This window comes from Ralstonia nicotianae (genome assembly GCF_018243235.1).
GTDB classification, from domain to species: domain Bacteria; phylum Pseudomonadota; class Gammaproteobacteria; order Burkholderiales; family Burkholderiaceae; genus Ralstonia; species Ralstonia nicotianae.
The window spans coordinates 2,046,726-2,104,396 of sequence record NZ_CP046674.1 but is presented as its reverse complement, the minus strand read 5'-3'; the positions used below and the strand labels follow the sequence as shown (position 1 = coordinate 2,104,396).

General features: G+C 67.7%; 50 protein-coding genes (2 of these 50 cut by a window edge). 38 read left to right on the top strand and 12 right to left on the bottom strand.

Annotation, left to right across the window (positions count from 1 at the left end):
* From GO999_RS09480 to folE, 9 genes are all read left to right on the top strand, one after another.
* Nucleotides 1–1,826 carry the 3' portion of a dipeptide ABC transporter ATP-binding protein gene (locus GO999_RS09480; RefSeq protein WP_209318853.1) on the top strand. The gene continues 22 nt to the left of window position 1, outside the view, so only the last 1,826 of its 1,848 coding nucleotides appear in the window; the start codon falls outside the window, past its left edge; its stop codon occupies nucleotides 1,824–1,826.
* Nucleotides 1,827–1,860: 34 nt separating this feature from the next.
* Nucleotides 1,861–3,414, top strand: coding sequence for a glutathione ABC transporter substrate-binding protein GsiB (gsiB, locus tag GO999_RS09475; RefSeq protein WP_011001329.1), 1,554 nt, complete (start codon nucleotides 1,861–1,863; stop codon nucleotides 3,412–3,414).
* Between the two features lie 64 nt (nucleotides 3,415–3,478).
* A complete protein-coding gene (gene gsiC, locus GO999_RS09470) occupies nucleotides 3,479–4,402 on the top strand; it encodes a glutathione ABC transporter permease GsiC (protein ID WP_011001330.1) in 924 nt (307 codons plus the stop codon).
* A gap of 10 nt (nucleotides 4,403–4,412) precedes the next feature.
* Nucleotides 4,413–5,312 (top strand): glutathione ABC transporter permease GsiD, encoded by a 900-nt coding sequence (gene gsiD / locus GO999_RS09465; RefSeq protein WP_165591416.1) that lies wholly within the window; start codon nucleotides 4,413–4,415, stop codon nucleotides 5,310–5,312.
* Nucleotide 5,313: 1 nt separating this feature from the next.
* Nucleotides 5,314–6,339 carry a DmpA family aminopeptidase gene (locus tag GO999_RS09460; protein ID WP_011001332.1) on the top strand — a complete coding sequence of 342 codons (1,026 nt, stop codon included), beginning with the start codon at nucleotides 5,314–5,316 and terminating at the stop codon, nucleotides 6,337–6,339.
* A 5-nt stretch (nucleotides 6,340–6,344) separates the two neighbouring features.
* On the top strand, nucleotides 6,345–7,160 hold the full coding sequence (locus GO999_RS09455) for a M55 family metallopeptidase (RefSeq protein WP_011001333.1): 816 nt from the start codon (nucleotides 6,345–6,347) through the stop codon (nucleotides 7,158–7,160).
* Between the two features lie 69 nt (nucleotides 7,161–7,229).
* The gene (locus tag GO999_RS09450; RefSeq protein ID WP_028853015.1) at nucleotides 7,230–7,580 is read left to right on the top strand and encodes a chitin-binding domain-containing protein; all 351 of its coding nucleotides are present in this window, start codon (nucleotides 7,230–7,232) and stop codon (nucleotides 7,578–7,580) included.
* A gap of 406 nt (nucleotides 7,581–7,986) precedes the next feature.
* On the top strand, nucleotides 7,987–10,296 hold the full coding sequence (gene xopP, locus GO999_RS09445) for a type III secretion system effector XopP (protein WP_211906170.1): 2,310 nt from the start codon (nucleotides 7,987–7,989) through the stop codon (nucleotides 10,294–10,296).
* Nucleotides 10,297–10,570: 274 nt separating this feature from the next.
* On the top strand, nucleotides 10,571–11,200 hold the full coding sequence (folE, locus tag GO999_RS09440; protein ID WP_011001336.1) for a GTP cyclohydrolase I FolE: 630 nt from the start codon (nucleotides 10,571–10,573) through the stop codon (nucleotides 11,198–11,200).
* 117 nt (nucleotides 11,201–11,317) lie between these two features.
* Here the strand turns inward: folE and prmB are convergent, their stop codons facing one another.
* From prmB to dapC, 7 genes are read right to left on the bottom strand one after another with little or no spacing between them, the layout of a single operon-like run.
* The gene (prmB, locus tag GO999_RS09435) at nucleotides 11,318–12,220 is read right to left on the bottom strand and encodes a 50S ribosomal protein L3 N(5)-glutamine methyltransferase (protein ID WP_211906169.1); all 903 of its coding nucleotides are present in this window, start codon (nucleotides 12,218–12,220) and stop codon (nucleotides 11,318–11,320) included.
* A gap of 8 nt (nucleotides 12,221–12,228) precedes the next feature.
* Nucleotides 12,229–12,747, bottom strand: coding sequence for a class IV adenylate cyclase (locus tag GO999_RS09430; protein ID WP_211906168.1), 519 nt, complete (start codon nucleotides 12,745–12,747; stop codon nucleotides 12,229–12,231).
* 9 nt (nucleotides 12,748–12,756) lie between these two features.
* Nucleotides 12,757–13,908, bottom strand: coding sequence for a succinyl-diaminopimelate desuccinylase (dapE, locus tag GO999_RS09425; RefSeq protein ID WP_211906167.1), 1,152 nt, complete (start codon nucleotides 13,906–13,908; stop codon nucleotides 12,757–12,759).
* A gap of 28 nt (nucleotides 13,909–13,936) precedes the next feature.
* Nucleotides 13,937–14,293 carry an ArsC family reductase gene (locus GO999_RS09420; protein ID WP_211906166.1) on the bottom strand — a complete coding sequence of 119 codons (357 nt, stop codon included), beginning with the start codon at nucleotides 14,291–14,293 and terminating at the stop codon, nucleotides 13,937–13,939.
* Nucleotides 14,294–14,300: 7 nt separating this feature from the next.
* Nucleotides 14,301–14,714, bottom strand: a complete 414-nt coding sequence (locus GO999_RS09415; RefSeq protein WP_211906165.1) for a hypothetical protein — start codon at nucleotides 14,712–14,714, stop codon at nucleotides 14,301–14,303.
* Nucleotides 14,715–14,769: 55 nt separating this feature from the next.
* Nucleotides 14,770–15,597, bottom strand: a complete 828-nt coding sequence (gene dapD, locus GO999_RS09410) for a 2,3,4,5-tetrahydropyridine-2,6-dicarboxylate N-succinyltransferase (protein ID WP_211906164.1) — start codon at nucleotides 15,595–15,597, stop codon at nucleotides 14,770–14,772.
* A gap of 33 nt (nucleotides 15,598–15,630) precedes the next feature.
* Nucleotides 15,631–16,842, bottom strand: coding sequence for a succinyldiaminopimelate transaminase (gene dapC, locus GO999_RS09405; RefSeq protein WP_020831927.1), 1,212 nt, complete (start codon nucleotides 16,840–16,842; stop codon nucleotides 15,631–15,633).
* Nucleotides 16,843–16,993: 151 nt separating this feature from the next.
* Between dapC and GO999_RS09400 the strand changes: the two genes are divergently transcribed.
* From GO999_RS09400 to GO999_RS09370, 7 genes are all read left to right on the top strand, one after another.
* Nucleotides 16,994–17,914 (top strand): DMT family transporter, encoded by a 921-nt coding sequence (locus GO999_RS09400; protein ID WP_011001344.1) that lies wholly within the window; start codon nucleotides 16,994–16,996, stop codon nucleotides 17,912–17,914.
* Between the two features lie 42 nt (nucleotides 17,915–17,956).
* Nucleotides 17,957–19,024, top strand: a complete 1,068-nt coding sequence (locus tag GO999_RS09395; RefSeq protein ID WP_020831929.1) for an alpha/beta fold hydrolase — start codon at nucleotides 17,957–17,959, stop codon at nucleotides 19,022–19,024.
* A 250-nt stretch (nucleotides 19,025–19,274) separates the two neighbouring features.
* A complete protein-coding gene (smc, locus tag GO999_RS09390; RefSeq protein WP_064477763.1) occupies nucleotides 19,275–22,790 on the top strand; it encodes a chromosome segregation protein SMC in 3,516 nt (1,171 codons plus the stop codon).
* On the top strand, nucleotides 22,790–24,016 hold the full coding sequence (locus tag GO999_RS09385; protein WP_011001346.1) for a cell division protein ZipA C-terminal FtsZ-binding domain-containing protein: 1,227 nt from the start codon (nucleotides 22,790–22,792) through the stop codon (nucleotides 24,014–24,016). The genes smc and GO999_RS09385 overlap by 1 nt, the downstream gene beginning before the upstream one ends.
* A 10-nt stretch (nucleotides 24,017–24,026) precedes the next feature.
* Nucleotides 24,027–26,468: an NAD-dependent DNA ligase LigA gene (ligA, locus tag GO999_RS09380; RefSeq protein WP_211906163.1), complete on the top strand. Its 2,442-nt coding sequence runs from the start codon at nucleotides 24,027–24,029 to the stop codon at nucleotides 26,466–26,468.
* Nucleotides 26,465–26,998 carry a peptide deformylase gene (def, locus tag GO999_RS09375; protein ID WP_028853025.1) on the top strand — a complete coding sequence of 178 codons (534 nt, stop codon included), beginning with the start codon at nucleotides 26,465–26,467 and terminating at the stop codon, nucleotides 26,996–26,998. Before ligA ends, def begins: the two co-directional genes overlap by 4 nt.
* A 63-nt stretch (nucleotides 26,999–27,061) precedes the next feature.
* On the top strand, nucleotides 27,062–28,189 hold the full coding sequence (locus GO999_RS09370) for a hypothetical protein (RefSeq protein WP_211906162.1): 1,128 nt from the start codon (nucleotides 27,062–27,064) through the stop codon (nucleotides 28,187–28,189).
* Between the two features lie 70 nt (nucleotides 28,190–28,259).
* Here the strand turns inward: GO999_RS09370 and GO999_RS09365 are convergent, their stop codons facing one another.
* From GO999_RS09365 to map, 3 genes are all read right to left on the bottom strand, one after another.
* Nucleotides 28,260–30,455, bottom strand: a complete 2,196-nt coding sequence (locus tag GO999_RS09365; RefSeq protein WP_211906161.1) for a pseudouridine synthase — start codon at nucleotides 30,453–30,455, stop codon at nucleotides 28,260–28,262.
* Nucleotides 30,456–30,479: 24 nt separating this feature from the next.
* Complete coding sequence (locus tag GO999_RS09360; protein ID WP_211906160.1) at nucleotides 30,480–33,065, bottom strand: [protein-PII] uridylyltransferase; 2,586 nt, start codon at nucleotides 33,063–33,065, stop codon at nucleotides 30,480–30,482.
* A 108-nt stretch (nucleotides 33,066–33,173) separates the two neighbouring features.
* Nucleotides 33,174–34,001, bottom strand: a complete 828-nt coding sequence (map, locus tag GO999_RS09355; protein WP_011001352.1) for a type I methionyl aminopeptidase — start codon at nucleotides 33,999–34,001, stop codon at nucleotides 33,174–33,176.
* Between the two features lie 318 nt (nucleotides 34,002–34,319).
* Here map and rpsB point away from each other — a divergent pair, with 318 nt between their 5' ends.
* From rpsB to GO999_RS09275, 16 genes are all read left to right on the top strand, one after another.
* Nucleotides 34,320–35,063: a 30S ribosomal protein S2 gene (gene rpsB / locus GO999_RS09350; protein ID WP_011001353.1), complete on the top strand. Its 744-nt coding sequence runs from the start codon at nucleotides 34,320–34,322 to the stop codon at nucleotides 35,061–35,063.
* A 253-nt stretch (nucleotides 35,064–35,316) separates the two neighbouring features.
* A complete protein-coding gene (gene tsf / locus GO999_RS09345; protein WP_011001354.1) occupies nucleotides 35,317–36,195 on the top strand; it encodes a translation elongation factor Ts in 879 nt (292 codons plus the stop codon).
* Between the two features lie 312 nt (nucleotides 36,196–36,507).
* Nucleotides 36,508–37,218, top strand: coding sequence for a UMP kinase (gene pyrH / locus GO999_RS09340; RefSeq protein ID WP_011001355.1), 711 nt, complete (start codon nucleotides 36,508–36,510; stop codon nucleotides 37,216–37,218).
* A gap of 165 nt (nucleotides 37,219–37,383) precedes the next feature.
* Nucleotides 37,384–37,944, top strand: a complete 561-nt coding sequence (gene frr, locus GO999_RS09335) for a ribosome recycling factor (protein ID WP_011001356.1) — start codon at nucleotides 37,384–37,386, stop codon at nucleotides 37,942–37,944.
* A gap of 51 nt (nucleotides 37,945–37,995) precedes the next feature.
* On the top strand, nucleotides 37,996–38,772 hold the full coding sequence (gene uppS / locus GO999_RS09330; protein WP_020831937.1) for a polyprenyl diphosphate synthase: 777 nt from the start codon (nucleotides 37,996–37,998) through the stop codon (nucleotides 38,770–38,772).
* A gap of 3 nt (nucleotides 38,773–38,775) precedes the next feature.
* On the top strand, nucleotides 38,776–39,591 hold the full coding sequence (locus GO999_RS09325) for a phosphatidate cytidylyltransferase (RefSeq protein WP_064477765.1): 816 nt from the start codon (nucleotides 38,776–38,778) through the stop codon (nucleotides 39,589–39,591).
* A 14-nt stretch (nucleotides 39,592–39,605) separates the two neighbouring features.
* Nucleotides 39,606–40,787, top strand: a complete 1,182-nt coding sequence (gene ispC / locus GO999_RS09320; protein WP_111375186.1) for a 1-deoxy-D-xylulose-5-phosphate reductoisomerase — start codon at nucleotides 39,606–39,608, stop codon at nucleotides 40,785–40,787.
* A 105-nt stretch (nucleotides 40,788–40,892) separates the two neighbouring features.
* Complete coding sequence (gene rseP, locus GO999_RS09315) at nucleotides 40,893–42,281, top strand: RIP metalloprotease RseP (protein WP_211906159.1); 1,389 nt, start codon at nucleotides 40,893–40,895, stop codon at nucleotides 42,279–42,281.
* A 104-nt stretch (nucleotides 42,282–42,385) separates the two neighbouring features.
* Complete coding sequence (gene bamA, locus GO999_RS09310; RefSeq protein ID WP_011001361.1) at nucleotides 42,386–44,683, top strand: outer membrane protein assembly factor BamA; 2,298 nt, start codon at nucleotides 42,386–42,388, stop codon at nucleotides 44,681–44,683.
* Nucleotides 44,683–45,237, top strand: a complete 555-nt coding sequence (locus tag GO999_RS09305) for an OmpH/Skp family outer membrane protein (RefSeq protein WP_011001362.1) — start codon at nucleotides 44,683–44,685, stop codon at nucleotides 45,235–45,237. The genes bamA and GO999_RS09305 overlap by 1 nt, the downstream gene beginning before the upstream one ends.
* 10 nt (nucleotides 45,238–45,247) lie before the next feature.
* Nucleotides 45,248–46,318 (top strand): UDP-3-O-(3-hydroxymyristoyl)glucosamine N-acyltransferase, encoded by a 1,071-nt coding sequence (gene lpxD, locus GO999_RS09300; protein WP_016722002.1) that lies wholly within the window; start codon nucleotides 45,248–45,250, stop codon nucleotides 46,316–46,318.
* Complete coding sequence (gene fabZ / locus GO999_RS09295) at nucleotides 46,315–46,809, top strand: 3-hydroxyacyl-ACP dehydratase FabZ (RefSeq protein WP_011001364.1); 495 nt, start codon at nucleotides 46,315–46,317, stop codon at nucleotides 46,807–46,809. The genes lpxD and fabZ overlap by 4 nt, the downstream gene beginning before the upstream one ends.
* Nucleotides 46,806–47,621: an acyl-ACP--UDP-N-acetylglucosamine O-acyltransferase gene (gene lpxA, locus GO999_RS09290; protein WP_011001365.1), complete on the top strand. Its 816-nt coding sequence runs from the start codon at nucleotides 46,806–46,808 to the stop codon at nucleotides 47,619–47,621. The genes fabZ and lpxA overlap by 4 nt, the downstream gene beginning before the upstream one ends.
* Complete coding sequence (gene lpxB / locus GO999_RS09285; protein ID WP_028860537.1) at nucleotides 47,618–48,790, top strand: lipid-A-disaccharide synthase; 1,173 nt, start codon at nucleotides 47,618–47,620, stop codon at nucleotides 48,788–48,790. The genes lpxA and lpxB overlap by 4 nt, the downstream gene beginning before the upstream one ends.
* 4 nt (nucleotides 48,791–48,794) lie before the next feature.
* Nucleotides 48,795–49,505, top strand: coding sequence for a ribonuclease HII (rnhB, locus tag GO999_RS09280; RefSeq protein ID WP_011001367.1), 711 nt, complete (start codon nucleotides 48,795–48,797; stop codon nucleotides 49,503–49,505).
* Between the two features lie 19 nt (nucleotides 49,506–49,524).
* Complete coding sequence (locus GO999_RS09275; protein ID WP_016721998.1) at nucleotides 49,525–50,304, top strand: TrmH family RNA methyltransferase; 780 nt, start codon at nucleotides 49,525–49,527, stop codon at nucleotides 50,302–50,304.
* Between the two features lie 313 nt (nucleotides 50,305–50,617).
* Here the strand turns inward: GO999_RS09275 and ppsR are convergent, their stop codons facing one another.
* Nucleotides 50,618–51,457 (bottom strand): phosphoenolpyruvate synthetase regulatory kinase/phosphorylase PpsR, encoded by an 840-nt coding sequence (gene ppsR, locus GO999_RS09270; RefSeq protein ID WP_011001369.1) that lies wholly within the window; start codon nucleotides 51,455–51,457, stop codon nucleotides 50,618–50,620.
* 203 nt (nucleotides 51,458–51,660) lie between these two features.
* Here ppsR and ppsA point away from each other — a divergent pair, with 203 nt between their 5' ends.
* The 3 genes from ppsA to GO999_RS09255 all read left to right on the top strand — a co-directional run bounded on the left by ppsA (nucleotide 51,661) and on the right by GO999_RS09255 (nucleotide 55,574).
* Nucleotides 51,661–54,048, top strand: a complete 2,388-nt coding sequence (gene ppsA / locus GO999_RS09265) for a phosphoenolpyruvate synthase (protein WP_011001370.1) — start codon at nucleotides 51,661–51,663, stop codon at nucleotides 54,046–54,048.
* 146 nt (nucleotides 54,049–54,194) lie between these two features.
* A complete protein-coding gene (locus GO999_RS09260; protein WP_011001371.1) occupies nucleotides 54,195–54,623 on the top strand; it encodes an NfeD family protein in 429 nt (142 codons plus the stop codon).
* Nucleotides 54,624–54,647: 24 nt separating this feature from the next.
* Nucleotides 54,648–55,574 carry an SPFH domain-containing protein gene (locus GO999_RS09255; protein WP_020831944.1) on the top strand — a complete coding sequence of 309 codons (927 nt, stop codon included), beginning with the start codon at nucleotides 54,648–54,650 and terminating at the stop codon, nucleotides 55,572–55,574.
* Between the two features lie 26 nt (nucleotides 55,575–55,600).
* Here GO999_RS09255 and smpB read toward each other — a convergent pair whose 3' ends face one another.
* Entirely contained in the window at nucleotides 55,601–56,047 is a 447-nt protein-coding gene (smpB, locus tag GO999_RS09250) for an SsrA-binding protein SmpB (RefSeq protein WP_011001373.1), read from the bottom strand.
* Between the two features lie 121 nt (nucleotides 56,048–56,168).
* Here smpB and GO999_RS09245 point away from each other — a divergent pair, with 121 nt between their 5' ends.
* The 3 genes from GO999_RS09245 to GO999_RS09235 all read left to right on the top strand — a co-directional run.
* Nucleotides 56,169–56,606 carry a type II toxin-antitoxin system RatA family toxin gene (locus GO999_RS09245; protein ID WP_011001374.1) on the top strand — a complete coding sequence of 146 codons (438 nt, stop codon included), beginning with the start codon at nucleotides 56,169–56,171 and terminating at the stop codon, nucleotides 56,604–56,606.
* Nucleotides 56,593–56,949 carry an RnfH family protein gene (locus tag GO999_RS09240; RefSeq protein WP_028853037.1) on the top strand — a complete coding sequence of 119 codons (357 nt, stop codon included), beginning with the start codon at nucleotides 56,593–56,595 and terminating at the stop codon, nucleotides 56,947–56,949. The genes GO999_RS09245 and GO999_RS09240 overlap by 14 nt, the downstream gene beginning before the upstream one ends.
* 72 nt (nucleotides 56,950–57,021) lie before the next feature.
* Nucleotides 57,022–57,671, top strand: partial view of an IS630 family transposase gene (locus GO999_RS09235; protein WP_211906158.1) — the 5' portion only. Its footprint extends 442 nt past the window's final position; 650 of the gene's 1,092 nt are visible here — the first part of the coding sequence; the start codon lies at nucleotides 57,022–57,024; its stop codon lies beyond the right edge, outside the window.

Below are 57,671 nucleotides of genomic sequence, written 5' to 3'. Positions count from 1 at the left end.
AGGTGCAGGACCTGAGCGTGCGCTTCGCCACGTCCGAGCGCGTGGTCGATGCGGTGCGCAGCCTGTCGTTCCACGTCGATCGCGGCGAGACGCTGGCGGTGGTGGGCGAATCGGGCTCGGGCAAGTCGGTGACCTCGCTCGCGCTGATGCGGCTGGTGGAGCACGGCGGTGGCCGGATCGTCGGCGGCCACATGCATCTGCGCCGGCGCGGCGGCGAGGTGCTCGACCTGGTGAACGCCAGCCAGGCCGCCATGCGCGGCGTGCGCGGCGCCGACATCGCCATGATCTTCCAGGAGCCGATGACCTCGCTCAACCCGGTCTTCCCGGTGGGCGAGCAGATCGCCGAGTCGATCCGGCTGCACCAGGGCAAGTCGCGCGCCGAAGCCCGGGCCGAGGCGCTGCGCATGCTGGAGCAGGTGCGCATTCCCGAGGCGCGGCGGGTGCTGGCGCGCTATCCGCACCAGCTCTCGGGCGGCATGCGCCAGCGCGTGATGATCGCGATGGCGCTGTCGTGCCGGCCGTCGCTGCTGATCGCCGACGAGCCGACCACGGCGCTGGACGTGACCATCCAGGCCGAGATCCTGCAGCTGATCCGCGCGCTGCAGCAGGAGATGCGGATGGCGGTCGTCTTCATTACGCACGACATGGGCGTGGTGGCGGAGGTGGCCGACCGCGTGCTCGTGATGTACAAGGGCGAGCGCGTGGAGGCGGGGCCGTCGGCTGCGGTGTTCGCGCAGCCGGCGCATCCGTACACGCGCGCGCTGCTGTCGGCGGTGCCCCAGCTGGGCGCGATGGCGGGCACCGACGGGCCGGCGCGTTTCCCGCTGGTGCGCGTGGACGGCACCGGCCTGCCGATCGACACCACCCCGCAGCCGGCCGTGCCGCACGCCGGGCAGCCGATTCTGCGCGTGCGTGACCTGGTGACGCGCTTCGACGTGCCGGCCGGGCTGTTCGGCCGGGTTGCGCGGCGCGTGCATGCGGTGGAGCGCGTCAGCTTCGATCTGTATCCGGGCGAGACGCTGGCGCTGGTGGGCGAATCGGGCTGCGGCAAGTCGACCACCGGACGGTCGCTGCTGCGGCTGGTGGACAGCCAGAGCGGCAGCATCGAGTTCGCCGGCCAGAACATCGGCGCGCTCAAGGGGCATGCGCTGCAGACGCTGCGCCGGAATATCCAGTTCATCTTCCAGGACCCGTTCGCCTCGCTGGACCCGCGCGTGCCGGTCGGCTATTCGATCATGGAGCCGCTGCTGGTGCACAAGGTGGCCTCCGGCCGGCAGGCGCAGGAGCGGGTGGAGTGGCTGCTCGACAAGGTCGGCCTGCAGGCGGCGCACGCGGCGCGCTATCCGCACGAATTCTCGGGCGGCCAGCGCCAGCGCATCTGCATCGCGCGGGCGCTGGCGCTGAACCCGAAGGTGGTGATCGCCGACGAGTCGGTCTCGGCACTGGACGTGTCCATCCAGGCGCAGATCGTCAACCTGATGCTCGACCTGCAGAAGGAATTCGGTATCGCCTTCCTGTTCATCTCGCACGACATGGCGGTGGTGGAGCGCATCAGCCACCGCGTGGCGGTGATGTACCTGGGCCAGATCGTCGAGATCGGCCCGCGCCGGGCGATCTTCGAGAACCCGCAGCATCCGTACACGAAGAAGCTGATGTCGGCGGTGCCGATCGCCGACCCGGCGCGCCGCCACCTGAAGCGCGAGCTTTCCACGCACGAGATTCCCAGCCCGATCCGCGCCATCGACGACATGCCGGTGGTGCGGCCGCTGGAGCAGGTGGCGCCAGACCACTTCGTCGCCCGCCATGCGATCGGCGGCGCCTATTGAACGCAGGACATCGTCTTTGATGAGGAGGAAGGAAATGTTCAATCGATTCGCTTTGGGCCCGCGCGCGGCTATGCTCGCCGGCGGCCTTGCGCTGGCGGCATTCACCATGCCGGCCTTTGCCGCCAAGGATGCGGTGATGGCGGTCTACTCGACCTTCACCACGATGGACCCATACGACGCCAACGACACCCTGTCGTTCAGCGCCGCCAAGTCGTTCTACCAGGGCCTGTTCGGCTTCGATAAGGACATGAAGCTGGTCAACGTGCTGTGCGAGAGCTATGACGTGAGCAAGGACGGCCTGGTCTACACGTTCAGGCTGCACAAGGGCGTGAAGTTCCACGACGGCACCACGTTCGACGCCAACGCCGTCAAGGCCAACCTGGACCGCGTGACCAATCCGGCCAACAAGCTCAAGCGCTACACGCTGTTCAACCGCGTGGCCAAGACCGAGGTGGTGGACCCATACACCGCGCGCGTGACGCTCAAGGAGCCGTTCTCGCCGTTCGTCAACGTGCTGGCGCACCCGTCGGCGGCCATGATCTCGCCGGCCGCGCTGCAGAAGTACGGCAAGGACATCGCCTTCCACCCGGTGGGCACCGGCCCGTTCGAATTCGTCGAATGGAAGCAGACCGACTACCTGAAGGGCAAGAAATTCGCCGGCTACTGGAAGACCGGCCTGCCGAAGATCGACACCATCACCTGGAAGCCGGTGGTCGACAACAACACCCGTGCCACCGTCATGCAGACGGGCGAGGCCGATTTCGCCTTCAGCATCCCGTTCGAGCAGGCCGCCGTGCTCAAGGGCAGCCCGAAGGTCGACCTGATCGCCGCGCCGTCGATCATCCAGCGCTACATCACGTTCAACACCCGCGTGAAGCCGTTCGACAACCCGAAGGTGCGCCAGGCGATCAACTACGCCATCAACAAGGATGCGCTGACCAAGGTGGCCTTCTCGAGCTATGCCGTGCCGGCCGACGGCGTGGTGCCGCAGGGCGTGGACTACGCCGTCAAGCTGGGCCCGTGGCCGTACAACCCGGCCAAGGCGCGCGCGCTGCTGAAGGAGGCGGGCTACCCCGACGGCTTCGAGACGCAGCTGTGGTCGGCCTATAACCACACCACGGCACAGAAGATCATCCAGTTCGTGCAGCAGCAGCTGGCGCAGGTCGGCATCAAGGCGCAGGTGCAGGCGCTGGAAGCCGGCCAGCGCGTCGAGCGTGTCGAGAGCGTGCAGAAGCCCGAGGATGCCGGCGTGCGCATGTACTACATGGGCTGGTCGAGCTCGACGGGTGAGTCCGACTGGGCGATTCGTCCGCTGCTGGCGTCCGAGGCCATGCCGCCCAAACAGCTGAACACCGCGTACTACAAGAACGACCAGGTCGATGCCGACATCGCCGGTGCGCTGCGCACGACCGATCGCGCCGAGAAGACCAAGCTGTACACCGACGCGCAGAAACGCATCTGGGAAGACGCGCCGTGGGCCTTCCTGGTGACGGAGAAGGTGGTCTACGCGCGCGCCAAGCGTCTGTCAGGTGCCTATGTGGCGCCGGACGGCTCGTTCAGCTTCGACGACATCGATATCAAGCAGTGACGCCGTACCGGCCCGCGCACGCAGCCTGCGCGCGGGCCGGGAATTTCCGCCCGTGGTGGATGCCATGCTGAATTACTTCCTCAAACGTGTGCTGGGCGTGATCCCGACGCTGCTGATCGTGGCGGTGCTGGTGTTCCTGTTCGTGCACCTGCTGCCGGGCGATCCGGCGCGCCTGGCCGCCGGTACCGACGCCGACGAAGCGACCGTCGAACTGGTGCGTAAGGACCTGGGCCTGGACAAGCCGATGCACGAGCAGTTCGTGCACTTCTTCGCCAATGCCGTGCGCGGCGAGTTCGGTGCGTCGCTACGGACCAAGCGCCCGGTGAGCGAGGAGATCGGCGACCGCTTCATGCCCACGCTCAATCTGACGATTGCCAGCATGGTGTGGGCTGTGATCTTCGGCATGGCCATCGGCATCGTCTCCGCCGTCTGGCGCAACAAGTGGCCGGACCGCCTGGGCATGACGCTGGCGGTCTCGGGTATCTCGTTTCCCGCCTTCGCGCTGGGCATGCTGCTGATGGAGGTGTTCTCCGTGCAGCTCGGCTGGCTGCCCTCGATCGGGGCCGACAGCTGGAAGCACTACATCCTGCCGTCGCTGACGCTGGGCGCCGCCGTGGCCGCGGTGATGGCGCGCTTCACGCGGGCATCGTTCGTCGAGGTGCTGCAGGAAGACTTCGTGCGCACCGCCCGCGCCAAGGGCGTGCGCGAGACCGTGGTGGTCGCCAAGCATTGCCTGCGCAACGCGATGATCCCGGTGGTGACCATGATGGGCCTGCAGTTCGGCTTTCTGCTGGGCGGCTCGATCGTGGTGGAGAAGGTGTTCAACTGGCCGGGCCTGGGGCGCCTGCTGGTGGACGCGGTGGAGATGCGCGACTACCCCGTCATCCAGGCCGAGGTGCTGCTGTTCTCGCTGGAGTTCATCTTGATCAACCTGGTGGTGGACATTCTGTACACCGTGATCAACCCGACCATCCGCTACGCGAAATAAGGAGTCCGCCATGACACAGGCATCCAGCCCGGCGGTGATCCCGCAGGCCGCCAGCGAACCCGTCCGCACGCCCTGGAGCGAGTTCTGGCGCAAGTTCCGCAAGCAGCATCTGGCACTCGGCGCCGGCGTGTTCGTGATCGCGCTGGTGGTGGCGGCGATCCTGGCGCCGCACCTGGTGCCGTTCGATCCGGAAAACTATTTCGACTATGACGCGCTCAACGCCGGGCCGTCCGCCGTGCACTGGTTCGGCGTCGATTCGCTCGGCCGCGACATCTTCAGCCGCATCCTGATGGGCACGCGGATCTCGCTGGAGGCCGGCTTCGTGTCGGTTGTCATCGGCGCCCTCATCGGGACGGTGCTCGGCCTGCTCGCCGGCTACTACGAAGGCTGGTGGGACCGCATCGTCATGCGCATCTGCGATGTGCTGTTCGCCTTTCCAGGCATCCTGCTGGCGATCGGCATCGTGGCGATCCTGGGCAACGGCATGGCCAACGTGATCTTCGCCGTGGCGGTGTTCAGCGTTCCGGCCTTCGCGCGGCTGGTGCGCGGCAACACGCTGATGCTCAAGCACCTGACCTACGTCGAGGCTGCGCGCAGCATCGGCGCGTCGGACCGGACCATCCTGCTGCGCCACATCCTGCCGGGCACCATCTCGTCCATCGTGGTGTATTTCTCGATGCGGATCGGCACCTCGATCATCACCGCCGCGAGCCTGTCGTTCCTGGGCCTGGGCGCGCAGCCGCCGACGCCGGAGTGGGGCGCGATGCTCAACGAGGCGCGCGCCGACATGGTGACCGCGCCGCATGTGGCGATCTTCCCGAGCCTCGCCATCTTCCTGACCGTGCTGGCGTTCAACCTGCTGGGCGACGGCCTGCGGGATGCGCTCGACCCCAAGATCGACCGCCGCTGACATGACCCACAGCATGGCCCACATCGGCGTGCTGCCGGCCGGCGCGCGCAACAGCATCACGGACGTGGCCGGCATCACGGTCGGGCACGCCACGCTCGCCGGCGGCAGCATCCAGACCGGCGTGACGGTGGTGCGCCCGCATGCCGGCGATCCGTTCCTCGACAAGGTGCCCGCCGCGTGCGCGGTGCTCAACGGCTTCGGCAAGAGCGTCGGCCTGCTGCAGGTGGAGGAGCTCGGCGTGCTGGAGACGCCCATCGCGCTGACCAACACCTTCGCCGTGGGCGACGTGGCGCGGGCACAGGTCCAGCAGGCGGTCGAGGCGCATCCGCAGATCGGGCGCGCCTGGCCCACCGTCAACCCGCTCGTCTTCGAATGCAACGACGGCTACCTGAACGACCTGCAGTCCTTCGCCGTGCGTGACCTGCACTACTACGCCGCGTGCCTGGCGGCGGGCGGCGCGTTCGCGCAGGGCGCGGTGGGCGCGGGCCGGGGCATGTCGGCGTTCGGCGTGAAGGGGGGGCTCGGCTCGGCCTCGCGCGTGGTCGCGCTGGAGGACGGCACGCGGCGCACGGTCGGCGCGCTGGTGCTGGCCAACTTCGGCGTCACGGCGAACCTGACGCTGGCCGGCCGCCGCATCGGCGCCGACATCGCCCGCGTGCTGGCCGAGGACGCGCCGGGGCCGGAGAAGGGCTCCATCATCATGCTGCTCGCCACCGATGCGCCGCTCGATGCGCGCCAGCTGCGGCGCGTGGCGCTGCGCGCGGGCGCCGGCCTAGCGCGCACCGGCTCGGTGTTCGGCCACGGCAGCGGCGACATCGCGCTGGCGTTCTCCACGGCCTACACCGTGCCTCATCTCGGCGCGCGCCCGATGCCGGCCGTCGCCATGACGCACGAGACCCATCTCGACCCGCTGTTCCAGGCCGCCGCCGACAGCGTCGAGCAGGCCATCGTGCATGCCCTTTTCTACGCCGAGACCGTCACCGGCCGTGACGGCCACACGCGGCGTGCCCTGACCGAACTGTTGTAGCCCCCATGCGTATCCTGATTTCCGCCGACATCGAAGGCGTTGCCAATGTCTTCCACCCGGAGCAGACCCGCGCCGGCAACGCCGAATACGAACGCGCTCGCCGCTGGATGACGGCCGAGGCCGACGCCGCCGTGCGCGGCGCCTTCGAGGGCGGCGCCACCGAGGTCATCGTCAATGATTCCCACGGCGGCTTCCGCAACCTCGTGCCCGACTGGATGGACGCCCGCGCGCGCTTCGTGCTGGGCAAGCCGCGCCATCTGGGCATGATGGCCGGCGTGGAGGGCTGCGATGCGGTCTGCATGATCGGCTACCACGCCCGCGCCGGCAGCCGCGGCACGCTGGCGCACACCATCAACAGCTTCGCCTTCGCGCGCGTCTGGCTCAACGAGCAGGAGCTGGGCGAGGCCGGCCTCTACGGTGCGCTGGCCGGCGAGCGCGGCGTGCCGGTGGCCGTGGCCAGCGGCGACGACGTGTTCGTCAACGAGACCCTGCCGCTGCTGCCGCACACCACCTTTGTGCAGACCAAGCAGGCCGAGGGCATGAACGCGGGGATGTCGCTGTCGTCCGAGCAGGCGTGCGACGCGATCCTGGCGGCCGTGCGCAGCGCGGTGCAGCGGGGGCATTTCGGCATGCCGCTGCGCATCCAGCCGCCCATTGTCTGCCGCCTGCAGACGCAGACGCCCGCGCTGGCCGACCTGTTCTGCCAGTGGCCCGCCCTCGAACGGGTGGACGGCACCCTGCTGCGCTTCGCGGCCGATTCGGTGGAGCACGCGGTGCGCATGCTCAACAGCCTGTCGGCCATGTCGTTCATGCTGCGCTGAGCGGCGGGCGTTGCGGCGGGGCGGGCGAGGCGTCAAACTTCGGGCATGAAGCCTTTGAAGGAGATCGCCATGACCCGTGCGCTCACGCTGTGCGCGCTGCTGTGCGCACTCGTGCTGACGGGGTGCGAGCGCCGCCCCTCCGGCCCGCCCACGCCGCAGACCTCGCAGACCGCCCAGGCGGCAGGACTGACCCGCGCCGCCGCCGAGTTCAAATGCCCCGCGCCGTCGGGCCGCTACCTCGTCGATGACGGCACCAACCGCGGCCCGAACCAGCCGGTGCGCACCAACTGCACGCGCGCCTACGCCGTCTGCGATGCCCAGTCGCACGCCACGCTGGACCATTGCCCGAGCGGCCAGGTGTTCGACAAGCGTTTTTCCACCTGCGTCGTGAAGGACGCCTGCGACGAGATTCCGTCCTGAGGCGCCCCGAGACGCGCGCACCGGGGGCGCCGGGGGCTCCCGGCCAGGCGCGGGCAACCATCGGGCTCGCGGCGCGCTGAAAAGCGTGCCCGGGCGTCCGCGCCGGGGCATCGGCGCCTTGTCCGCCGCCGCATCCATTGGGGCCGGTCGGCCCAATGGCCCTCCGCATCAAGGGCGTGGCCCGCTTTCCAGCGCAACGCTGGCCCGGGTCATGCCAGGCGCGCTACGCAAACGCCGCCTCCATTTCGCCTCGCGCCCACACCTCGATCCGCCACCCCGGCACAGTGGTCGGTTTTGCAGCGACACCGATCCGCCGGTTTCCGGAGCGCGGCCCGTGACGTCGGCCGCGCCATTGGATTGGCCACCAAGGTGCGGGTCGCATGGCGCACAGACATGGAGGAACACCGTGGCAGGAGGACGAGTCGGCGCGCGTGCCGTCCGGGAGTCGGCGCAGACGCCCGTTTCGGCGGACGCTTCAACGAGCACGAGCACGAGCACGAGCGCGGCCGCGAGCCCACCGGTCGTCGCCGGCCGCCAGGCCGCACGCCCGGCCGAGTTGAGGGGGCTTGCCAGCGCGCCGTCATCCCGCGCGTCTTCCAGCTCGACCGGCGGCTTGTCGCGGCAAGCCAGCTTGCCGGCGCGTGCCGTGGCGCGGGAGACGCCGGAAGCCCCGGTGGATGTGTTCAATCGGACCATGCGGCATGTCAACGCCTGGCGTGCCGTGGCCGAGCGCGAACGCAAGCTGGAAGCGCTGGGGCCGGAACACAAAGGCTTGAGCCCGGAGCGCGAAATGCGATATGCCTGCGACGCCATCGCTTCGATCCAGACCTGCCTGCAGGCGCTGGCGGCAATGAAACGGCAGCAGGAGATTCCTCCCGGCTGGGACGTCGACGGGCGGGAAGCAGAACTGTTGCAGTTGCTGATCGTCGCGGCCGATATCGGTGTCTGCACGCGGCACGAGACCCTCAACAAACTCGCGGACCAGGACGCAGTGTTCAGGGCGCAGCGTTCCGGCACGGCGGAAGCGGAAACCGTTTCCGGCCCGGACGGCCCTCGCCCTGACACGATCGAGGAACCGGAGCCGGCGGGCGCGACCGCGCCATCCCCATCGGAGCACACGGCAATCAGCCCGCTGTCGGCGTTGGAGCGGGAGCCCGGGACGATTCAAGCCTGGCTCGCCGAATTCACCAGCTGCCGCTCGGCGCTGGACCAGATCATCCGCCGCGCCGAAGTCTGCGGCGCGCCGCGGACGGTGCAGACAGCGCTCGACACAATGCTGCCGAACGCCATCTACGACAAGCTGCGCTGCTGCAGCGGCCTGCAGGCGCTCCACGGCATTCTCGCCGCGGCCAGCGCCAACCGGTTCGTGGAGCTTTCCCGACAGATGGCGCTGCCGGACCTCGCTGTCCGCGCGGACGAGCTGCTCGCGGCATGGCACAAGGAGAACGCCGCGATGGAGGCCGCGGTGGACGCGCTGGTCGTGCACGGTGCGCCGGACAAGCCCACCCAGCGCCTGACCCCGAAAGCGCTGGACGGCCATCAGGCGGTGATCGAGGCGTACGCCGAAGGTCTCGACCGGGTGGGCCTGAACCTGTGCCTGGATGCCGCCGCCGATATCGAAATGGATGATGCCGACGGGGTATGGCGCAGCATGATGGAGGTGGTCCATGCGATCTCGGCCTACAAGGCGTCCTTGCTGGAGCTGAGCGAAACGGCCGGCCGCGCCAAGACCCAGCCCGAGGCGCCGCAGCCCGAGCCCGAGTCCAGCGAGGCTGCGCCCGAGCCGGCGCTCAGCGAGCCGCCGCCCGCGGCACGCCCCGCCGGGGCTTCGGGCGGCACGAGGCGCAAGCATCGCAAGCCCGGCATGCGCGCTGCCGGGCCGTCCGTTCCTGAGCCCGTATCCGCGCGCGCGCTGGTCTCCGCGGACACGCGCACCGTGGCACAAAAGCAGGCCGATACGCTGCTGAGACGCTGCCGGATCGATCGCGCCACCGTGGCCCAGCTTGGCGGCAACATCGTCGAGCTGGCGCAGCGGCTCGGCGAGGACACCCGCCTGGTCCTGAGCGCACTGAACGACCGCACGCGGGACGCCGTCATCGCTGCGAAGTTCATCTGGGGATCGGTCGGCCGCTGGTTCGGCGAGCCGGATCGCGTACGCAGCGCCAAGGCGTCATTGCATGCCGGTGATCACGATCGCATCGGGCGGCTGACCAACTGGCTCGGCGCGCTGGAGCTGATCGAGCGGCATATGGCGCCCCTGGAAGCCGACATGCTCAAGCGCGACCGGTACCCAAAGGCGAAGCACCTCGAAAAGCTGCTGCAGGCAAAGGGGATCGAGTTCGTCGGCGGACCGGGCCGGTTGCCTCCCACGGAGGACGTCAATGCGGTGGGCACCCTGTTCGGGATGCGCATCCAGTTCAAGCCGCTGTCCAATCGGGACCAGGTGGCACCGTGGTTTGTGCACTTGCATACGAACAGGCCGGTCACCGCGCAGGCGCTGCCCACCCTGGCGTTCGAGGATTTCACGGCGGTCCACCTCAAAACGGACCGAGACAAGAACAAGGGCGCGCAATGGGAGGCTGCGATGCGCGCGCTGGGCTACACCGAGGCCAAGGTGCACCGTGCCGCCATCGGCGAAGCGTTGCTGCACAAACTGTTTGCTCAGGCAGCGAAACAGCCCAAGCGGAACAAGGGGGGCGTGCGCCCGGCCGGATAAGCGTCGCTGTCGTGCGGCGCGCGGGTCTCGCCGATGGCGAGTCGCTTGCGCGGGCGGCCGATGGTGCCGGCGCGCACCGGCAGTCGAGCCGGGGCCCAGTCGTGGTGAATGCGTGCGGCGTGCCGAACACAGGATGCGCGGCATGATCCATGCCGCTGCCAAGCCCCGTGAACTGCCCGCCGGGCAATCGAGTCCATATAATCGACAGATCATCTTCGGTACGCGGTGATCGTGATGCGGTGGATCGATCTCCGGCCGATTTGGAGGAAAGCAAATGCTGTGTTCACATGACGACGACGACCCGATCCGGACAGCGGCCAGCCACGGCATCCGGCGCGTCCGTGCGTTCGATGCGCAGCGATTCGAGCTGGCCGTCCAGAGCCTGCTCGAGGCGAGCGGCATCGAGATCGATACCGCGCACACGGGCAAGACGGCCCAGCGCGTGCGCGAGCTTTGGCAGCGGCGCCTGCTGGACGGCTACGACATCGATCCCGCCGAGGCGCTGGGCCACGGCTTCGAGGATCCGCGCCGCGATATGGTCATCATCCGCAGCATTGCGGTGCACGGCGTCTGTCCGCACCATCTGCTGCCGTTTCGGGGTGTCGCGCACGTGGCCTACCTGCCCGATGGGCGGCTGCACGGTTTCGGCCGCATCGCGCGCATGATCGATGCGATCAGCCACCGCTACACCTACCAGGAGTGGGTGACGAACGAGGTCGCGCATGCCCTGGTCGCGCACGGCCAGGCGCGCGGCGCGGCGTGCCTGATCGAAGCCGAGCAGCTCTGCCTGCTGATGGGCGAGAACCGGCGCGGCGACGAGCGCGTGATTACCCAGTGCTATGTGGGGGAATTCGAGCAGAACATGCAGGCCCGGACGGAATTCCTGCGCGCGATCAAGGGCTGACGCGCGCGGCGATCACGGCGGGCGCATCGCCTCGGCGCGCCCAGCGCCGCCGGCCGCCGATCACGGCCTGCGGGCAAGCGGACGGACAACGCCGGCCCGCTTCGATACGCATATGCCTCAGAGCGCCTCGCGGGTGACCAGGAACACCTGATCGTCGCCCGCGCTGGTGGGCAGCCAGACCAGGTCCAGGTCGGGGAAGGCGGCTTCCACGTTCTCGCGCTCGTTGCCGATCTCGACCACCAGCACGCCGTGCGGCTTGAGGTGGCGCGGCGCGTCGGCCAGGATGCGGCGCACGATGTCCATGCCGTCGGTGCCGCCGGCCAGCGCCATGCGGGGCTCGGCGCGGTATTCGGGCGGCAGCGCCTGCATCGAGGTCTCGTTCACGTACGGCGGGTTGGTGAGGATCACATCGTAGTGCACGCCCGGCGGCAGCGGCGCATACAGGTCGCCTTCGTGCAGGCGGATGCTGTCGTTCAGGCCGTAGTCGTCCACGTTGCGCTGCGCCACCACCAGCGCGTCCGGCGACAGGTCCACCGCATCGAGCGTCGCGTTCGGCCATTGCAGCGCGGCCAGGATCGCCAGGCAGCCGGAGCCGGTGCACAGCTCCAGCACATCGGTCGGGCCGTCCTCGTGCGGCAGCCACGGGGCCAGTCCCTCTTCCAGCAGCTCGCCGATGAAGCTGCGCGGCACGATCACGCGTTCGTCCACGTAGAAGCGCATGCCGTGCATGTAGGCTTCGTGCGTGAGGTAGGCGGCGGGCACGCGGTCGACGGTGCGGCGCTCGATCACCTGCAGCACGGCGGCCACCTCCTCGGGCAGCAGGCGCGCGTCGAGGAACGGCTCCAGCGTGTCGAGCGGCAGGTGCAGCGTGTGCAGGATCAGGTAGGCGGCTTCGTCGTAGGCGTTCTCGCTGCCGTGGCCGAAGACCAGGCCGGCGGCGGTGAAGCGCGACACGGCATAGCGCAGCAGGTCGCGCATCGTGGTGAACGGATGGGAGGCGGGCAGGGCAGGGGCGGTCATGTTCGGGTTCAACGTTGGGTGGCGGCCAGCAGGTCGATGTAGGCGACGTCGAGCAGGTCGGCTTCGGCAATGCCGAGCGAGGTCATCCATGCGTGGGCGATCCGCGTGCCGTCGGCTTCGGACTGGTCGTCGCGCAGCATGACTTCCAGCTCGACGAAATCGCCCAGGCCCTGCACGGCATCCACATGGATGCGGGTCTGGCCAGCGATGTACAGCCGGCGCGTCTTGATGACGCGGCCGGTGGCGCCGAGCGCCGCGGCGAGCGTCTCGCGCAGCGCGTCCGGCGCGTCGGTCGGCACGATGTGGAAGTCGGACAGGCGCGGTCCGGCCACATCGGCGCGGAAATAGTGGATCAGGTGGCCATGCTCGGCAGAGAACCGGCGCAGCTTCAGGCGCCCGTGGGCGCAGGCGAAGAAGGTGTCGTCCTGCTCGATGTGCTTGGGGCCGGCGTCGGTCAGCGCGGCGGCGCGCGCGCTCAGCGCCGCCGCATCGCGCGCGCGGGCCTTGATCTCGACGTTGCGGGCCATGCGCGGCGCTCAGGCGATCAGCGTTTCCAGCACGCGCCGGTACACGTTCTTGAGCGGCTCGATGAAGGCCACGTCGACGTGCTCGTCGATCTTGTGGATGCTGGCGTTGGGCGGCCCGAACTCGATCACCTGCGGGCACAGCTTGGCGATGAAGCGGCCGTCCGACGTGCCGCCGGTGGTCGACAGTTCGGTGGCGACGCCGCACTCGGCCCGGATGGCCGACGACAGCGCCTCCGACAGCTTGCCGCGCTCGGTCAGGAAGGGCTCGCCGCCCAGCGTCCAGGCCAGCGTGTAGTCCAGGCCGTGCGCGTCGAGGATGGCGTGCACGCGCGACTTCAGGCCCTCCGGCGTGCTCGCCGTCGAGAAGCGGAAGTTGAAGTCGATGACGACGTGGCCCGGAATCACGTTGGTCGCGCCGGTGCCGCCGTGGATGTTCGACATCTGCCAGGTGGTCGGCGGGAAGTAGGCGTTGCCGTCGTCCCACTGCTCGGTCACCAGGGCGGCCAGCGCGGGGGCGGCCAGGTGGATCGGGTTCTTGGCCAGGTGCGGATAGGCGATGTGGCCCTGCACGCCGTTGACGGTCAGTTTGCCCGACAGCGAGCCGCGCCGCCCGTTCTTGACCATGTCGCCGAGCGTGGACACCGAGGTCGGCTCGCCGACCACGCAGTAGTCCAGCCGCTCGCCGCGCGCGCGCAGCAGGTCGCAGACCTTGATGGTGCCGTCGTGGGCCGGGCCTTCCTCGTCGCTGGTGATCAGGAAGCCGATCGAGCCGGCGTGGTCCGGATGCCCGGCGACGAATTCCTCGGCGGCCACCACGAACCCGGCGATCGAGGTTTTCATGTCGGCGGCGCCGCGGCCATAGAGCTTGCCGTCGCGGTGGGTCGGCTCGAACGGGTCGGAGCGCCACTGTTCCACGGGGCCGGTCGGCACCACGTCGGTGTGGCCGGCGAAGACCAGCAGCTTGCCGTCGGTGCCCGCGTGGCCGCGCTTGACGGCCCACAGGTTGGTCACGCGGAAGTGGTCCGGCCCGCTGACCACGGTTTCGCATTGGAAGCCGGCGGCGGACAGGCGTTCGATCAGCACATCCTGGCAGCCCTTGTCTTCGGGCGTGACGGAGCGGCGGCGGATCAGGTCTTCAGTGAGGGCAAGCGTGGGCGACATGGCGGTCACGGTAAATGGGAGCGTAAGGTCAGAGCAGGTTGGCGTACTGGTCGGCCGAGAAGCCCACGCTGACGGCCTTGCCGTGCACCAGCACCGGGCGCTTGATCAGCGAAGGGTTGGCCTGCATCAGTGCGATGGCGCCGGCCGCGTCGTCGGCGCGGGCCTTGTCGGCATCCGACAGCGCGCGCCAGGTGGTGCCCTTGCGGTTGAGCAGCGTGGCGAGCGGCACCTGCTCGAGCCAGCCGGCCAGCATCTCGGCGCTCACGCCCTGTTTCTTGAAATCGTGGAAGGTGTAGCCGACGCCGTTCGATTCCAGCCACGTGCGGGCTTTCTTGACGGTGTCGCAATTGGGAATGCCGTGCAGCACGGCGGCGGTGGTCGTCATGATCGGGTCAGTGTCGAAGGGCTTGTTGCGCGAAGGCGAGGGCCGCGACAGCCAGCGCGAAGCCGGCGCCGGCCAGCCACGTCATCCGCCTGAGCCGGCGTTCCAGCCTGCCTGCTTCCTCGCGCAGCGCCTCGATGGTGAGCGCGTGCTGCTCGGCCAGCAGCTTGACGGATTCGGCCTGCTGCGCGATCGCCGCTTCCAGCTCGGCGATGCGGGCGTTCGGGTCGGCCGGGGCACCGTCCGCGCGCGCGGGTTCGGCGCCGGCCTTCTTGCGGTGCTTGAACTTGTCGATGGTCTTGTTGGCTTGCTCCAGGATGGTCGGCAGCAAGGACAGGACGGTACCGATGGTGTTCGGATCAAGACCCATGATGTGTTGTCGCAGCTTGCTCCAGCGTGAGCCCGTGGGGTTCGGTTCGGACATCGCTGCGCTCGGGCGGGCCTGTGCGCCGGACTGCCGGACAGGCCCGCCGTTGCCCTCAATCGCCGCGCAGCAGTTCGTTGAGGCTGGTCTTGGCGCGCGTCTGCGCGTCGACCTTCTTGACGATCACGGCGCAGTACAGGCTGTACGAGCCGTCCTTGGACGGCAGGTTGCCCGGCACCACCACCGAGCCGGCCGGCACGCGGCCGTAGTGCACCTCGCCGGTTTCGCGGTCGTAGATCTTGGTGCTCTGGCCCAGGTACACGCCCATCGAGATCACCGAGTTCTCTTCGACGATCACGCCTTCCACCACTTCCGAGCGCGCGCCGATGAAGCAGTTGTCCTCGATGATGACCGGGTTGGCCTGCAGCGGCTCCAGCACGCCGCCGATGCCCACGCCGCCCGACAGGTGCACGTTCTTGCCGATCTGCGCGCACGAGCCGACCGTGGCCCAGGTGTCGACCATCGTGCCTTCGTCCACGTAGGCGCCGATGTTCACGTACGAGGGCATCAGCACGGCGTTCTTGCCGATGAACGAACCGCGGCGCGCCACGGCCGGCGGCACCACGCGGAAGCCGCCGCGCGCGAAGTCGTCGGCCGTGTAGCTGGCGAACTTGCTGGGCACCTTGTCATAGAAGTGCGTGAAGCCGCCGGCCGTCATCGGGGCGTTGTCTTCCAGGCGGAACGACAGCAGCACGGCCTTCTTCACCCACTGGTTGACGATCCACTGGCCGTCCTTCTTCTCGGCCACGCGCAGCGCGCCCTGGTCGAGCTGGTCGATCACGTTGGCGACGGCTGCGCGGACATCGTTCGGCGCGGCCTTGGGCGACAGGTTGGCGCGGTCTTCCCACGCTTGTTCGATCAGCGATTGCAGTTGTTGCGACATGGTCTTGTTGGCTCTTGGAGAGAAAGAGGGAAATCAGCGTTGCTGGCAGAACTCGACGATGCGGCGCGCGCCGTCCAGGCACTCGTCCACGCCGGCCACCAGCGCGATGCGGACGTAGTCCTGGCCCGGGTTGACGCCGTGCGCCTCGCGGGCGAGGTAGCTGCCCGGCAGCACAGCGACGTTCTTGGCGGCCAGCAGCTCGCGCGCGAACGCGGTGTCCGACAGGCCGGTGCGCTTGACGTTGGCCCACAGATAGAAGGCCGCATCGGGCAGGGCCACGTCCAGCACCTCGGCCAGCATCGGCGTGACCGACTGGAACTTCCTGACGTACTGCGCGCGGTTCTCGCGCACGTGGGTCTCGTCGTTCCAGGCCGCGATGCTGGCGGATTGCACCGCCGGGTTCATCGCGCTGCCGTGATACGTGCGATACAGCAGGTAGGCCTTGATCAGCTTGGCGTCACCCGCCACGAAGCCCGAGCGCATGCCCGGCACGTTGGAGCGCTTGGACAGGCTCGAGAACATCACCAGCCGCTCGAAGCCGCGGCCGAGCTGGTGCGCGGCCTGCAGCGCACCCAGCGGCGGGTTGGCCTCGTCGAAGTAGATCTCGGAATAGCACTCGTCCGACGCGATGACGAAGCCGTACCGGTCGGACAGCGCGAACAGCTGCTTCCAGTCCTCCAGCGTGAGCACGGCGCCGGTCGGGTTGCCGGGGCTGCACACGAAGACGAGCTGCACGTTGCGCCATTCTTCCGGCGTGATGGCGTCGAAGTCGGGCGCGTAGTTGCGCGCCGGGTTGCTGTTGGCGAACAGCGGCTGCGCGCCGGCCAGCAGGGCCGAGCCTTCGTAGATCTGGTAGAACGGGTTCGGGCACAGCACGCGCGCGCCGGGCTTGCTGCCGTCGATCACGGTCTGCGCAAAGGCGAACAGCGCTTCGCGCGAGCCGTTGACCGGCAGCACCTCGGTGGCGGCATCGACCTTGGGCAGGCCGTAGCGGCGCTCCAGCCAGGCGGCGATGCACTGGCGCAGCGCGTCGGAGCCGGCCGTCGTGGGATAATTCGCCAGTCCGGCCAGCGAGGCCGTCAGCGCGTCTTTCACCAGCGCCGGCGTCGGATGCTTGGGCTCGCCGATGCCGAAGCTGATCGGCGCATGCGCGGGGCTGGGCGTCACGTCCTTGACGAGCGCTTTCAGTTTCTCGAACGGATACGGCTGGAGGCTGGACAGGCGCGGATTCACGGTGTTGGGCATGGACCGGATGGGTCGGAGTGGGCCGGGGGGGCTGAGCAAGCATGGCGCTTGCGGACGAAGCCCGAAATTATACGGCCAACGTGCGTCAGTCGCCCCAAGACATTGCTCGTTGCTGGAAGCGGCGGTTTTCCGCCGTTTTTTTATGGGTCACATGACATCGATTGCATCTCCGGCGCAGGCCGCCACCCACGACGCGTCGCAGTGGACGTCCGCGCTGTACATCCTGGTCGGCGCTTCGGTCTGGGGGATTTCCTGGTACCCGTACCGGCTGCTGGCCGGGTGGGGGCTGGGTAGCCTGCTGGCCTCGGCCATGACGGGCGCGGCGGCGACCATCGTCGCGGCGGTGGCGCTGCGGCGGCACTTCCATACGTTCCGGTGGTCCTGGCTGATTCCGGCGCTGGGGCTGGTGGCGGGCGTGACCAATGCCGGGTTCGTCTGGAGCACGGTGCACGGCACGGTCATGCGCGTGCTGCTGCTGTTCTACCTCACCCCGCTGTGGACCGCGCTGCTGGCCCGGCTGTGGCTGCACGAGCGGCTGGGCGCGCGTGGCGCGGCGCTGCTCGTGGTGGCGCTCTGCGGCGCCGGCCTGATGCTGGGCGCCGGCAACGCCGGCATGCCCTGGCCGGGCACGGCCGCCGAGTGGTCCGGCGTGGTCGCGGGGCTGGCCTTCGCGTGCAACAACGTGCTGGCGCGGCTGGTCGGGCAGCGCCTGCCGACCATGCGGGCGGAGCTGCGGACCGTGGTGGTCTTCGCCGGCAGCGCCCTGGTCGGCCTGCCGGCGGCGATCTGGCTGGACGGCGTGCAAGCCGTGCCGGATGCGCTGGCGACGGCCGACGTGTGGCTGCTCGTCGGCGGCATGGCCGCCGTGCTGGTGGCCGGCAACACGCTGGTGCAGCGCGGCCTGCAGCGCCTGCCGGCCAACCGCGCCGCGCTGCTGATGCTGTTCGAGATCGTGGTGGCCGCGGCATCGTCGGCGTGGCTGACGGCGGAACGCCTGTCGGCGCAGGAGATGGCGGGCGGCGCCTGCATCATCCTGGCGGGCGTCCTGTCGGGGTTGTCGCGGCGCAAGTAGGGTCGCCACCGTCAGGCTTTTCGCAACCAACCAGGAGCCCGCATGCTGTCGCACTGGATGTTCGCCGCCGTCACCGTCGTTTTCGCGGCCGCCCTGTCGGCGCTGTCTTCCGCGTCGCGGGCCGCGCCGGCCGCAGCGGCCACTGACGCGGCCACCTATGGCCCGCGCCTGGAAGGCTTCGACTATCCGGCGCCGGTCAAGCTGTATCCGTTCGCGTCGCAAGGCAATGCGCTGGAGATGGCGTACCTCGACATCGAGCCCAGGCAGCCCAACGGCCAGGTGGCGGTGCTGCTGCACGGCAAGAACTTCTGCGCGGCCACCTGGGCCGGCACGATCGCCGCGCTCGCCGGCGCGGGCTACCGCGTGATCGCGCCCGACCAGATCGGCTTCTGCAAATCGAGCAAGCCGCGCGCCTACCAGTATTCGTTCCAGCAGTTGGCCAGCAACACGCACGCGCTGCTGGTGTCGCTGGGCATCGGCCAGGCCATCGTGATCGGCCACTCCACCGGCGGCATGCTGGCGACCCGCTATGCGCTGATGTATCCGGCCGAAGTGTCGCGGCTGGTGATGATCAACCCGATCGGCCTGGAAGACTGGAAAGCCAAGGGCGTGCCGCCGATGACGGTCGATCAGTGGTACACGCGCGAAAAGCAGACCACCGCCGAGCGCATCCGCGCCTATGAGCAGTCGACCTATTACGCCGGCCAGTGGCGTGCCGACTACGAGCCCTGGGTGCAGATGCTGGCGGGCATGTACCGCGGTCCCGGCCGCGATCTCGTCGCATGGAGCTCCGCGCTGCTGTACGACATGATCTACACCCAGCCGGTGGTCTACGAATTCGGCCAACTGCGCCCGTGGACGCTGCTGCTGATCGGCCAGAAAGACACCACGGCCATCGCCAAGGACACCGCGCCGCCGGCAGTCCGCTCGCAACTGGGCAACTACCCGGAACTGGGCCGCGCCGCCGCGCGGGCGATTCCGCACGCCACGCTGGTCGAGTTTCCCGATGCGGGCCACGCGCCACAGATCCAGGTGCCGGTTGCGTTGCACAACGCCTTGCTGGAATGGCTGGCCAGCCCGGAGCCCGCGCGCACCCGGCGCCCCGATTGAGCGAAATCCGCGCGCGTCGTACCGATTGCTTACAAATCCGATGCAATTGAGCGTCCGATGGGGCGCATTTCGTCGATTTTTGTGCGCCAGGCAAGGGCTGGAGCAGGGAGGGCCGATGGTATGATGGCGCCGTCCGCGCCCCCGCGCGAGCCTCTGCCGTTTCGCTTCCGCTCAGCGTTGTGTGATCGGCCGAGCGCGTGGTCCGGGTGCCCGCTTCACCACTTACTGATCCCTTCGAGACGACCTCAACGTGCGCCTCTCCTCGATCAAGCTCGCAGGCTTCAAGTCTTTCGTCGATCCGACCAATTTCCATGTTCCGGGCCAGCTCGTCGGCATCGTCGGCCCGAACGGTTGCGGTAAATCCAACATCATCGACGCCGTGCGCTGGGTGCTCGGCGAATCACGCGCCGCCGAACTGCGCGGCGAGTCGATGCAGGACGTCATCTTCAACGGCTCCACCCAGCGCAAGCCGGCCGGCCGGGCCAGCGTCGAACTCGTGTTCGACAACGCCGAAGGCCGCGCCGCCGGCCAGTGGAGCCAGTACGCGGAGATCGCCGTCAAGCGCGTGCTCAGCCGCGACGGCACCTCGTCGTACTTCATCAACAACCAGGCGGTGCGCCGCCGCGACATCCAGGACATCTTCCTCGGCACGGGCCTGGGCCCGCGCGCCTACGCCATCATCGGGCAGGGGATGATCTCGCGCATCATCGAGGCCAAGCCCGACGACATGCGCATCTTCCTGGAAGAGGCCGCGGGCGTCTCCAAATACAAGGAGCGCCGCCGCGAGACCGAGAACCGCCTGGCCGACACGCGCGAGAACCTCACGCGCGTCGAAGACATCCTGCGCGAGCTCGGCACCAACCTCGAAAAGCTCGAGGCCCAGGCCGAAGTCGCGCAGCGCTTCCAAACGCTGCAGGCCGAAGGCGAAGAGAAGCAGCACCTGCTGTGGCTGCTGCGCAAGCGCGAGGCGCTGGCCGAGCGGGAACGCCACCAGCGCGCCATCGAGCAGGCGCAGATCGACCTGGAAGCGCAGACCGCGCAGCTGCGCCATATCGAGGCCGAGCTCGAGACCATGCGCGCCGCGCACTACGCCTCGTCCGACGCGATGCACGCCGCGCAGGGCACGCTGTACGAGGCCAACGCCGAAGTCAGCCGCCTGGAGGCCGAGATCCGCTACGTGGTGGAATCGCGCAACCGCATCCAGCAGCAGATCGCCACGCTGAGCGCGCAGCAGGACCAATGGCACACGCAGGGCGAGCAGGCCCAGGCCGATCTGGCCGCCGCCGAGGAAGAACTCGCCATGGCCGAGGAGCGCGCCGCGCAGGCCCAGGACGAGGTCGCGCGCAAGTCCGACGAGCTGCCCGGCCTCGAAGCGCAATGGCGCGACGCGCAGGCTGCGCTGAACGACCAGCGCACCGCCATTCTGCAATCGGAGCAGGCGCTCAAGCTCGAAGCCGCCCACCAGCGCAACGCCGACCAGGCGCTCCAGCAGCTCGACCAGCGCCGCGAGCGCCTCACGCAGGAAGCCAGCGGCCTCGACAGGCCCGACGACGCGCAGCTCGAAGCGCTGCGCGCCGAGCTGGCCGAGCAGGAGGAAGTCCTCGCGCAAGCGCAGGCCGCGCTGGAAGAGGCCGAGACGCAGCTGCCGCAACTGGACGAAGCCCGCCGCGCCGCGCAGGACCGCGTGCAGTCCGAGGCCGCCGCCATCGCCAACCTCGAAGCCCGCCTGACCGCGCTCAGGCAACTGCAGGAGAGCGTGCAGACCGACGGCAAGGTCCAGCCCTGGCTGGCCAAGCACGGCCTGGCCGAGCTGCCGCGCTTCTGGAAGAAGCTGCAGATCGAGCAGGGCTGGGAGCCGGCGCTCGAAGCCGTGCTGCGCGAGAAGCTGGCCGCGCTGGAAGTCTCCAACCTCGACTGGATCAAGGCTTTCGCCGCCGATGCGCCGCCGGCCAAGCTGGCGTTCTACGCGCCGCCGCCCGCCACGCGCCCGGCCGATGCGCCGGCCGGGCTGCGTCCGCTGATGGCGCTGGTGCAGGTGACCGAGCCGGGCATCCGCGCCGTGCTGCAGGACTGGCTGGCCGACGTCTACCTCGCCGACGACATGCCGGCCGCGCTGGCTGCGCGCCAGACCCTGCCCGAGGGCGGCACCTTCGTCGTCAAGGCCGGGCACCTGGTCGGCCGGTCTTCGGTGCAGCTGTATGCGCCGGACGCCGAGCAGGCCGGCATGCTGGCCCGCGCGCAGGAGATCGAGAACCTGCACAAGCAGGTGCGTGCGCAGATGCTGTTGTCCGACGAGGCCAAGAGCGACGCCGTGCGCGCCGATGCCGCCTACAGCCAGTCCAGCCAGATGCTGGTGCAGGCCCGGGCCCGTGCCGAGCAGGCCACGCGCCGCGTGCATACGCTGCAGATGGACGTGCTCAAGCTGTCGCAGGCCATGGAGCGCTACACCGCCCGCAGCGGCCAGATCGACGGCGAGCTGGAAGAGATCCGCGCGCAGATCGAGGAGCAGCGCGCCATCCGCGCCGAATCCGAAGCGACCTTCGAGCAGCACGACGCCGCGCTCGCCGACATGCAGGCCCGCTTCGAAGACGGCCAGCAGGCATTCGAAGCGCTCGAGGTGCGCCTGGGCGATGCGCGCAGCGGCCTGCGCGACCTGGAGCGTGCCGCGCAGGAAGCCCACTTCGCCGAGCGCAACCTGCACAACCGCATCGCCGAGCTCAAGCGCAACATCCAGGTGGCGACCGACCAGGCCCAGCAGATCGTGCTGACGCTGGAGAACGCCCGCGCCGAGCTGGAGACCATCAACGAGCAGACCGCCCACACCGGCCTGCAGGATGCGCTCGAGCGCCGCGCCGAGAAAGAAGAGAAGCTGCGGCTGGCGCGCACCGAGCTCGACGCGCTGTCCGCGCAGCTGCGCCAGTTCGACGAGCAGCGCCTGGGCGCCGAGCGCGCCCAGCAGCCGCTGCGCGACCGCATCACCGAGCTGCAGCTCAAGGAGCAGGCCGCGCGCCTGAACTGCGAACAGTTCTCCGAGCAGCTGACCACCGCCAACGTGGACGAAGCCGCGCTGGCCGAACGCCTGAGCGGCGACCTGAAGCCGTCGTACCTGCAGGGCGAAGTCACGCGCATCAACAACGCCATCAACGCGCTGGGCCCGGTCAACATGGCCGCGCTCGATGAGCTGGCCGCCGCGCGCGAGCGCAAGGGCTTCCTCGACGCGCAATCGGCCGACCTGTTGGACGCCATCAATACGCTGGAAGACGCCATCCGCAAGATCGACCAGGAGACCCGCGCGCTGCTGCAGGGCACGTTCGACCAGGTCAACCACCATTTCGGCGAGCTGTTCCCGACGCTGTTCGGCGGCGGCCAGGCCAAGCTGATCATGACCGGCGAGGAGATCCTCGACGCCGGCGTGCAGGTGATGGCGCAGCCGCCGGGCAAGAAGAACTCGACCATCCACCTGCTGTCGGGCGGCGAGAAGGCGCTGACCGCCATCGCCCTGGTGTTCGCGATGTTCCAGCTCAACCCCGCGCCGTTCTGCCTGCTCGACGAGGTGGACGCGCCGCTGGACGACGCCAACACCGAGCGCTATGCCAACATGGTCAAGCGCATGTCCGACAAGACCCAGTTTGTCTTTATCTCCCATAACAAGATTGCGATGGAAATGGCGCAACAGCTGATCGGTGTGACCATGCAGGAGCAGGGCGTGTCCCGGATCGTGGCGGTGGATATGGATGCCGCCCTGACCATGGCGGAGGCCGCGTGATGCAGGACAACAACCTGGTCATGGCGCTGCTGGGCGCCGGCGTCGTCTTCGTGCTGGTGATCGTGGTCTACAACCAGTGGCAGATCCGCAAGGCGCGCGGCCCGCAGGCGTACCAGCCGCCGGCCGACGAAGGCGTGCGCACCGACGCATGGAAAGACCGCCAGGAGCCGGCGCTGGGCGCGGGCGCCGCCGATGACACCGGCCGCGTGGAGCCCCGGCTCGAACCCGGGCCGGTGGCGCCGCTCAAGGCGCAGCCGTCCACCGGCAGCGCCGAGACCGAAGCCGGCGTGATCGGCGCCGAGCTCGCGCCGTCGGGCGAGGAGGCCGTGCTGGAGTCGGCCGAGGCCGGGGCGGCGAGCGCCGCGGAAGACGTGCCCGGCGCGCTGGAGCCGGCCTCGGGCGTGATCGATCCGCTGATCGACTGCATCGTGCCGCTGCACCCCGATCGCGAGGTCTCGGGCGACCGCCTGCTGCCCGCGATGTCCAAGCTGCGCCGCGCGGGCACCAAGCAGATCCACGTAGAGGGCCTGAACCCGGTGGCCAACGCATGGGAGACCATCCGTGCCGGCCAGCGCTACCTTGACCTGCAGGTGGCCGTGCAGCTGGCCAACCGCACCGGCCCGCTGAACGCGCTCGAGTTCTCCGAGTTCATCAACGCCATCGACCCGCTGTGCGAAGCGGCCGATGCCACGCCTGAGCTGCCCGAGATGAACGAGACGCTGTCCAACGCCCGCGAGCTCGACGCCTTTGCCTCCGAATGCGACGTGCAATTGGGCGTGAGCGTGATCTCCGACGGCGCGCCGTGGTCCGCCGCCTATGTGCAGACCGTGGCAACGCAGGACGGCCTGGTGCTGTCGCGCGACGGCACGCGCTTCACGCGCTTCCATGCCGGCACGGACGGCGTGCAGCGCGCGCTGTTCACGCTGCAGTTCGTCGACACCAACTTCCTGCGCGACGATCTGACCGCCAAGGGCGGCCGCCAGATCACGCTGCTGCTCGACGTGCCGCTGGCCGAAGAAGTGGCCAAGCCGTTCAAGCAGATCTGCGAATACGCCTACACGCTGTCGCAGCGCATGGGCGCGCAGGTGGTGGACGACAACCTGCGTCCGCTGACCGAGCAATCCTTCATCGCCATCCAGAAGCATCTGCGCGTGCTGTACGACAAGCTCGAGGCGCGCGGCCTCCCGGCGGGTTCCAGCGCGGCAGTGCGCCTGTTCAGCCTCTGACCGATCACCGATGAGCAAGACCGAACATCCCGCGTCCGGCGCGTCGCCCGAGGCGCGGGCAGCCGCGCTGCGCGCGACGCTGAACCGCTACGCCCACGAGTACTACGTGCTGGACCAGCCCAGCGTGCCGGACGCCGAATACGATCGGCTCTACCGCGAGCTGGAAGCCCTGGAAGCCGAACACCCAGAACTGCGGACGCCGGATTCGCCCACCCTGCGGGTCGGCGGCGCCGTGCTGCCGGAGTTCGCGCCGGTGCGGCACGTGGTGCCGATGCTCTCGATCCGCACCGAGACCGACACCACCGCCGGCGGCGCGCTGGACTTCGATGCCAGCGTGCGCCGCGAACTGGGGCTGGCCGAATCCGATCCGCCCGTCGAATACGCGGCGGAGCTCAAGTTCGATGGCCTGGCGATCAACCTGCGCTACGAGAAAGGCTTCCTGGTCCAGGCCGCCACGCGCGGCGACGGGGCCACCGGCGAAGACGTGACGCAGAACATCCGCACCATCCGCCAGATCCCCCTCGGCCTGCGGCCCGTCGGCGGCGCCGTGCCCGACGTGCTCGAAGTGCGCGGCGAAGTCTACATGCGGCGCGACGATTTCGAGCGCCTCAATGCCCGCCAGCGCGAGCGCGGCGACAAGACCTTCGTCAACCCGCGCAACACCGCTGCCGGCGCGGTGCGCCAGCTCGACCCGAAGATGGCCGCCGAGCGCCCGCTGTCGTTCTTCGCCTATGGCCTGGGCGAGGCGGCCGGCTGGAGCGGGATGCCCGACACGCATTCCGGCATGCTCGATGCACTGGTCGCCTACGGTTTCCCGGTCAGCAAGGAACGTGCGGCAGTGAAGGGCGGGGAAGGGCTGGTGCAATTCCACGCCGCCATCGGCGCCAAGCGCGACAGCCTGCCGTTCGATATCGATGGCGTGGTCTACAAGGTCAACTCGCTGGCACTGCAGCGCGAGCTGGGCTTTCGCACGCGCGAGCCGCGCTGGGCGGTGGCGCACAAGTACCCGGCGCAGGAGGCGCTGACCACGGTCGAGTCGATCGGCGTGCAGGTCGGCCGCACCGGGGCCATCACGCCGGTGGCGCGTCTGGTGCCGGTGTTCGTCGGCGGCGTGACGGTCACCAACGCCACCCTGCACAACGAAGACGAAGTCCGCCGCAAGGACGTGCGCGTGGGCGACACCGTGATCGTGCGCCGCGCCGGCGACGTGATCCCCGAGGTGGTGGCCGTGGTGCTGGAGCGCCGCCCGATGGAAGACGTGCCGGGCAGCGATCTGTTCAACCCCACGCAGCAGCCCAAGCATCCGCCGTTCGAACTGCCCAGGAGTTGCCCGGTCTGCGGCTCGCACGTGGTGCGCGAAGAGGGCGAGGCGGTGGCGCGCTGCTCGGGCGGCCTGTTCTGCTCGGCGCAGCGCAAGGAGGCGATCCGCCATTTCGCCGGCCGCCGCATGATGGACATCGAAGGCCTGGGCGAGCGCTACATCGACAACCTCGTCGAGCTGGAATACGTGCACGGCATCGCCGACCTGTACCGGCTCACGCTCGACGATTTCCTGGAAATGAAGCGCCGCGCCGACGAGCGCGACGGCGTGACCCCGGAGACCGTGGCCGCCGGCAAGATCGCCACCAAGTGGGCCGAGAACCTGCTGGACGGCATCCGGGCCAGCAAGACCCCGCCGCTGGCGCGCTTCCTGTTCGCGATGGGCATCCGCCATGTCGGCGAATCGACGGCCAAGACGCTGGCCGACTGGCTGGGCAGCCTGGCGATAGTCCGCCGCGCGCCGGCGCCGCTGCTGCTGACCTTGCCCGACGTGGGGGCGACCGTCGCCGAGGCCATCGCCGATTTCTTTGCCGAGCCGAAGAACCAGCAGGCGCTCGACGCCCTGCTCACCGCCGGTGTGGCGCCCCAGGGCGAGCACCCGCCCAGCGCGAAGCTGCGCGACCAACTGGAGCCCGCCGAACTGTACGCCGCGCTCGGCGTGCCCAAGCTGACGGCCATCCGCAGCAAGCAGCTGGCGACGCTGGTGCCGTCGCTCGCGCAACTGGCCAACGTCGACACCGCGCAGCTGGAAGGCCTGCAGGCGGACGTGTCGGCGTCGCTGCTGGCCTGGCTGGACGCCGACGACCATCGCACCCGGCTGGGGGCGCTGGACGCGCTGCGCGCCGAACTGCTTGCCGCCATGCCGGCCGGGGCCGCCGAGGAAGGCGCGCTGAGCGGCAAGACCGTGGTGCTGACCGGCACGCTGCCCACCCTGAGCCGCGACGAGGCCAAGGCCATGCTGGAGGCGGCCGGCGCCAAGGTGTCCGGCTCGGTGTCGAAGAAGACCGACTACGTTGTGGCTGGCGTTGAGGCGGGCAGCAAGCTCGCCCGCGCGCAGGAGCTGGGCGTGCGGGTTCTGGACGAAGCCGGTATGCTCGCGCTGTTGCAGAACCCGCCGGGAGATTCCGCGTGATCCGACCGATCCTGAAGATGGGCGACAGCCGCCTGCTGCGCGTGGCCAAGCCGGTCCAGCGCTTCCAGACGCCGGAGCTGACCGCGCTGATCGAAGACATGTTCGACACCATGGACGCCGCGCGCGGCGCCGGCCTGGCGGCACCGCAGATCGGCGTCGACCTGCAGGTGGTCATCTTCGGCTTCGACCGAAACGATCGCTATCCGGATGCGCCCGCCGTGCCCAAGACGGTGCTGATCAATCCCACCATCGAGCCGCTGTCCGACGCGATGGAAGATGGCTGGGAGGGCTGCCTGTCGGTGCCCGGCCTGCGCGGCGTGGTGCCGCGCTACACGCGCCTGCGCTATACCGGCTACGACCAGCACGGCCACGCCATCGACCGCATCGCCGAGGGCTTCCATGCCCGCGTGGTGCAGCACGAGTGCGATCACCTGCAGGGCATCCTGTACCCGATGCGTGTGCAGGATTTCACCCGCTTCGGCTTCACCGAGATCCTCTTCCCCGAATTGCCCGCCCACCACGACGACTGAGCGCGGCAGCGGGGTGCCTCACCCGCGTGGCCGGGTGGGGCCCTTGTCCACCACGGAGGCGATATGGCGCACGATGTACCGAGCGGACTGCGCCGACTGGCGTTGGCATGGTGCGCCATGGTGGCTCTGGGCCTGAGCGCCTGCGCCGGACCGGAGCCCGCGCCGCCGGAGGTGGCACTCGTCCAGGTGGCCGCTGCGGCCGGCGGCCCGGCCTGGCAGCGCGTCCATCTCGGCAGCGGCGCCGTCGTCTATGACTTCCCGGTCTACGCCAACCATCCGCTCGATGGCGACTTGCGCGGCATCCGCGAAGTCGTGTTCGTGCAGCACGGCCGGCAGCGCAACGGCAACGACTACTACGCCGCCGGCGCCGAGCTGCTGAAGGCCAGCGGCCGCAACCCCGACGAGATCCTGCTGATCGCCCCGAACTTTCCCGGCGAGCCCGATGCCGACAAGGGTTTCGACCGCATGCCGACGTGGTCGGTGGACGGCTGGCTCGGCGGTTTCAATGCCGTCAACACACCCTACACGGGCCTGAGTTCGCTGCAGGTGCTGGATGACCTGATCGCCTTTGTCACCGATCCGGCACGGTTGCCCAACGTCCGGCGCGTGACGGTGGCCGGCCATTCGGGCGGTGCGCAGATCGTGCACCGCTACGCCGTGCTCAACAACGTGGACGAGCGCACCCGTGCGCGCGGCGTGGATCTGCGCTATGTGGTGGCCAATCCGTCGTCGTATCTCTACTTCACGCCGGAGCGGCCGCGCGGCCGCGGTTTCGCCCCTGATGACGCCAGCGCCTGCCCGGACTACGACCGCTACAAATACGGCATGGTCGACATGGCCCCCTACGCGGCGGGCATGGACGGCAGGACCCTGTTCAGGCGCTATGCCCAGCGTCAGGTGACCTACCTCGTGGGCAGCAACGACAACGATCCCGGCCACCGCGTGCTCGACAAGACCTGCGGCGCCGAAGCCCAGGGCCCGACGCGGCTGGACCGCGCCCGCAACTATCTGCGCTATGAGCGCTATCTGGCGGGGGCGCGCAAGCCGGTCCGCCACCAGGCGCACGAGGTCATCGGCGTGGGGCACGACCCGGCACGCATGTTCGGTTCGCGCTGCGGCGCGCAGGCGGTCTTCGGTCTGCCGGCGGCCGCCAATGTGACCGGCGCGGCCTGCCGGCCACCGCAGCTTTAACGCGATCGGAGTCGGGGCGGGCGGCGCCGGCCGTGCGGTCCGGCGCCGTTCATGAAGGGACGGTGCCGCCTCAGAACTTCTCGAAGCGGCCCAGGAAGCGCCACTTGCCCACCGGCAGGTCGCCCAGCACGACGCTGCCCATGCGGATGCGCTTGAGGCCCACCACCTCCAGGCCGACCTGCTCGCACATCCGGCGGATCTGGCGCTTCTTGCCTTCGCGCAGCACGAAGCGCAGCTGCTCTTCGTTCTGCCAGCTGACCTTGGCGGGCTTGAGCGCCTCGCCGTCCAGCGACAGGCCGTGGCGCAGCATCTCCAGCAGGTCTTCGGGGAAGACCTTGGAGATGTCGTGCTCGACGGGGCCCTGCGGCGCATTCCACACCACGCGCACCAGGTATTCCTTCTCGACGGTCGAGTCTTCGCCGATCAGGTGGCGCGCCACGCGGCCGTCCTGCGTCAGCACCAGCAGGCCGGTGGAGTCGATGTCCAGCCGGCCGGCCGGCGCCAGGCCCTTGTGCTGCCAGGCGGCGAAATGCTTGCGGGTCGGATCCTCCTCCCACTGGTTCTCCGCCGTGAACAGCGCGGCGGCGGGCTCGTAGCCGTCTTCCGCCTGGCCCGACACATAGCCCACGGGCTTGTGCAGCAGCACCGTCACGCGCTCGCCCTGTTCGGAGCGCGCGGCCGGGAGGATCTCGATCTCGGCATCCGGTCGCACGCGCGAACCCAGTTCGGTGACGGGCTCGCCGTCCACCAGCACCCAGCCGCGCGGAATCCACTCGTCCGCCTCGCGGCGCGAGCACAGGCCCAGCTCGGACATGCGCTTGGACAGCCGCACCAGGCCCGACGATTCCGCCTGGGGCACCGAACCGGGCGTGTGTGCCGCCTCGCGTTGGGGCGCGCGCTCATCGCGTTCGGGGCGCGGCGCGCGGGCCGGACGGTCCTCGAAGCGGCGCGGAGGGCGTTGATCATCACCGGACCTGCGCGGCGGCCGTTCGTCATCGAACCGGCGCGGAGGACGGTCCTCGAAGCGACGGGGCGGGCGCTGATCGTCGCCGGACCTGCGCGGCGGACGCTCATCATCGAACCGGCGCGGTGGGCGGTCCTCGAACCGGCGCGGCGGCCGCTCGTCGTCGAATCGACGAGGCGGACGTTGATCGTCGCCGGACCTGCGCGGCGGACGCTCATCATCGAACCGGCGCGGTGGGCGGTCCTCGAACCGGCGTGGCGGCCGCTCGTCGTCGAAGCGACGGGGCGGGCGTTGATCGTCGCCGAACTTGCGCGGCGGCCGTTCGTCATCGAATCGGCGCGGAGGACGGTCCTCGAACCGGCGAGGCGGCCGCTCATCGTCAAACCGACGCGGCGGGCGCTGATCGTCGCCGGACCTGCGAGGCGGCCGTTCGTCATCGAATCGGCGCGGAGGACGGTCCTCGAACCGGCGAGGCGGCCGCTCATCGTCAAACCGACGCGGCGGGCGCTGATCGTCGCCGGACCTGCGCGGCGGCCGTTCGTCATCGAATCGGCGCGGTGGACGGTCCTCGAACCGGCGAGGCGGCCGCTCATCGCCGAAGCGACGGGGCGGACGTTGATCGTCGCCGAACTTGCGCGGCGGACGTTCGTCATCGAATCGACGCGGCGGACGGTCCTCGAACCGGCGGGGTGGCCGCTCATCGTCGAAGCGACGGGGCGGACGTTGATCGTCGCCGAACTTGCGCGGCGGACGTTCGTCATCGAATCGACGCGGCGGACGGTCCTCGAACCGGCGAGGCGGCCGCTCATCGCCGAAGCGACGGGGCGGACGTTGATCGTCGCCGAACTTGCGCGGCGGACGTTCGTCATCGAATCGACGCGGTGGACGGTCCTCGAACTGGCGGGGTGGCCGCTCATCGCCGAAGCGACGGGGCGGACGTTGATCGTCACCGAACTTGCGCGGGGGGCGTTCGTCATCGAACCGGCGCGGCAGGCGGTCCCCCTGCATGCGGCGCGGCTTGGCCTCGCGCGGCGGCTGGCTGTCGTCGTCGCGGCGCGCTCGGGCGGGCCGCTTGGCGTCGCCTTCCTGCGGCTTGGGCCGGCGCTGCGACGGGCGTAGCGGCTGGCGGTCGCGGTTCAGGTCGGAGGCGCGCAGCGGCTTGCCGGTGGTGCGCACCGGGTTGCCCGTGTCGTCGCGGCGCACGCCGAGCGTGGCGCGCTTGCCCGGGCGGGTGGCCCGCTGCGTGGGGTCGCTGGCGGAGCGCTTGGTGTCGTCGCCGGGGAAATCGTCGGAATCAGTCATGGGTCAAATCCATCAGGCGAGGCCTCAGATAGCGAGTGCCTCGAGCAGCTCGCTTTCGAGCGCGAGCTGCAGTTTGTTGTCTTGCGTGAGTCGGCGGCCGTCGAGCAGGAAGACGTCTTCCACCCGCTCGCCCAGCGTGTTGATGCGCGCGGTGTGCACCGACACACGATGGCGCGCCAGCACCCGGGCGATGGCGTACAGCAGCCCGGTGCGGTCGGTGGCCGACAGCGACAGCAGGTAATACTGCCCGCGCTCGTCCGGGCGCAGGTCCACGCGCGGCTTGATCGGGAAGCTGCGCGACTGGCGCGAGATGCGTCCGCGCGGCGGCTCGGTCAGGGCGGTCTCGCGCGCGATCAGCTCGGCCAGCTCGTGCTCGACCAGCGTGATGATGTCGCGGTAGTGCCCGGGCTCCACCAGGCCGGAGCCGGGGTCGGCCACCTGGAAGGTGTCGAGCGCGTAGCCATGCTTGGTGGTGTGGATCTTGGCATCGAGGATGGTCAGCCCCTTGCGCTCGAAGTAGCCGCAGATGCGGGCGAACAGGTCGGGCCGGTCGGGCGAATACACCGCCACCTGCAGGCCTTCGCCCACCGGCGAGATCCGCGCCCGCACGATCGGGAGGGCGGTGTCGACGCGGTTGTAGAAATGCCGCGTGAACCACGCAATGTCGCGCGCGTCGTGGCGCAGGAACACGCCCACGTCCAGCTGGGCCCACAGCGCTTCGTGGGCATGCGGGTCCATCGCGGCCAGGCGCAGCAGGACGCGCGCTTCTTCCTTGCGGCCCTCCAGCACGGCGTGCGGATCGGTGGTCGCGCCGCCCAGCACGCGCAGCGTTATCCGGTACAGGTCTTCCAGCAGCTTGGCTTTCCAGGCGTTCCACACCTTCGGGCTGGTGCCGCGGATATCGGCCACCGTCAGCAGGTACAGCGCGCTCAGGTAGCGCTCGCTGCCGACCTGGTCGGCGAAGTGGCGGATGACCTCGGGATCGCCCAGGTCCTGCTTCTGCGCGACCTGGCTCATGGTCAGGTGGTGCTCGACCAGCCAGACGATCAGGTCGGCATCCTCGCTGGCGATGCCGTGCTGCTTGCAGAAGCGCCGCGCGTCGGCCATGCCCAGCACCGAGTGGTCGCCGCCGCGCCCCTTGGCGATGTCGTGGAACAGCGCGGCCACGGTCAGCACCCAGGGCTTGTCGAAGTTCGCCATCAGCTGGCTGCAGAACGGGAACTCGTGCGCGTGCTCGACGATGGCGAAGCGGCGGACATTGCGCACCACCATCAGGATGTGCTGGTCGACCGTGTAGACGTGGAACAGGTCGTGCTGCATCTGCCCGACGATGCGTCGGAAGTTGACCAGGTAGCGGCCCAGCACGCTGGTCTGGTTCATCAGCCGCAGCGCATGCGTGATGCCCTGCGGCTGCTGCAGGATCGACAGGAACGTCGCGCGGTTGGCCGGATCGCGGCGCCACCTGGCATCCATCTGCGTGCGGGCGTTGTAGAGCGCGCGCAGCGTGTTGGCGGCCAGGCCCTTGACGCCGCGCGTCTGTTCATACACTAGGAAGGTTTCCAGGATGGCGGCCGGCTCGCGCTGGTACAGCTCGGGATCGGCGATCTCCAGCATGCCCTGGCGCTCGACAAAGCGCCCGTTGATGGTCCGCGTGATGCCCAACTCGGTCGGAAACAGCCGGGCCTCGATGTTCTGCAGCACCACGGTGTTGAGCTGCGTGACGGCTTTGGCTGCCCAGTAGTAGCGGCGCATCAGCTGCTCGCTGGTGCGCTTGGCCGCGTTCGGGCGATAGCCGAAGGCCTCGCCCAGCTGGGTCTGCAGGTCGAACACGAGTACGTCCTGGCGGCGCCCGGCCAGCAGGTGCAGGCGGGCCCGGATGGTCTTGAGCAGGCGTTCGTTGGCGGCCAGCTCCTTGGCTTCGCGGCGCGTCAGCAACTGGTTGACCAGCAGCTCGTTCCAGCTCGAGCCGAAGCCGGCCGCGCGCGTCATCCACAGGATCACCTGCAGGTCGCGCAGGCCGCCCGGGCTTTCCTTGCAGTTGGGCTCGAGCGAGTAGGGCGTGTCCTGGTACTTGGCATGCCGCTGTCGCATCTCCAGCATCTTGGACTGGTAGAAATCGGCGGCGTCGAGGTGCCCCTGGTAGTGCGTCTCGAAGGTGCGGTAGAGGCCTTCGTCGCCGGTCAGCAGGCGCGCCTCGAGCAGCGACGTGCACACCGTCACATCCTGCGTGGCCTCGCTGATGCACTCGTCGACGGTGCGCACCGATGAGCCGATGTCCAGTCCCATGTCCCAGCAGCGGCCGATGAAGGCTTCCAGCCGTGTCTCCAGAGCCTTGTCCGCGGTCTGCGGCAGCAGCAGCAGGATGTCGACGTCGGAATGCGGGAACAGCTCGCCGCGCCCGTAGCCGCCCACGGCGACCAGGGCGCAGGTGTCGGGCATCCCCTCGTCCTGCCAGAGCAGGATGAGCGCTTGGTCGACGGCGCGCGCCAGCTTCGTGACCAGCAGGTTGACGTTGGCGTGCTGCTCGAATTGCGCGAACAGGTGCGCGCGCTCGGCCTTCAGGATGTCGCGCGGAGACGTGGCGGGAGTGGCGGCAGCAGCGGTATGCATGCGTTGAGCGTCAATGGAACAACGACCGGAGCGGTCCGGTCGTTGCGGAAAAACATGGGCCGGCGCGACCGCTGCGGCGCACCTGGGGCGACGAGCGGTCGGGCCCGATCAGGCCGTGGCCGGCGTACCGTCGCTCACGAACGCCGGCGGCGCCGGCGTATGCGCCGACACGGTCAGCACGTCGTAGCCGGCCTCCGTCACCAGGATCGTGTGCTCCCACTGGGCCGACAGGCTGCGGTCGCGCGTCTTGACCGTCCACTGGTCGGGCATGGTGCGGATGTCGCGCTTGCCCGCGTTGATCATCGGTTCGATGGTGAAGATCATGCCGGCCTTCAGCTCCAGGCCCGTGCCCGGGCGGCCGTAGTGCAGGATCTGCGGATCTTCGTGGAAGACCTGGCCGATGCCGTGCCCGCAATACTCGCGCACCACGCTGTAGCCGGCGGCTTCGGCGTGCTGCTGGATCACGTGGCCGATGTCGCCCAGGCGCGCGCCAGGCCGCACCACGGCGATGCCCTTCCACATGCATTCGTACGTCACCTGCGCCAGCCGCTTGGCCAGGATCGAGCCCTCGCCGACGATGAACATGCGGCTGGTGTCGCCGTAATAGCCCTCGGGCGTGATCACGGTGATGTCCAGGTTGATGGCGTCGCCGTTCTTGAGAATCTTTTTGTCGTCCGGAATACCGTGGCAGATCACATCGTTGACCGATGTGCAGATCGCGCCGGGGAAGGGCGGGTAGCCCGGCGGCGCGTAATTCAGCGGCGCGGGCACGGTGCCTTGCACGTCACGCATGTAGGCGTGGCACAGGCGGTCCAGTTCACCGGTGGAAACGCCGGCCTTGACGAACGGCGTGATGTAGTCGAGTACTTCCGACGCAAGCCGGCAGGCCACGCGCATGTGCGCAATGTCTTCGGCGGTCTTGAGGGTAACGGCCATGTTGTGACTCTTTCTGCACGCAACAGCGATCGTGCGGCGTGGTGTCCAAAGCATGGATTATCGCACCAAAGCCGTCCTGCCGGGCGTCGCGGGCGAGGCGGATGCCCGGCGCCGGGGCAGGGCGCGAACTCTATGGAAGGCCTTGAGTCGATTGGGTTTTTAGGGCTATAATCGCCGGCTAAGCCATCGCTTGGTCGGGTCGTTTTTCTTCCCGGCGGCGGGGCTTGAAATCGCGAGCCGCTTCATCGCGGGTGTTCCTCGTATCGCATGCGAGGGATGTCTGAGGCGGCTTCAGACCTAACCCGACTGGAGAATTTCATGTCCGTGACCATGCGCGAAATGCTGGAAGCCGGTGTCCACTTCGGCCACCAGACCCGCTTCTGGAACCCCAAGATGGCCCCCTTCATTTTCGGCCATCGCAACAAGATTCACATCATCAACCTGGAAAAGACGCTGCCGATGTACCTGGACGCACTGAAGTATGTGCGCCAGCTGGCAGCCAACCGGGGCACCATCCTGTTCGTCGGCACCAAGCGCCAGTCGCGTGAGATCCTGGCTGAGGAAGCCGCTCGCGCCGGCATGCCGTACGTCGACAGCCGCTGGCTCGGCGGCATGCTGACCAACTTCAAGACGGTCAAGATCTCGATCAAGCGCCTGAAGGACATGGAAGCCGCCAAGGAAGCCGGCGCGCTGGAGTCCATGAGCAAGAAGGAAGCGCTGATGTTCGAGCGCGAAATGGAGAAGCTGGAAAAGTCCATCGGCGGCATCAAGGACATGGGCGGCATTCCGGACGCCATCTTCGTGGTGGACGTCGGCTACCACAAGATCGCCGTGACCGAGGCTGCCAAGCTGGGCATCCCGGTGATCGGCGTGGTGGATACCAACCACTCGCCGGAAGGCATCGACTACGTCATCCCGGGTAACGACGACTCGAGCAAGGCTGTCGCACTGTACGTGCGCGGCGTGGCCGACGCGATCCTGGAAGGCCGCGCCAACGCGGTTCAGGAAGTGGTGGAAGCCGCCCGTGGCGGCGACGACTTCGTCGAAGTCCAGGAAGGCTAAAACACAAGAAGGCGCGCGCCCGCCGCATGGTCGAGCGGGACGCGCGTCAGGCCGTACCGGTGCGCAGGCATCGGCACAGACGGCCAGACAGGGGCGCATACCAAACGCCCCTTTTTTTTGAAAATTGTCATCGGGATGTCCCGCTCGCGTCGTATTTCGTGAGGGCGTCCGGATGGAACCCGGATGGCAGGCCGGCGCGAGGCGATCACGGATCCGCGCGACCGGGCGGCGATCTGAAACAAGGAGCATGAGAATGGCGGCAATTACCGCAAGCATGGTGGCAGAACTGCGCGCGAAGACCGACGCGCCGATGATGGAATGCAAGAAGGCCCTGACCGAAGCCGAAGGCAATATGGAAAAGGCCGAAGAAATCCTGCGCGTGAAGCTGGGCAACAAGGCCGGCAAGGCCGCGGCCCGCATCACCGCTGAAGGCGTGATCGCTTCGTTCATCGACGGCACCATCGGCGCCCTGGTCGAGCTGAACTGCGAAACCGACTTCGTGTCGCGCAACGACGATTTCCTGGGCTTCGCCAACGAGATCGCCAAGCTGATCGCCACGCAGAACCCGGCGGACGTCGCTGCCCTGTCGGCCCTGTCGATCGGCGACGAAACCGTGGAAGCCGTGCGCACTCGCCTGATCGGCAAGATCGGCGAGAACATGACGATCCGCCGCTTCCAGCGCTTCGAAGGTACCAAGCTGGCTTCGTACCTGCACGGCACCCGCATTGGTGTGATGGTGGCGTTCGACGGTGACGAAGTTGCCGCCAAGGACGTGGCGATGCATGCCGCGGCCATGAAGCCGGTTGCACTGTCGTCGGACGAAGTGCCGGCCGAGCTGATCGCCAAGGAGCGCAGCATCGCCGAGCAGAAGGCTGCCGAATCGGGCAAGCCGGCCGAGATCGTTGCCAAGATGGTGGAAGGCAGCGTGCAGAAGTACCTGAAGGAAGTCTCGCTGCTGAACCAGCCGTTCGTGAAGAACGACAAGCAGACCGTCGAGCAGATGCTCAAGGCCGCCAACACGACCGTGAAGGGCTTCACGCTGTTCGTGGTGGGCGAGGGCATCGAGAAAAAGCAGGACGACTTCGCCGCCGAAGTGGCCGCCCAGGTGGCTGCCGCCAAGCAGCAGGCGTAATGCTGCGGCGGTCGCGGCCGACGGTACCCCTCCGGTGTGGTAGGCCGGGGCGTGTCGTTTCCTCCATCGGCGCGACCGTATAATGCCGAACAGACAGGGCACCGCAAGGTGCCCTGTTTGCAGGTGCAGCCTGCTTGCGCGGGCGTCGGCCGGGCGCATGGCCCTGCCGGCTTCCGCGCAAGTCGGTTGCGGGATGGCCGGAATCCCCGTTCCGGTTGTTGTGGCCGCCGTGTTTCGTTCAGACGGCCAGCCCCTGCGCTGGCGCGTTTTCCCCTTTCCTGCTCCCGTACAGGAATCGTCAAAAGGATATTCATGCCTGCCTACAAGCGCGTTCTACTCAAACTTTCCGGCGAAGCCCTGATGGGCGACGATGCCTTCGGCATCAATCGCAGCACCATCGAAGGGATGGTCAACGACATCGCCGAAATCGTGAGGCTGGGCGTGCAGGTGGCCGTGGTGATCGGCGGCGGCAACATCTTCCGCGGCGTCGCGGGCGGCGCTGCCGGCATGGATCGCGCCACGGCCGACTACATGGGCATGCTGGCCACCATGATGAACGCGCTGGCGCTGCAGGATGCCATGCGCCACGCCAACATCGAGGGCCGCGTGCAGTCCGCGCTGCGCATGGACCAGGTAGTCGAGCCATACATCCGTCCGCGCGCGATCCGTCAGCTGGAGGAGGGCAAGGTCGTCATCTTCGCGGCCGGTACCGGCAATCCGTTCTTCACCACCGACACCGCCGCCGCGCTGCGCGGCTCGGAGATCGGCGCGGAGATCGTGCTCAAGGCCACCAAGGTCGATGGCGTCTATACCGCCGATCCGAAGAAGGACCCCAGCGCGACCCGCTACACCACCATCAGCTTCGACGAGGCCATCTCGCGCAACCTGCAGGTGATGGATGCGACCGCCTTCGCGCTGTGCCGCGACCAGAAGCTGCCGATCAAGGTCTTCTCGATCCAGAAGCCGAACGCGCTCAAGCGCGTCATCATGGGTGAGGACGAGGGCACGCTGGTGCACGTCTGAGCGGCCTCGCATCCGCCTTTCCCAGCCGCCCGCCAGGTCGATGCAAATGGCTCTGGCGTGCGGCTTCCATGTAAAATTGCCTATTGTCTTTCAGGTGCTGCCGGCGCCGGGCGCGATGCCTCGGTCGCACATTTGGCAGGACCGCTGTTATCGTTCGGAGGAAGTATGAGCGTGGCCGATATCAAGAAGAGTGCCGAGCAGAAGATGCAGAAGTCGATCGACGCCTTCAAGGCCGATCTCGCGAAGGTTCGTACCGGTCGCGCCCACACGGGTCTGCTTGACCACGTGCAGGTCGATTACTATGGTTCGATGGTACCCATCAGTCAGGTCGCCAATCTGGGCCTGGCCGATGCACGTACGATCAGTGTGCAGCCGTGGGAAAAGAAGATGGTGTCGGCCGTCGAAAGGGCCATCCGCGACGCGGACCTGGGCCTGAACCCGGCGACCATGGGCGAAGTGATTCGCGTACCGATGCCCCCGCTGACCGAGGAGCGCCGCAAGGAACTGACCAAGGTGGTCAAGTCCGAGGGCGAAGATGCCAAGGTCGCGGTGCGCAACGTGCGCCGCGACGCCAACGAGCAGTTCAAGAAGCTGGTCAAGGACAAAGCCATCTCCGAAGATGACGAGCGCCGCGGCCAGGATGAAGTCCAAAAACTGACCGATCGCTTCGTGGCCGAGGTGGACAAGCTTGTCGCCGAAAAGGACAAGGAAATCATGACGGTTTGAGGCCGTCTCCCACCTGCCGGCGCATTGTGTGTCGGCCATGGGAACCCATTCATGCATATCAGCTCGACACTGGCGGTGCCTGACACCGCCGATACGCCACACCACGTTGCCATCATCATGGATGGCAATGGCCGCTGGGCCACCGAACGCCACCTCCCGCGCATGGCGGGGCACAGTCGTGGCCTCGATGCCGTGCGTGCCGCGGTCCAGGCCGCAGACCACCGTGGCGTGCGCTACCTGACGCTGTTCGCGTTCAGTTCGGAGAACTGGCGCCGTCCGGCCGAGGAAATCTCCTTCCTGATGAAGCTGTTCATGACGGCTCTGCGGCGCGAGGTGAGCAAGCTGAATGACAGCGGCATCCGCCTGCGCGTGGTGGGTGATCTGAGTGCGTTCAGTCCGCGTATCCAGCTGATGATCCGCGAGGCGGAAGCCAAGACGGCGGCCAACCCCGGGCTCACCGTCACCATCGCTGCCAACTACGGCGGCCGCTGGGACATCCTGCAGGCCATGCGCGCGCTGGTGGCCGATCAGCCCGACATCGCGCCCGAAGCCATCACCGAAGAGGCGCTGTCGCCGTATATGGCGCTGGCGTATGCGTCGGAGCCGGACCTGTTCATCCGCACCGGCGGCGAGCAGCGCATCAGCAATTTCATGCTGTGGCAGCTCGCCTATTCCGAGCTCTACTTCACCGAACGCTACTGGCCCGATTTCGACGCTGCGGAGATGGATCGCGCCTTTGCCTGGTATCGCAACCGCGAGCGGCGCTTTGGCCGTACCAGCGCGCAGCTGGAACCCGGCACTGCCCCCGCGCTGTCGGCCGGAGCCTGACGCATGCTGCTGACTCGCGTGATCACCGCTGTCTGCCTGCTGATTGTCATCCTGCCGATCCTGTTGTTCGCTCCGCCTGCCGGCCTGACCGGGCTGGTGACGGTGTTTGCCGTGCTGGCGGCCTGGGAATGGGGGCGACTGGTCCGTCTGCCGGGCTGGTGGGGGCCGGTGCTGTACGCGGCCGTGGCGGTCGTGCTGACGATCGCCTGGCACGACATCCCGGTGCATGGTGACACGCGAGCGCTGTTCTACGCAGACATGGTTGCTTGGGCGGCGGCCTGGATGCTGCTGGCGGGCGGCGTGCGCGAGCTGACGGGCATGCGCCGGGCGCTGTTCGCGCTGCTGGGCTGGGTGATCCTGCCCGCGTTCGTGCACGCGACAATCCAATTGCGCGCTGAGGGGATCGCCTTCCTGCTGTCGGTGGCGGTGCTGGTGTGGGCGGCGGACGTGGGGGCGTATTTCGTCGGCAAGGCGATCGGCCGTCGCAAGCTCGCGCCGAGCATCAGCCCCGGCAAATCGTGGGAAGGCGCCATCGGCGGCGCGGTGCTGGTGGGTCTCATTGCGGTAACTGCCGGGGCCACGCACTGGTTCGCGCCGACCTGGTTCTCGCGTCAGTTCGACCAGCATGGCGCCGTGATCGCACTGGCGCTGACCGTCGTGCTGGTGGCCGCCAGCGTCGGCGGAGACCTGTTCGAGTCGCTGCTCAAGCGCCAGGTCGGCATGAAGGACAGCAGCCGCCTGCTGCCCGGCCATGGCGGGGTGCTCGACCGCATCGACGCACTGCTGCCGGTGCTGCCGCTGGCTGTATTGTTGACCTGAGGCGCTTTCCGGACATGATGCGCATTACCGTTCTTGGCGCCACCGGCTCCATCGGCGACAGCACGCTCGACGTGGTGCGCCGCCATCCCGACCGTTACCGCGTGTTCGCACTGACCGCCAACACGCAGGTCGATAAGCTTGCCGCGCTGTGCCGCGTGTTCCGTCCGGCGATGGCGGTGGTCGGCGCGGCCACCGCGGCCGAGGCGCTGCGGGACCAGCTCGGCGCGGAGGCCACAGGCATCGACATCCGCTTCGGCCCCGAGGCGCTGGAAGAGGCCGCCGCCCACCCCGATTGCGATGCCGTAATGGCCGCCATCGTCGGCGCGGCCGGCCTGCGCCCGACGCTGGCGGCCGTGCGCGCGGGCAAGCGTGTGCTGCTGGCCAACAAGGAAGCGCTGGTGATGTCCGGCGCGCTCTTCATGGACGCGGTGCGCCAGCATGGCGCCACCGTGCTGCCGATCGACAGCGAGCATAACGCCATCTTCCAGTGCCTGCCCCAGCAGCGTCCGAGCTTCGGGCACGGTGTGGCGCGCATCGTGCTGACGGCGTCGGGCGGCCCGTTCCGCACGCGCGCCGTCGAGACGCTGGCCGAGGTCACGCCCGATCAGGCCTGCGCCCATCCGAACTGGGTGATGGGCCGCAAGATTTCCGTCGACTCCGCCACCATGATGAACAAGGGGCTGGAGGTGATCGAGGCGCACTGGCTGTTCAACGTGCCGGTCGAGCGGCTCGAGGTGCTGATCCACCCGCAGAGCGTGATCCATTCGATGGTCGCTTACGATGACGGTTCGGTCCTGGCGCAACTCGGCAACCCCGACATGCGGACGCCGATCGCCTACGGGCTTGCGTACCCCGAGCGCATCGAGGCCGGCGTGCCGCTGCTGGATCTGGCCGCGACCGGCACGCTTGCGTTCGAAGCGCCCGATCTGCACCGCTTCCCGTGCCTGGCCCTGGCCTTCGACGCCTTGCGCGCCGGCGGCACGGCGCCTGCGGTGCTGAATGCGGCCAACGAGGTGGCGGTCGAGGCATTTTTGCAGCGCCGTATCCGCTTCACCGAGATTGCCGCGGTGGTGGGCGACACGCTGGCGCGCACCGCCATCGGACCGGCGGATTCGCTGGACACGGTGTTTGCCGCCGATGCGCAGGCGCGCCGCCGCGCCGAGCACTATATCGCTGCCTCGTGCCTGCAGTCGTGAGGCCTCAGGCCCACGTGCAAGCGGCCTGTCAGCGCAAGCGGGTAACATAATGCGTTCGCGCGGGCGGTGTCCGCGCTGGCGTGTCGACGCATCCGGAGAAGGTTCTTGCTGACCGTTTTAGCGTTTGTTTTCGCGATCGCCGTTCTGATCGTCGTTCACGAACTGGGGCACTACAGCGTTGCACGGTTGTGCGGCGTCAAGGTGCTGCGGTTCTCTGTCGGTTTCGGCAAGGTGCTGTTCCGCCGTGTCGGGCGTGGTCCGGATCGCACCGAATGGACGCTCTGCGCCATTCCGCTCGGCGGCTACGTCAAGATGCTGGGCGAGAGCGCCCGCGACCCTGAGCGGGATCCGCCAATTCCCCCCGAGGACCTGCCCCGTACCTTCGATCACCAGCCGGTCTACAAGCGTTTTGCCATTGTGGCGGCCGGGCCGGTCTTCAATTTCTTGCTGGCGATCGCGCTGTATGCGCTGCTGGCCTGGGTGGGGGCGCAGGAGCCGCTGCCCATCCTCGGCGCACCGCCGCCCGGCAGCATCGCCGCGCAGGCTGATCTGCGCGCCAAGGACCGCGTGGTCGCGGTCGGCACCGACGAGGAAGCGCCGACCCCGGTCCGGGCCTGGAGCGACGTGCGCATGCGCCTGTATGAAGCCGGCATCGGCGGGCGCGACGCCATCGTCCAGGTGCGCGGTGCCGACGGCGTGGAACGGACCGTGCGCCTGCGGGAGCTGCCCAGCGCCGCCCGCTCGCCCCAGGTCGACGTGATCGAGCAGGTCGGGCTGCGCCTGCTGGGCGGTCCGGTCACCATTGCCGAGGTTCTGCCCGGCAGCGCCGGCGAGCGCGCCGGACTGCGCCGCGGCGACCAGATCGTCCGCTTCGCCGGCCAACCCGCCGACCAGGCTTCCGACCTGATCCGCTGGATCCGCGCCATGCCCGAGCAGAACGCCTCGATCGACATCCTGCGCGACGGCCTGCCGATGACACTCCCGGTGCGCCTGGGCGCCGACGCCGATCCCGCGAATCCGGGCGGGCCGAAGCTCGGCAAGCTCGGCGCGCAGCTCTCGCAGCATGTGGAAACCGAACTGATCCGCGACGAGCCGGTCCATGCACTGGGGCATGCGATGCGCGAGGTCTGGCGGACCTCGATGCTGTCGCTGAAGGTGCTGGGCAAGATGATCGTGGGGCAGGCGTCGCTGCAGAACCTGAGCGGTCCGATCACCGTCGCCGACTTCGCGGGCAAGGCCGCGAGCCTCGGCTGGCAGTCCTTCGTCGCCTTCCTGGCCTTGATCAGCGTGAGTCTCGGGGTGCTGAACTTGTTGCCCGTTCCGGTATTGGATGGGGGGCATTTGCTGTATTATTGCGTGGAATTTTTGACAGGCAAGCCTGTGCCGGAATCCTGGCAAGCGGTACTTCAAAAGATCGGCATCGCCTGCATCCTGCTTCTCACTTCGCTCGCCTTGTACAACGACTTGAGCCGGCTGTTCCTGGCTCACGGCTAGGCTGTCGCCGGGTTGAACCATCGTTGCCGCAGGCGTGCGGAAACCCAGGGTTTTGAAAAACACTCGGAAGTGGATCCCGGCCGGATCCAATTTAGGGGATTAGATTGATCAGACAACATCGCTTCCCGCTCAGCATGCTGGCGGCTTCCGTGCTGACCGTTTGCGCCGGTCAGGCTCATGCAGTGGAGCCGTTCGTCATCAAGGACATTCGCGTGGAGGGGGTGCAACGCGTCGAGCCCGGCACCGTATTCGGCTATCTGCCCGTGAAGGTGGGTGAGACCTTCACCGACGACAAGGGCGCCGAATCGATCCGCGCGCTGTACAACACCGGTTTCTTCAAGGATGTACAGATCCGCGCCGAGGGCAACGTGCTGGTGGTGCGCGTGGAGGAGCGTCCGGCAATCTCCCAGCTGGAATTCATCGGCATCAAGGAATTCGACAAGGACACGCTGCGCCGCTCGCTGCGCGGCGTGGGCGTGGCCGAGGCGCGCTACTACGACAAATCCCTGATCGACCGTGCCGAGCAGGAGCTCAAGCGCCAGTACGTCTCGCGCGGCTACTACGCCGCCGACGTGCAGACCACCGTCACGCCGGTCGATGCCAACCGGGTGTCCGTCACGTTCACGGTGGATGAAGGCCCGGTCGCCAAGATCCGCCAGATCAACATCGTCGGCAACAAGGCCTTCTCCGAGGGCGACCTGCGCGACGAGATGCAGCTGTCCACGCCCAACTGGCTGTCGTGGTACACCAAGAACGACCTCTACTCCAAGCAGAAGCTGACGGCCGACCTGGAAGCGCTGCGCTCGTTCTACCTGGACCGCGGCTACCTGGAATTCGCCATCGAATCGACCCAGGTGTCGATCACGCCGGACAAGAAGGACATCTACCTGACGCTGAACATCCACGAGGGTGAGCAGTACAAGGTGTCCGACATCAAGCTGACCGGCGAGCTGCTGTCCAAGCAGGCCGAGATGGAGAAGCTGATCAAGCTCAAGCAGGGTGACGTGTTCTCGTCGGCCAAGCTGTCGGCCACCACCAAGGCGATCACCGACCTGCTGGGCACGTACGGCTACGCCTTCGCGACCATCAACCCGCAGCCGCAGATCAACCAGAAGGACCGCACGGTCGCGCTCACGCTGGTGGTCGATCCGGGCCGCCGCGTGTACGTGCGCCGCGTGAACGTGGTCGGCAACAGCAAGACGCGCGACGAAGTGGTGCGCCGCGAGATGCGCCAGATGGAGTCGTCGTGGTTCGATGGCGAGAAGCTGCAGCTCTCGCAGAACCGCATCAACCGCACCGGCTACTTCACCGACACCAACATCACCACCGAAGACGTGCCGGGCATGTCCGACCAGGTGGATGTCAACGTCAACGTGACCGAGAAGCCGACCGGCCAGATCAGCCTGGGCGTGGGCTTCTCGTCGACCGACAAGCTGGTGCTGTCGGCCGGTATCCGCCAGGACAACGTGTTCGGCTCCGGGACCAGCCTGGGCCTGGACGTGAACACCTCCAAGTCCAACCGCACCATCTCCGTGACGCAGTACGACCCGTACTTCACGGTCGATGGCATCAGCCGCTCGACCGAGCTGTACTACCGCACGTACCGCCCGCTGTACTACACCGGCGACCAGGACTACCGCATCGTGCAGCAGGGCGGCAACATCAAGTTCGGCGTGCCGTTCTCGGAAACCGATACCGTGTTCTTCGGCATCGGCTACGAGCGCACGACCATCGACGTGACCTCCAACACGCCGCTGGTCTACCAGAACTACGTGGCCAAGAACGGCCGCATTTCGAACAACTTCCCGATCACCATCGGCTGGTCGAAGGACCAGCGCGACAGCGCCCTGGTGCCGACGCGCGGCCGCTACCAGCAGGCCAACCTGGAGTTCGGCATTCCGGGCGGCGACCTGCAGTACTACCGTGCGTACTACCAGCACCAGTACTTCTATCCGGTGTCGAAGTCGTTCACGCTGGCGTTCAACAACGAGATCGGCTACGGCCACGGCTACGGCAACAAGGACTTCCCGGTCTTCAAGAACTACTACGCCGGCGGTATCGGCTCGGTGCGCGGCTACGAGACCAGCACGCTGGGCCCGCGCGACGCCAACGGCGTGGCCATCGGTGGCGCCAGCAAGTTCGTCGGCAACATGGAATTCATCTTCCCGCTGCCGGGCTCGGGCGTGGACCGCACCGTCCGCCTGTTCACCTTCTTCGACTACGGCAACGTGTTCGCCGAAGGCCAGCCGTTCAAGGTCGGCGACATGCGCTACTCCGCCGGTTTTGGCCTGTCGTGGCTGTCGCCGATCGGTCCTCTGAAGATCAGCATGGGCTTCCCGATCAAGAGGAAGGCCGAAGACCAGACGCAACGCTTCCAGTTCCAGATCGGGACTGCATTCTAATGACCGCATCCATCATGAAATCCACGCGCATCACGTTGTCCCGCATGGGCGTGTCCGCTGCCTTCGCAGCGCTGGCCGCCGCCAGCTTTGCGCTGCCGGCCACCGCCCAGGAAGCCCGCATCGCGGCCGTCAATTCCGAGCGCATCCTGCGCGACTCGCAGCCGGCCAAGGCCGCCCAGGCCAAGCTGGAAACCGAGTTCGCCAAGCGCGACCGTGAACTGCAGGATATGGCCGCCAAGCTCAAGGCGATGTCGGACAAGCTGGACAAGGACACCGCCGTGCTGGCCGATTCCGACCGCACGCGCCGCCAGCGCGAGCTGGCCGACATGGACCGCGATTTCCAGCGCAAGCAGCGCGAGTTCCGTGAAGACCTGAACCAGCGCCGCAACGAAGAGCTGGCCGGCGTGCTCGAGCGCGCCAACCGCGTGATCCGCCAGATCGCCGAGCAGCGCAAGTACGACCTGATCGTGCAGGAGGCGGTGTACGTGAACCCGCGCATCGACATCACCGACGAAGTGCTCAAGGCACTGAACGCCTCGCAATCGGCGAAATGAGGGTGCCCCGATGTCGTTTTCGCTTGATGAACTCGCCGCGTCGCTCGGCGCGACCGTCCAGGGCGATGCCGGCCTGATCGTCAAGTCGATCGCGCCGCTGGATCAGGCCGGCGCCGATCAGCTCGCCTTCCTTTCCAATCCGCTGTACCTCAACCAGGCCGTGACCTCCGGCGCCGGCGCGATCATCGTATCGCCCCGCGACCTGGAGACGCTCACGGCCGAGGGCCATGCGGCGGGCCGCAACTGGCTCGTGGCCGCCAACCCGTATGCGGCCTTCGCACGCATTGCCCAGCGCTTCGCCGCGCTGGGCGCGCGGCCGGCGGCGGCCGGCATCCACCCCAGCGCCAGCGTGGGCGAGGGGGCCGTCGTGCCGGCGTCGTGCTCGATCGGCCCGAACGTCACGATCGAAGCCGGCGTGGTACTGGGCGAGCGCGTGCGGATCGCGGGCAACAGCTTTATCGGCGCGGACGCGCAGGTCGGCGACGACACGCTGCTCTACGCCAATGTCTCGATCTATCACGGCTGCGTGGTCGGCGCGCGTTGCATTCTGCATAGCGGCGTGGTGATCGGCGCGGACGGCTTCGGCTTCGCGCCCGATTTCGGCCCGCAGGGCGGCGAGTGGGTGAAGATTCCCCAGACCGGCCGGGCGATCGTCGGCGACGACGTGGAGATCGGCGCCAACACCGCCATCGACCGCGGCGCCATGGCCGATACCGTGGTCGAACAGGGTTGCAAGATCGACAACCAGGTGCAGATCGCGCACAACGTGCACGTGGGGGCGTACACCGTCATCGCGGGTTGTGCGGCCATCTCGGGCAGCACCAAGATCGGGCGCTACTGCATCATCGGCGGCGCGGCCAATTTCGCGGGCCACCTGACCATCGCCGATCGCGTGACCGTTTCGGGCGGCACGTCGATCACCAAGTCCATTCCCAAGCCTGGCCACTTCACCAGCGTCTTCCCGTTCATGCCCCACGCGGATTGGGAACGTAACGCGGCCATCCTCCGTGGCCTGACGCGCATGCGCGAACGGTTGCAACAACTGGAACAGCAGGTCAAGCATCTGCAGCAATCATCATGACCGAACCCTCTGCCGCGACGACGAGCCTCGTCAGCGATTTCAACATCAAGAAGATTCTCGAACTGCTGCCGCACCGCTATCCGATGCTGCTGGTCGATCGCGTGCTCGAGATGGAGCCGCGCAAGCGCATCAAGGCGATCAAGAACGTCACCTTCAACGAGCCGTTCTTCAACGGCCATTTCCCGGGCCATCCGGTGATGCCGGGCGTGTTGATGCTCGAAGCGCTGGCCCAGACCGCCGCGCTGCTGACCTTCGGCGAGTCCAATCACAAGCGCCAGGAAAACCAGCTCTACCTGTTCGTCAGCATCGATGGCGCGCGCTTCAAGCGCCAGGTCACGCCGGGCGATCAGCTGGTGTTGAACGCCGAGCTGCTGCGCTCCAAGAGCGGCATGTGGAAGTTCAAGGTGTTCGCGACCGTGGACGATGAAGTCGCGGCCGAGGCTGAGATCATGTGTGCCGTGCGCGAAGACAAGTCCAAGGGCGACGCATGACGCAAGTTCAGAAGATTCACCCGACCGCGGTGATCGACCCGCAGGCCGAACTGGCCCCGGATGTCGAGGTCGGCGCCTTTACCGTGATCGGCCCGAATGTGCGCATCGATTCGGGGACGCGCATCGGCCACCATACCGTGGTCGAGGGCTACACCACGCTGGGCCGCGACAACCAGATCGGCCACTTCGCGTCGGTGGGCGGGCGGCCGCAGGATATGAAGTACCGCGACGAGCCGACCCGGCTCATCGTCGGCGACCGCAACACCATCCGCGAATTCACCACGATCCATACCGGCACCGCGCAGGATGTCGGTATCACGTCCATCGGCGATGACAACTGGATCATGGCCTACGTGCACATCGCGCACGATTGCCGCATCGGCAACCACACGGTGTTCTCCAGCAACGCGCAGATCGCCGGCCACGTGGAAGTGGGCGATTGGGCAATCCTGGGCGGCATGTCGGGCGTGCACCAGTTCGTGCGCATCGGCGCGCACGCGATGCTGGGCGGTGCCTCGGCGCTGGTGCAGGATGTGCCGCCGTTCGTGATCGCCGCCAGCGACAAGGGCGGCAACAAGGCCGCGCCGCATGGCGTCAACGTCGTGGGCCTGCAGCGCCGCGGCTTTTCGGCCGAGCAGATCGCCGGCCTGCGCCAGGCCTACAAGCTGCTCTACAAGAGCGACCTGAGCTTCGACCAGGCCCAGGCCGAGATCGCCGCGCAGGTCGCGCAGACCGAAGATGCCCCGAGCCGCGAGGCGCTGCGCACCTTCGCCGACTTCATCGCCGCCACCAAGCGCGGCATCGTGCGTTGACGCAGCCGCCCGCCGCGCCGGCCCGCCGCATCGGCATGGCAGCCGGCGAGGCGTCCGGCGACCTGCTGGCCTCGCTGCTGCTCAAGGGGCTGCATGCCCGGCTGCCGCAGGATGTCGCCTACGAGGGCATCGGCGGCGCGCGCATGGCGGAGCAGGGCTTCGCATCGCACTGGCCGATGCACAAGCTGTCGGTCAACGGTTATGTCGAGGTGCTCGGCCAGCTGCGCGAGATTCTCGCCATCCGGCGCGAACTGAAGCAGAACCTGCTGGCCGATCCGCCGATGGCCTTCATCGGCGTGGATGCCCCCGATTTCAATTTCAACGTCGAGATCGCCATGCGGCGCGCGGGCGTGCCGGTGGTGCACTTCGTCAGCCCGTCGATCTGGGCATGGCGCGCCGGGCGCATCAAGACGATCGCGCGCGCGGTCGACCACATCCTCTGCCTGTTCCCGTTCGAGCCTGAGATCTACGCCAGGGCCGGGATTCCAGCCACCTACGTCGGCCATCCGCTGGCCGACGAGATTCCGCTGGAGCCGGACGTGGAGGGCGCGCGCAGTCGTCTCGGACTGCCGCTCGGCCGCAAGGTGGTGGCGGTGCTGCCGGGCAGCCGCAACTCCGAGGTCAAGCTGCTCGGGCCGACGCTGTTCGCCGCGATGGCGCGCATGCAGGCCGTCGAGCCGGACCTCGCCTTTGTGCTGCCGGCGGCCAACGCCATGCTGCGCGAACGGATCGACGCGATGCGCGCGGAGCACCCCGGCCTGCACCTGTGGGTGGTCGACGGGCAGTCGCACGCCGCGATGGAAGCGGCCGACGTGATCCTGCTCGCCAGCGGCACCGCGACGCTGGAGGCCGCGCTGTACAAGAAGCCGATGGTGATCACCTACAAGGTGCCCTGGCTGACCGCGCAGATCATGAAGCGCAAGGGCTACCTGCCGTACGTGGGCCTGCCGAACATCCTGTCGGGCCGCTTTGTCGTGCCCGAACTGCTGCAGGACGATGCGACACCCGAGGCGCTCGCTCGCGAGACGCTGCTGCAGCTCAGCGACCACGCCAACGCGGCGTTCCTGCGCGAGCACTTCACGCAGATGCACCTGACGCTCAAGCAGAACATGGCCGACATCGGCGCCCAGGTGGTGGTGGACCTGCTGCGCGGCCGCGGCAAACTCTGAGACCATGACGGCCGATTCCACCGAGATTCCGCAACTCGCGCTCCCGCTGTCGCAATCGCCGGCGGCGGGCAAGCGCGCACGCCGCATCCTGTGCGGCGTCGACGAGGCCGGGCGCGGGCCGCTGGCGGGGCCGGTGACGGCTGCCGCCGTGGTGCTCAATCCGCGCAAGCCGATCCAGGGGCTGGCCGACTCCAAGGTGCTGACCGCCAAAAAGCGTGAGGCGCTGTACGACGAGATCGTCGAGAAGGCGCTCGCGTGGCATGTGGCCGAAGCCACCGTCGAGGAGATCGATCGCATCAACATCCTGCATGCGACCATGCTGGCGATGCAGCGCGCCGTGCAGGGCGTCGCCGCGCAAGGGGTGCTGCCCGACCTGGTGCAGGTGGACGGCAACCGTTGTCCGCAGGTGGCGTTCGCGGTGGAGGCCATCGTCAAGGGCGATGCCCTGGTGCCTGCCATCTCGGCGGCATCGATCCTGGCCAAGGTGACGCGCGACCGCCAACTGGCGGCCCTGCACATCGCATTTCCGCAGTACGGCTTCGACGTACACGCCGGCTACGGCACGCCGCAGCACCTGGCCGCCATCGAACGGCACGGCGTGACGCCGCATCATCGCCGCTCGTTTGCCCCCGTGCGCCGCGCGCTGGATGGTGCGCCGCCCCCGGCCGGCGACGCCGTGCCGCAGACCGACGCCAAGACAGCGTGGGCCGACTGACCTTCCGCTCCTCCGCCCCGTGAAGCACATCACCTCCCGCGACAACGCGGTATTCAAGCATTTGAAGGCGCTGTCGGGCTCGACCCAGCAGCGTCGTCGCGCCGGGCAATCGGTCCTCGATGGCATCCACCTGGTGGCAGCCTACCTGGACGCGGGCCACGTGCCGGCGCAGTGCCTGGTCTCGGAGCGGCACCTGGCGCATCCCGAGGTGGCGCCGCTGCTCGCGCGCGTCGACCCGCAGGGCATCGTCCTGCTGGCCGACAGCCTGTTCGCGCAGCTGACGACGGTCGTCAACGGCATCGACCTGATGGCGCTGATCGAGACGCCCGAGGGCCATCTGCCGCATCGCATCGAGCACGATTGCGTGATCCTCGACGGCATCCAGGACGCCGGCAACGTCGGTTCGATCCTGCGCTGCGCGGCGGCCGCCGGCGTGCGCGATGTGTTCATGACCACCGGCTGCGCTTTCGCCTGGTCGGCCAAGACGCTGCGCGCGGCGATGGGCGCGCACTTCCATCTCAACGTCGTCGAGCATTGCACGTTCGAATCCGTGCATGCGCGCCTGCATGTGCCGCTGCTGGCGACCTCGTCGCATGCCCGGCACGCCGTGTTCGACATGCCGCTGAATACGCCGGTCGGCTGGGTGTTCGGCAACGAGGGGGCGGGCGTTTCGGAGCAGTGGCTGTCGGTGACGACGCCCATCTCGATTCCCCAGCCGGGCGGCATGGAATCACTCAACGTGGCTGCCGCCGCGGCCATTTGCCTGTTCGAGGCCGTGCGGCAGCGCCGCATGAACTGAACGTCTCCTTTATGGAATGGCCGCCACTTGGCGGTTTCAAATGCGGGGCGGTTCCGCATGGACTTTGCCGTTGAGCAGTGGGGCATTTGTGGCGGCGCATTGAGCGTTCCCGATAACCAGGCTCACGGAGGCCGCCATGCCGAATTCCGTCCTGGCGCAAGCAGGCGCTGGCCTACCTGACAACTCTCCGGCGGCCCGGGCGGCCGCGGACGGCAGCAACTGGGTGCGCTCCGGCCTGACGGCGGCGCGCGGCAAGCCAATGAAAACGGCCGGTGCAAGGCCGGCCGTTTTCGCTGCTTTGGGCGGGCGACGCTCAGTAGGCGTCGCGCTCCATCTTGATGTCCTGCAGGATGGTGGTGGCGATTTCTTCGATCGACTTGTGCGTGGACGAGAGCCACTTGATGCTCTCGCGGCGCATCAGCGTCTCCGCCTCGTTGACTTCGTAGCGGCAGTTCTCCAGCGCGGCGTATTTGCTGCCCGGGCGCCGTTCGTTGCGGATCTCGGACAGTCGCTGCGGGTCGATCGTCAGCCCGAAGATCTTGCTCTTGTACTCGTACAGCACCGTGGGCAGCTTGCCGCGCTCGAAATCGTCCGGAATCAGCGGGTAGTTGGCCGACTTCACGCCGTATTGCATTGCCAGGTAGAGGCTGGTCGGCGTCTTGCCGCTGCGCGACACCCCCACCAGGATGACATCCGCTTCGGCCAGGTTCTTGTGCGACTGGCCGTCGTCGTGCGCAAGTGAAAAATTGATCGCTTCGATGCGGTTCTTGTACGCCTCGGTGTCGGCGTTCTGGTGGAAGCGGCCGATGGCGTGGGAGGATTTCAGCCCCAGTTCGCGCTCGAGCGGCTCGATGAAGGTCTGGAACATGTCCAGGATGGTCGCGCGGGCCTGGTGCACGATCCGGTTGGCCTCGGCATCGACCAGCGTGGTGAAGACGATCGGCTTCATCCCTTCCACGTGGAACGCCTCGTTGATCTTGCTGACCGCCACGTGTGCTTTGTCCACGGTGTCCACGAACGGAATCCGCACCTGGCGGAATTTCATCTCGAACTGGGCCAGGATGGAGTGGCTGAAGGTTTCTGCGGTGATCCCGGTGCCATCCGACACGATGAATACAGTGCGGATGCCCGGCTTGGCGGCGAGGTCGGTCATCGAAACGAGGGGTTTTTTCCGGCACGCCGGCAGGAAATCGGGCGGCGGCACGGTAGAATAGCGGCGATCGTTTTGCTAAGCAATTCGGGCCGGCCTGCCAGACCCGCCTTCCGGATGATTTAGCTAAGCGATTCGCGCGGCCAGACGACAAGAACACAGCGCCGAGCGCATCCGACCGGTTTTCCACTTAGTAAGAGGCTTGTATGACCAACCTGTCGATGGACGGCGCCTACGTGCTGCCGTTCGAGCAATTGCGGATGACCGATGTCGAGGTCGTCGGCGGCAAGAACGCATCGCTGGGCGAGATGATCTCCCAACTGGACAGCGCCGGCGTGCGCGTTCCGGGCGGTTTTGCCACCACGGCACTGGCTTTCCGCGATTTCCTCCAGCACAACAACCTGACCGAGCGCATTTCCCAGCGCCTGGCCAGCCTGGACGTCGACGACGTCAAGGCGCTGGCCGCGGCCGGCAAGGAAATCCGCGAATGGGTCGCCACGGCGCCGTTCCAGTCGCGCCTGGAGCAGGAGATCCGCGAGCATTTCGAACGCGTCTCCAAGCGCGAGGGCGCCGAGGCCTCGTTCGCGGTGCGCTCGTCGGCCACGGCCGAAGACCTGCCGGACGCCTCGTTCGCCGGCCAGCAGGAGAGCTACCTCAACGTCTCCGGCATCGATGACGTGCTCGACAAGATCAAGCACGTGTTCGCCTCGCTGTACAACGACCGCGCTATCTCCTACCGCGTGCACAAGGGCTTCGCCCACGACGTGGTGGCGCTCTCCGCCGGCATCCAGCGCATGGTGCGCTCGGACTGCGGCGCGTCGGGCGTGATGTTCACGATCGACACCGAATCGGGCTTCCAGGACGTCGTCTTCATCACCTCCAGCTACGGCCTGGGCGAGACGGTGGTGCAGGGCGCGGTCAACCCGGACGAGTTCTACGTGTTCAAGCCGACGCTGGCCGCCGGCAAGTACCCGATCATCCGCCGCTCGATCGGCTCCAAGCTGATCAAGATGGAGTTCACGCAGGCCGGCGAGGAAGGCCGCGTCAAGACCGTCGACGTGCCGGGCGAGTTGCGCAACCGCTACTCGCTGGTCGACGAAGACGTGGTCGAGCTGGCCAAGTACGCCGTCATCATCGAGAAGCACTACGGTCGCCCGATGGACATCGAGTGGGGTAAGGACGGCAAGGACGGCAAGATCTACATCCTGCAGGCCCGCCCCGAGACGGTGAAGAGCCAGTCGGTCGGCAAGGTCGAGCAGCGCTTCCGCCTGAAGGGCTCGGCGCCGGTGCTGACCACCGGCCGCGCGATCGGCCAGAAGATCGGTACGGGCCCCGTGCGCGTGATCAACGATCCGGCCGAAATGGAGCGCGTGCAGCCGGGCGACGTGCTGGTCGCCGACATGACCGACCCGAACTGGGAGCCGGTGATGAAGCGCGCCTCGGCCATCGTCACCAACCGTGGCGGCCGCACCTGTCACGCCGCCATCATCGCGCGTGAGCTGGGCGTGCCGGCCGTGGTCGGCTGCGGCGACGCCACCGACCTGCTGAAGGACGGCACGCTGGTCACCGTGTCCTGCGCCGAGGGCGACGAAGGCAAGATCTACGACGGCCTGCTCGAGACGGAAATCACCGAAGTGCGCCGCGGCGAGATGCCGCCGATCGACGTCAAGATCATGATGAACGTCGGCAACCCGCAGCTGGCCTTCGAGTTCGCGCAGATCCCGAACGGCGGCGTGGGCCTGGCCCGCCTCGAGTTCATCATCAACAACAACATCGGCGTCCACCCGAAGGCGATCCTCGACTACCCGCAAGTCGACAGCGACCTGAAGAAGGCCGTGGAAAGCGTGGCCCGCGGCCATGCCAGCCCGCGCGCGTTCTACGTCGACAAGCTGGCCGAGGGCATTGCGACCATCGCCGCCGCGTTCTATCCGAAGCCCGTGATCGTGCGCCTGTCCGACTTCAAGTCGAACGAGTACAAGAAGCTGATCGGCGGTTCGCGCTACGAGCCGGACGAAGAGAACCCCATGCTGGGCTTCCGCGGCGCCTCGCGTTACATCGCCGAAGACTTCGCCGAGGCCTTCGAGATGGAGTGCCGCGCCATGAAGCGCGTGCGCGAAGAGATGGGCCTGACCAACGTCGAGATCATGGTGCCGTTCGTGCGCACGCTGGGCCAGGCCGCCATGGTGGTCGACCTGCTGGGCAAGTACGGCCTGAAGCGCGGCGAGAACGACCTGCGCCTGATCATGATGTGCGAAGTGCCGTCCAATGCGATCCTGGCCAAGGAGTTCCTGGAGTATTTCGACGGCTTCTCGATCGGCTCGAACGACCTGACGCAGCTGACGCTGGGCCTGGACCGCGACTCCGGCATGGAGCTGCTCGCCAGGGATTTCGACGAGCGCGATCCGGCGGTCAAGTTCATGCTGTCGCGCGCCATCTCGACCGCGAAGTCGATGGGCAAGTATGTCGGCATCTGCGGCCAGGGCCCGTCCGACCACCCGGACTTTGCCGAGTGGCTGGCCAAGGAAGGCATCTCGTCCATCTCGCTGAACCCGGATTCGGTGATCGACACCTGGCAGAAGCTGGGTTCGGCCTGATCCCGCTGTAAAAGCGGCGCGCGCCCCGGCGGGTGCGCGCCGACAAAAACGCGAAGTGCCCGGTGGCGTCCAACGCTGGCGGGGGCGGAGCGATCAGCCCCCGCTGACGTGTATCGTCGCGGGGGTTTTTTGTTGGGAGAGGGTGCATGTCGGCGCAAGAGATCGTCTGGTTCACGCTGGCGGTGTTGCTCGTCATTGGTGAGCTGATGACGGGAACGTTCTACCTGCTGATGGTGGCCATCGGGCTGCTGGCGGGCGGCTTGGCCGCCCTGGCCGGGCTGGGGTTCCCGGTGCAGGCCGTCCTGGCCGCGCTGGTTGCCGTGATCGGCATCGCCGGGCTGTGGCGCACGCGCTTCGGCCATGCCGCGCGCGAGAATGCCGCCCGCAATCGCAACGTCAACCTGGATATCGGCGAGATGCTGCGCGTCGATGCGTGGTCGCCCGAGCGGCGCGCGCGCGTGCAGTACCGCGGCGCCGAATGGGACGTCGAACTGGCGCCGCCGGCACCGGCCACCGGCGGCGAATTCCGTATCGTCGAGGTGCGTGGCAACGTGCTGGTCGTCGCACCCAAATAGTCTTTTCCATCGACCGGAGGTTTTATGTTCGAGCTGGGGACTCTCGCGCTCATCGTCCTGTTTGCCGCCATCGTACTGATCGCGCAGAGCATCAAGATCGTGCCGCAGCAGCACGCGTGGATCCTGGAGCGGCTGGGCAAGTACCACGCGACGCTGTCGCCGGGGCTCAATATCGTGCTGCCGTTCGTCGACCGGGTGGCTTACAAGCACGTGCTCAAGGAGATCCCGCTGGATGTGCCGAGCCAGGTCTGCATCACCAAGGACAACACGCAGCTGCAGGTCGACGGCATCCTGTACTTCCAGGTGACCGACCCGATGCGCGCTTCGTACGGCTCGAGCAACTTCGTCATCGCCATCACGCAGCTCGCGCAGACCACGTTGCGCTCGGTGGTCGGCAAGCTGGAGCTGGATAAGACCTTCGAGGAGCGCGAGTTCATCAACCACAGCGTGGTCAATGCGCTGGACGAGGCGGCCTCCAACTGGGGCGTGAAGGTGCTGCGCTACGAGATCAAGGACCTGACGCCGCCCAAGGAGATCCTGCACGCGATGCAGGCGCAGATCACCGCCGAGCGCGAGAAGCGCGCCCTGATCGCGGCATCCGAAGGCAAGCGCCAGGAGCAGATCAACTTGGCCGCCGGCGCCCGCGAGGCCGCGATCCAGAAATCCGAAGGGGAGAAGCAGGCCGCCATCAACCGGGCCCAGGGCGAAGCGGCAGCCATCCTGGCGGTGGCCGAGGCCAACGCGCAGGCGATCCAGAAGGTCGGTCACGCCATCCGCACCGAAGGCGGCATCGACGCGGTCAACCTGAAGGTGGCCGAGGAATACGTGTCGGCGTTCGGCAATCTGGCCAAGCAGGGCAACACGCTGATCGTGCCCGGCAACCTGGGCGACCTGAGCACGATGATCGCGTCGGCGCTGCAGATCGTGAAGCAGCAGCGGCCGAACGCGTAGCGATGCGATGAGGCGCGCGAGGCGGGTCAGGCCTTCTCGCGCATGAGCCGCGCCTTCTCGCGCTGCCAGTCGCGGTCCTTCTCGGTCTCGCGCTTGTCGTAGAGCTTCTTGCCCTTGGCCAGGCCGATCTCGCACTTCACGCGGCCGCGCGCATAGTGCAGGTTGAGCGGCACGAGCGTATAGCCGCGCTGCTCGACCTTGCCGATCAGCTTCTTGATCTCTTCGGCGTGCAGCAGCAGCTTGCGGGTGCGCGTCGGGTCGGGCTTGACGTGCGTGGAGGCGGATTGCAGCGGGCTGATGTGTGCCCCGATCAGGAACAGCTCGGCGTCGCGAATGACGACGTAGCCTTCCTTGATCTGCACGCGGCCGGCGCGGATGGCCTTCACCTCCCAGCCTTCGAGTGCGATGCCCGCCTCATAGCGCTCTTCGACGAAGTAATCGAAAAAGGCTTTCTTGTTGTCGGCGATGGTCATACTGGGATGTGGCGGTTAGCGCGTGGGATGCGCTGCGATAAAATGGCGAGTTTAACAAATCCGCCGCAGGCCCAAGCGGGCCAACGACAGGAATGCGGTGGGAAACGCTTTCGGATGGCGCATGGCAGACGTTGAGAAAACGGTGTTGATCGGTTACTCGGCCGAACGGATGTTCGACCTGGTCACCAACGTCAAGGACTATCCGGACTTCCTGCCATGGTGCGGTGGCGTGGAAATCTACGAGCAGAGCGACACCTCGCTCGATGCCCGCGTGGACATCGCCTTCAAGGGCATCCACCAGTATTTCCGCACGCGCAACACGCAGATGCGCCCTAGCCGCATCGATATGACGTTCGCCGACGGACCTTTCAAGGCCTTCACCGGCTTCTGGCAATTCACGCCGCTGCGCGCCGATGCGTGCAAGATCAACTTCCACCTGCATTACGAGTTTTCCAGCGTCATCCTGGAAAAGCTGATCGGCCCGGTGTTCAGCATGATCGCCAACACCTTCGTCGATTCCTTCGTCAAGCGCGCCGAGGCTGTCTATGGCGAATCCTGAGCGGATCGACGTGATGGTGTGCCTGGCGACGGTCACGCCGCCGAAACTGGTGCAGGTGCAGGTGAGCGCCACGGCGACGGTGGCCGACGCCGTGCGCGCGTCCGGCTTGCTGGAGGAGGTGGGCCTGTCGATCGACGCCTGCAGGCTGGGTGTCTACGGCAAGCGCAAGGCGCCCGATGCGCTGCTGCACGCGCACGACCGGGTGGAGATCACCGGCCCGCTGATCGCCGACCCGAAGACCGCGCGCCGGCGCCGCGTGCGGCGCGTGCGCGCGACGGGCACTCGCGAGGGGTTGAAGTGGCTGCGCAACGAGGCGCCGCCGGAAGACGACGTGGCCGGCTAGTGTCCTGTTCCGTTAATACATGGCATATGTATTGCGTTGGCGTTTGGTATCGTTTGGACAGGAGATACCGACATGCCAATGGGGCGACCGAAGGCCGATCTGGTCCTGAGCGAGGATGAGCGTGCGCAACTGAGTTCGATGGCGCGCTCGCGCTCCATTCCTGCAGCGCTCTCGATGCGCGCGCGCATCGTGCTCGCGGCGGCCGATGGTGCGCCCAACAGTGAGATCGCCGAGCGGCTGCAACTGACCCGAGCCACTGCCGGCAAGTGGCGGCGCCGCTTCATCGAACGACGCATCAACGGGCTGTACGACGAATTGCGACCTGGTAAGCCGCGCAGCATCGATGACGAGCGCGTGGCTGATCTGATCAACAAGACGCTGCATACTAAACCCGCCAACGGGGCCACGCACTGGAGTGTGCGCAGCATCGCGGCCGAGACTGCGATCTCGCCCACGAGCGTTCATCGCTACTTCAAGCTTCTGGGACTGCAGCCACATCGTACCGAGTCGTTCAAGCTGTCCACCGATCCATTCTTCATCGAGAAGCTGCGCGATGTGGTTGGGCTGTACCTGAACCCGCCCGAGAACGCGCTGGTGCTGTGCGTGGATGAGAAAAGCCAGTGCCAAGCGCTGGAGCGCACGCAGCCGCTGCTGCCGATGGGTTTCGGCTACGTCGAAGGCGTCACCCACGACTACGTGCGGCATGGGACCACGACCTTGTT

Coding starts and splice junctions, on each gene's coding strand:
- gsiB (WP_011001329.1), top strand. CDS start 1,861: ATGTTCAATCGATTCGCTTTGGGCCCGCGCGCGGCTATGCTCGCCGGC.
- gsiC (WP_011001330.1), top strand. CDS start 3,479: ATGCTGAATTACTTCCTCAAACGTGTGCTGGGCGTGATCCCGACGCTG.
- gsiD (WP_165591416.1), top strand. CDS start 4,413: ATGACACAGGCATCCAGCCCGGCGGTGATCCCGCAGGCCGCCAGCGAA.
- GO999_RS09460 (WP_011001332.1), top strand. CDS start 5,314: ATGACCCACAGCATGGCCCACATCGGCGTGCTGCCGGCCGGCGCGCGC.
- GO999_RS09455 (WP_011001333.1), top strand. CDS start 6,345: ATGCGTATCCTGATTTCCGCCGACATCGAAGGCGTTGCCAATGTCTTC.
- GO999_RS09450 (WP_028853015.1), top strand. CDS start 7,230: ATGACCCGTGCGCTCACGCTGTGCGCGCTGCTGTGCGCACTCGTGCTG.
- folE (WP_011001336.1), top strand. CDS start 10,571: ATGCTGTGTTCACATGACGACGACGACCCGATCCGGACAGCGGCCAGC.
- prmB (WP_211906169.1), bottom strand. CDS start 12,220: ATGACCGCCCCTGCCCTGCCCGCCTCCCATCCGTTCACCACGATGCGC.
- GO999_RS09430 (WP_211906168.1), bottom strand. CDS start 12,747: ATGGCCCGCAACGTCGAGATCAAGGCCCGCGCGCGCGATGCGGCGGCG.
- dapE (WP_211906167.1), bottom strand. CDS start 13,908: ATGTCGCCCACGCTTGCCCTCACTGAAGACCTGATCCGCCGCCGCTCC.
- GO999_RS09420 (WP_211906166.1), bottom strand. CDS start 14,293: ATGACGACCACCGCCGCCGTGCTGCACGGCATTCCCAATTGCGACACC.
- GO999_RS09415 (WP_211906165.1), bottom strand. CDS start 14,714: ATGTCCGAACCGAACCCCACGGGCTCACGCTGGAGCAAGCTGCGACAA.
- dapD (WP_211906164.1), bottom strand. CDS start 15,597: ATGTCGCAACAACTGCAATCGCTGATCGAACAAGCGTGGGAAGACCGC.
- dapC (WP_020831927.1), bottom strand. CDS start 16,842: ATGCCCAACACCGTGAATCCGCGCCTGTCCAGCCTCCAGCCGTATCCG.
- GO999_RS09400 (WP_011001344.1), top strand. CDS start 16,994: ATGACATCGATTGCATCTCCGGCGCAGGCCGCCACCCACGACGCGTCG.
- GO999_RS09395 (WP_020831929.1), top strand. CDS start 17,957: ATGCTGTCGCACTGGATGTTCGCCGCCGTCACCGTCGTTTTCGCGGCC.
- GO999_RS09385 (WP_011001346.1), top strand. CDS start 22,790: ATGCAGGACAACAACCTGGTCATGGCGCTGCTGGGCGCCGGCGTCGTC.
- ligA (WP_211906163.1), top strand. CDS start 24,027: ATGAGCAAGACCGAACATCCCGCGTCCGGCGCGTCGCCCGAGGCGCGG.
- GO999_RS09370 (WP_211906162.1), top strand. CDS start 27,062: ATGGCGCACGATGTACCGAGCGGACTGCGCCGACTGGCGTTGGCATGG.
- GO999_RS09365 (WP_211906161.1), bottom strand. CDS start 30,455: ATGACTGATTCCGACGATTTCCCCGGCGACGACACCAAGCGCTCCGCC.
- GO999_RS09360 (WP_211906160.1), bottom strand. CDS start 33,065: ATGCATACCGCTGCTGCCGCCACTCCCGCCACGTCTCCGCGCGACATC.
- map (WP_011001352.1), bottom strand. CDS start 34,001: ATGGCCGTTACCCTCAAGACCGCCGAAGACATTGCGCACATGCGCGTG.
- rpsB (WP_011001353.1), top strand. CDS start 34,320: ATGTCCGTGACCATGCGCGAAATGCTGGAAGCCGGTGTCCACTTCGGC.
- tsf (WP_011001354.1), top strand. CDS start 35,317: ATGGCGGCAATTACCGCAAGCATGGTGGCAGAACTGCGCGCGAAGACC.
- pyrH (WP_011001355.1), top strand. CDS start 36,508: ATGCCTGCCTACAAGCGCGTTCTACTCAAACTTTCCGGCGAAGCCCTG.
- frr (WP_011001356.1), top strand. CDS start 37,384: ATGAGCGTGGCCGATATCAAGAAGAGTGCCGAGCAGAAGATGCAGAAG.
- uppS (WP_020831937.1), top strand. CDS start 37,996: ATGCATATCAGCTCGACACTGGCGGTGCCTGACACCGCCGATACGCCA.
- GO999_RS09325 (WP_064477765.1), top strand. CDS start 38,776: ATGCTGCTGACTCGCGTGATCACCGCTGTCTGCCTGCTGATTGTCATC.
- ispC (WP_111375186.1), top strand. CDS start 39,606: ATGATGCGCATTACCGTTCTTGGCGCCACCGGCTCCATCGGCGACAGC.
- GO999_RS09305 (WP_011001362.1), top strand. CDS start 44,683: ATGACCGCATCCATCATGAAATCCACGCGCATCACGTTGTCCCGCATG.
- lpxD (WP_016722002.1), top strand. CDS start 45,248: ATGTCGTTTTCGCTTGATGAACTCGCCGCGTCGCTCGGCGCGACCGTC.
- fabZ (WP_011001364.1), top strand. CDS start 46,315: ATGACCGAACCCTCTGCCGCGACGACGAGCCTCGTCAGCGATTTCAAC.
- lpxA (WP_011001365.1), top strand. CDS start 46,806: ATGACGCAAGTTCAGAAGATTCACCCGACCGCGGTGATCGACCCGCAG.
- rnhB (WP_011001367.1), top strand. CDS start 48,795: ATGACGGCCGATTCCACCGAGATTCCGCAACTCGCGCTCCCGCTGTCG.
- ppsR (WP_011001369.1), bottom strand. CDS start 51,457: ATGACCGACCTCGCCGCCAAGCCGGGCATCCGCACTGTATTCATCGTG.
- ppsA (WP_011001370.1), top strand. CDS start 51,661: ATGACCAACCTGTCGATGGACGGCGCCTACGTGCTGCCGTTCGAGCAA.
- GO999_RS09260 (WP_011001371.1), top strand. CDS start 54,195: ATGTCGGCGCAAGAGATCGTCTGGTTCACGCTGGCGGTGTTGCTCGTC.
- GO999_RS09255 (WP_020831944.1), top strand. CDS start 54,648: ATGTTCGAGCTGGGGACTCTCGCGCTCATCGTCCTGTTTGCCGCCATC.
- smpB (WP_011001373.1), bottom strand. CDS start 56,047: ATGACCATCGCCGACAACAAGAAAGCCTTTTTCGATTACTTCGTCGAA.
- GO999_RS09245 (WP_011001374.1), top strand. CDS start 56,169: ATGGCAGACGTTGAGAAAACGGTGTTGATCGGTTACTCGGCCGAACGG.
- GO999_RS09240 (WP_028853037.1), top strand. CDS start 56,593: ATGGCGAATCCTGAGCGGATCGACGTGATGGTGTGCCTGGCGACGGTC.